The sequence below is a fragment of the Devosia equisanguinis genome (assembly GCF_900631955.1).
Lineage (GTDB): Bacteria > Pseudomonadota > Alphaproteobacteria > Rhizobiales > Devosiaceae > Devosia > Devosia equisanguinis.
Genome location: NZ_UZWD01000034.1, coordinates 53,578 through 108,991 on the forward strand (window position 1 = coordinate 53,578; position 55,414 = coordinate 108,991).

Below are 55,414 nucleotides of genomic sequence, written 5' to 3' on the forward strand. Positions count from 1 at the left end.
GGCGTCTCGATCCGCGACAGCACCGGCAGGATGACCAGGAAGTAGATGAAGTAGTAAGCGGTGCAGACCTTGGCGAGCATGGTGTAGATGCCCTCGGCCGGCTGGGCGCCGAGATAGGCCAGGCCCAGGAAGTTCAGCACGAACAGGGCATAGAACCACTTGAACATCGGGCGGAACGAACCCGAGCGCACCTTGGACGTATCGAGCCACGGCAGGATCAGCAGCACGATCATCGAGCCGGCCATGGCGATCACGCCGCCTAGCTTGGAGTCGATGAACAGCACGTTGAAGTCGATGGCGCGCAGGATGGTGTAGAAGGGCAAGAGGTACCATTCGGGCACGATATGCGCCGGCGTCACCTGGCTGTTGGCCATGATGTAGTTGTCGGGGTGACCCAGAATGTCTGGTGCGAAGAACACGAACCAGGCAAACGGGATCATGAACAGCACCATCGCGAACAGGTCCTTCATCGTATAGTACGGATGGAAGGGAACGGTGTCGCGGCTGTCCTTGACTTCAACGCCGACCGGGTTGTTGTTGCCCGGAACGTGCAGCGCCCAGATGTGGAGCGCGACAACGGCAGCGATGATGAACGGCAAGAGGTAGTGCAACGAGAAGAAGCGGTTGAGCGTCGGGTTGCCGACCGCGAAGCCGCCCAGCACCAGCTGCTTGATGTTCTCGCCGACCAGCGGAATGGCCGAGAAGATGTTCGAGATAACCGTAGCACCCCAGAACGACATCTGGCCCCAGGGCAGGATGTAGCCCATGAAGGCGGTCGCCATGGTCAGGATGAAGATCAGCACGCCCAGGATCCACAGGATCTCGCGCGGCGCCTTGTAGGAACCGTAGAACAGGCCACGGAACATGTGGATGTAGAGGGCCACGAAGAACATAGAGGCGCCCACGGCGTGGGTGGCCTGGATGATGCGACCGCCATTGACGTCGCGGCGAATGTGCTCGACCGAGTCAAAGGCCAGGCCCACATTCGGGGCGTAGTGCATGGCCAGAATGATGCCGGTGACGATCTGAACGCCAAGGCACATGACCAGGATCGCGCCGAAGGTCCACCAGTAATTGAGGTTCTTCGGGGTGGGGAAGTCCATGAGATGTTCTTTGGCGAAGCGGACGACCGGCAGACGGTCATCCAGCCACTTCTCGACGGCATTTCCCGGGGTGTAGATAGAATGTTCGGACATCGGAAAAGCCCCCACTAACCGATCTGGACCAGCGTATCGCTGACGAATTCATAAGGCGGAACGACCAGGTTCTTCGGCGCGGGACCGCGGCGGATACGGCCGGCAGAGTCATAGTGCGAACCGTGGCACGGGCAGAACCAGCCATCGAAATCGCCGGACTCGCCAACCGGGATACACCCCAGATGCGTGCAGTTGGCGATCATGATCAGCCACTGTTCGTGACCCGGCTTGGTGCGCTGCTCGTCGGTCTCGGGATCCTTGAGATCGCTCATCGGCACGGCCAGCGCCTCGTCGATTTCCTTCTGCGTGCGGTGACGCACGAATACGGGCAGGCCGCGCCAGGTGATGGTCACCGACTGGCCTTCAGGGATAGCGCTGATATCATATTCGATACTGGCCAAAGCCAGGGTCGATGCGTCTGGATTGAGCTGGTTGATCAGCGGCCAGACCACGGCGGCGGCGCCGACGGCACCCACAGCGCCCGTGGCGACGTAAAGAAAGTCACGCCGGTTCGTGGTTGAATGTTCTGCTTGCGTGGCCAAGGTCCGTATCCCCGTACGATGCACAATTGACGGAACCGGCCGCGGCTTCATCGCCTGCATATGCAGAATCGACAGCCGTCCGCCCTCAAGCGGCCCGTCAGGTTCGGCTCTTTTTGCACTGTCACATGCACTTGTCCAGTGCGCGCCACATGACATAGATCAAGTGCGACACTATACCCACGACAATCTCGGCAGTTTCACCTTGTTTGCGCCAGAGCACGCCCCATGACGCTCGAGCTCGCCCTCTACCAGCCCGATATCGCCGCCAATACCGGCACCTTGCTGCGGCTGGGGGCCTGCATGGGCGTACCCGTTCATGTCATCCATCCGGCCGGCTTCGCCATCACCCAGCGCAACCTCGCCCGCTCGGGTATGGACTATCTGGACCGGGCGAACCTGGTCGAGCATGACAGTTTTGCGGCCTTTCAGGAGTGGCGGCGCAGCGCGGAGAAACGGCTGGTCCTGCTGACCACCAAATCCAGCCAGTCGGCCTTCGCGGTGCAGTATAATGAGAATGACATCCTGATGCTGGGGCGCGAAAGCGCCGGCGTGCCTGACGCGGTGGCCGAGGCATCGGACCTGCGCGTCCGCATTCCCATGCAGTCCGGCTTGCGCTCGCTCAACGTTGCCATTGCCGGAGCGATGGTATTGAGCGAAGCCATGCGGCAGACTGGCCGCTTTACATCGCTCGCCCAAGGGTCCAATCCCCAGCCATGACCTTACCTGCCGATATCGATACCAAGAAATCCACCGCCAGCGCCTGGTTCCGCAGCTTACGCGATCGCATCCATGCTGCATTCGAAGCCATCGAGCGCGAGGCCATTGCCATTCACGCCGATAGGGCGCCGGGCACGTTCGAGCGCTCCCCCTGGGATCGTGAAGCCGGTGGCGGAGGCGAAATGGGCATGCTGCATGGTCGCGTCTTCGAAAAGGCAGGCGTGCATATCTCGACCGTGCATGGGCATTTCAGCGAGGATTTTGCCCGCCAGATGCCGGGCACGGAAGCGGGCACCGAATTCTGGTCCTCGGGCATTTCGCTGATCGTGCATCCATGGAACCCGCATGTGCCGGCAGTGCATATGAACACGCGGATGATCGTCACCGGCAAACAATGGTGGGGCGGCGGCGCCGACCTCACCCCGGTGCTCGACAATCGCCGCACCCAGACAGATCCCGATAGCGTCGATTTCCACGCCGCCATGCAGGCGGCCTGCGCGAACCGACCCGGCGTCGATTACGAGCGCTTCAAGGCCTGGTGCGACGAGTATTTCTTCCTGCCGCACCGCAACGAACATCGCGGCATTGGCGGCATTTTCTACGACCATTTCAATTCGGGCGATTGGGACGCCGACTTCGCCTTCACCCAGGCGGTGGGCGAGGCCTTTGTCGACATCTATCCCAAACTGGTGCGCCGCAATTTCGAAAAGCCCTGGAGCGAGGCGGAGCGCGACGAACAATTGGTGCGGCGCGGACGCTATGTCGAATTCAACCTGCTCTATGACCGCGGCACGACCTTCGGGCTCAAGACCGGCGGCAATGTGAACTCGATTCTCTCGTCCATGCCTCCGGCGGTGAAGTGGCCGTGAGCGGCTATTTCCGAGCCAGGAGACGTTGCGCCCGCGCGGCACGGAAGCGCTGCACCAGCCACCGCACCTGGACATAGGCCAGCGCATAGACGGCGATGGCCAGCGGGATCGAGCCAATGAGGCTGGTGCTGAAGGTCGGCCAGATGGCCTCGAAATCGCTCGAGATCAGGCCGTGCGGCAGCTTCTGCGCCACCGCATGGACGATCTCAGCCTCTTCCGGGCTCATGCCGCCACCACCGCGCATCCAGTCGCCCAGTCCATAACCGGCGGCAACGAAAAGCGGGAATGTCAGCGGATTGCCCCAAAGCGCGCCGATGGCAGCGGCCAGCAGGCTGCCGCGGGTCAGGAAGGCCAGCGCCAGGCCCAGGAGAAAATGTAGCCCGAACAGCGGCAGCATGGCCACCGAGGCCCCTGCCGCCACCCCGGCGGCAATGGCATGCGGACTGCCCGAAAGGCGCACGAGGCGCTTTTGCAGATAGGTGAGATAGCGGCGCAATCCCATGCGCGGCCATAGCCGATCGCGCAGTGACATGGGCCTGGCTTTGGTCATAATCGCACCACCGCGCCTGATTGGCGCCTGAGAACTACCGAACGAACGCATGTCCCTCTCCGATCTCGAAATCAAGGGCTACCGCTCCATCCGCGCCATCCGCTTTCCGCTGCGGCGCCTGACGGTTTTGACCGGCGGCAATGGCGTGGGCAAGACCAATCTCTATCGTGCGCTCGAGATGCTGCACCTGGCGGCAACTGGCGATCTGGCCATGGCCATTGCGCGTGAGGGCGGACTGGGCGCGGTGCTGTGGGCCGGCGAGCGCGGCGTCACCGACAAGCCGCGGCTGGCGCTGGAGGTGGGCCTCGTGGCCGATGATGGCGAAGGCACCACCCTGCCCCGCTATGGCGTCGAGGTCGGCTTCGGCGATTCCCGCTATGAGGCCGTGTTCGCCGAAGAGCCGCAGATCAAGTCCGAAACGCTGATTCTGCCGGGCCGTCGTCCGGTGACGCTGTTGCAGCGCGATCGCTCGGCGCTGTGGTATCGCGACGACAGCGGCGCGCGCCGGCAGATGGACGACCCGCTCCTCGCCAGCGAAACCGCCTTGTCGGCGCTGCGCGGCACGCTGCCAGAGGTCGACATGGTGCGCCATTTGCTCGCCAGCTGGCGCTTTTACCATGGCTTTCGCACCGATCCACAATCGCCATTGCGGCGCCCGGCGCTGGCCATTACCGCGCCCATGCTGGATTCGGACGGCGGCAATCTCGGCGCGGTGCTGGCGACGCTCAAACATATTCGCGGCGACACCACAGACCTCGATGCTGCCATCGACCAGGCTTTTCCCGGGGCGCGACTGGACATTCCGGTGCCGGAGAAATTCGCCAACTTCGCCATGATATTTCCCGACATGCCCAAGCGGGCCTTTGGCGCGGCGGAGCTTTCCGACGGCACCTTGCAGTTCCTGGCGCTGCTCGGCGCACTGCTCGCCTATCGACTGCCGCCCTTCATCGCGCTCAACGAACCCGAGGCCTCGCTGCATCCGGACCTGCTGCCCGCCCTCGCCCGCGCCATTTCCCGCGCCGCCGCGCGCACGCAGGTCTGGGTGGTGACCCATTCGACGATGCTGGCTGACGCGATTGCTGAAGAAACAGGCACACAGCCCCGCAAGGTCCTCCGGCGCAATGGCAGCACCTGGCTCGAAGGATTGTCCGAGATCGGTATATTTCCCGACGACTGAGGCAACCTTTTCTGAGACCCTACGTTTGTCAAGACGCGTCCACGCATGTGAACGAAGGAGATTCAGCAATGAAACGCTTTGATTCTGGCACGCTCATCCCCGGTTCGACCTGGCATGCCCAGGCGGAAACGGAAGCCGAGGTGGTCCGCCGCGCCGTCGAGAACATGAAAAACCTCAACGGCGAAACCGAAGTGCGCCCCGACATGATCGAGCGCATTAAGGAACGCATTTTCGATGTCGATGACGGGGCCAAGACCCGACACTGACCGAACTGATGTAAGACGACAAAGGCGGCATCCCACGCGGTGCCGCTTTCTTTTTGTCCTAGCCGATCTGCCCCAATGCGCCTTCTATCAATCGCTCCCGCGACAGCGAAAATGCGCTGTCGATCCAAAGGGTTTCGGCACGGGCCAGGGCGGTGCCGATATCGGGGCCGGGCTGTAGTCCCTTGGCGATAAAGTCCTTGCCGCTGACTGGCAGTGGAGCCACCGGGAGGCGGGCGAGATCGCGTGCGGTTTCGGCGAGGCGCTCGCGCGGCCAGTTTTCCCGCGCTGCGGCGACGGCCAGTCCTTCGACGGCCCGTTCGGCATGGGTGTAGGCGGCGCGGGCGGTCTGATCGCTGGCGATCAACTGGGCGGCGTCAGCAATGGCGGACGCCTCTTCCATCACTGCATTGGACAACCGCCAGTCCGCGCGCAAGGCTTCGAGCCGGTCAATGCCAAGCAGCGCCAGCCGGGCACCGGCGCCCTGCCCGCCAAAGGATTCGTAGCGCAGCAGGGATTTGAGCGCAGGCTCGTCCGAGGAGAAAAGACCGATTTCGCTCATCACCGCCAGGGTACGGGCGATGCGCGGCAGGGCCAGCATGCGCAGCATTTCGCTGCCGACGCGCTCGCGGGAGAGATGGTCGAGATTACCGACGGCGGTCGCACAGGCGGCGAGGCCATCGGGATCGAAGTTTTCGCCGCCATGGCTGGCCGAAAAGCGGAAGAAGCGATAGACGCGCAGCCCGTCCTCGGCGATGCGGCGGCTGGCCTCGCCGATAAACCGCACCCGGCCATTGACCAGATCGGCAGCGCCGCCGAGCGGATCGAACAGCGTGCCATCGGCATGGCAATAGAGGGCATTGAGGGTGAAATCGCGCCGCTCGGCATCGGCCCGCCAATCCATGCCGAACCGCACCTCGGCGTGACGGCCATCGGTGGCGACGTCCTCGCGCAGGGTCGTCACCTCGACAACTGTATCGTCGAGCTTGAGGGTGACGGTGCCATGGTCGATGCCGGTGGGATAGGCGGATATCCCGGCAGCCTTGGCGCGCTGCATGACCGTCACCGGCAGCAATTGCGTAGCCATGTCGATATCGCTGACCTGGCCGATGCGACCGATGAGACTGTCGCGCACCACTCCGCCAACGGCACGGGTCTGCCCCTCGGCACCGCCCAGGGCGGCGAAAATCGACTGTACTGCTGGCCGCGCCAGCCACTCCACATCATCCAACCGGTCCGGAATCATGCTGCCACCTCGCCCAATGCCAAGTCGCGGAACCGGCGCGTCAGATTGGCGGTGATGCCCCAGATGGTGTGGCCGTCGTGATCGATCTGCCAGGTCGAATGCTGCTTGCCGCCGCGGCTGATGTGATAGCGGCCATAGGTGGCGTCATCAAGGATGCGGCTGAGCGGCACCTCAAATACCGAATGCACCTCGCCCGGATTGGGCACGAATGGACCGCTGGGGCAGACCTCGGCCACCACCGGCACGATGAGATAATTGGTGCCGGTGTAATAGGTGGGCATGTAGCCGAGGACTTCGGCGTCGCTGGCTTCCATGCCGACCTCTTCCCAGGCTTCGCGCAGGGCGGCGGCGCCGGCGCCGGCATCGGTCTTGTCGATCTTGCCGCCGGGAAAAGCGACCTGCCCGGAATGGGCGCGCAGGTCCGGGGAGCGTTCGGTATAAAGCACGGTGAACCCCTCGGGACGCCGCACCAGCGCGATCAACACTGCAGCAGGCACGGGCGGACGGCTGTATGGGGTCAGCGGCTGCCAGTCCGGCACCAGCTCTTCGGCTGGCGCCCAAGGCGGCGGCTCGGGCAGGAGACGCTGGCGCAAACCCTGGGTGAAGTGCGGATCGAGGGTCAAGAAGGCTTCCGGATCGGATCAAGGGGCAGCCTGACTTTAGTCAAGCTGCCACACTCTGGCATCCCTTTTCGACGGTTTCAGCGCGCGTCGAAGGCGGCGATGGCGCCGGACAGGGTCTTGGCAAGATCCTTGTCGTCGGACAGCAGCAGCACGCGATTGGGATCGACCGGGCCCGGGAACTGGATATTGCCGGGCGTGGTGGTTTCCCAGCCGAGCGGGCAATAATAGTCCTGGTCGCCGACGAGAAGCACGAAATCGCCCTCGCCCCGTGCCAGTGCCCGCGCGCTGACTTCCCGCGCCAAAAGCTTGCCGGCGCCGCGCTTGCGGAAATTGGGATGGGTGGCCAGCGGCCCAAGCAGATAGCCCTTGCGGCCACCGACGCTGATCGGGGTCATCCATACCGAGCCGCAGGGCGTGCCATCGACTTCGGCGATGAGGCTGAGGCTGGTGTCGATGGGGAACCGCTCCCGCACCCGGAAGGCGGTGCGCGCAAAGCGGCCGGGACCGAAAGCAATGGCCTGCAACTCTTCGACAAAGGCGTCGTCATGCGCGGTGGCGACACGGACGACAGGCTGGCCAGCAACAGGGTGAGCGACGGCATCGGCCGCAATTTGCGTGTTCATCGGGCAAATCCAGAAGTAAAGATGATGAGCAGATAGAGCTGCAGCGCCGCATGCGGGCACTGTCTTGAACGACCGCTTAGGGTCGTCGGTTCATCTGCGATACCTTTACCATCCTGGACGCCTCCACGTCTGAATCCGCATTAGCACCAGCGTGCCCGGGCGTAAATAGAAATGCATGGCCCATATCGTAAATTCCTCTTCGGAGCGGGCCGCTGTGTCCCATTTGCACAACGGATTGTTACGCAGAAGCCGTCTTTATGGACGGGCGCCGGATCGCTAGGTGACACTCAACACCGCAACTTTGCCGCGCCTTGGGCAGTTGAGCCGCAAAAGCCGACGGCAAGATGACAAAAAGGAACCCGAAATGGGACAATTGATCGACGGGAAATGGTCCACCCAGTGGTATGACACCTCAAAGTCGGGCGGCAAGTTCGTGCGCTCGCAGGCGGGCTTCCGCAACTGGCTGACCGCCGACGGCACCCCCGGCCCCACTGGCGAAGGCGGCTTTGCGGCCGAGGCCGACCGCTACCATCTCTATGTGTCGCTCGCCTGTCCCTGGGCTCACCGCACCCTGATCTTCCGCAAGCTCAAGGAGCTGGACAAGCTCATCTCGGTCTCGGTCGTTTCACCGAAGATGCCCGACGAAACCGGCTGGAGTTTCAGGACCGATGAAGGCTCGACCGGCGATGCCGTGCTCGGCAAGGACCTGCTCTGGCAGGTCTATACCGAGGTCGACCCCAATTATACCGGTCGCGTCACCGTGCCGATCCTGTGGGACAAGCAGCGCAACACCATCGTCTCGAACGAAAGTGCGGAGATCATCCGCATGCTCAACTCGGCCTTCAACGAGCTGACCGGCAATACCGACGATTACTATCCAGAGGCTTTGCGCCCGCAGATCGACGCGATCAATGCGCGGGTCTATGACGACATCAATAATGGGGTCTACAAGGCCGGCTTCGCCACAACCCAATCCGCCTATGACGAGGCCGTGGCAAAACTGTTCGAAGCGCTGGACTGGGTCGAGGGGATTTTGGGCGAGACCGCCTATCTCACTGGCGACACCATCACCGAGGCGGATTGGCGGCTGTTCACCACGCTGGTGCGGTTCGACGCGGTCTATGTCGGCCACTTCAAGACCAACCGCAAGCGCATCGCCGATTACCCCAACCTGAGCCATTATCTCAAGGCGCTGTACGAGGTGCCCGGCGTCAAGGAAACGGTCGATCTCGACCATATCCGCACGCACTATTACTGGAGCCACACCACGATCAATCCGCACCGGATCATTCCGGTCGGCCCGGAACTGCCGTTTTTGGATTGATTGCGAGCTGCGCTTCTTGGTCATCGTCGCCACCCGGCTCGACCGGGTGGCCCACGCCCAAGAAGTGGATTGCCCGGTCAAGCCGGGCAAAGACGGAAGTCGCGAGGCGATCAATAGCCCCAGACGGCGCGCTTTTCGACTCGATCGAAATATTCATCGATGCGCTGGCTGGTTGCCGGGGTGACCTTTTCGGGCAAGGCGTGGCGGTCGAACCAGCCCACTTCGGCGATCTCGTGGTCGGGCTTGCGGTCGAAGGCCTTTTCGAAGCTGGTGGCGACGTAAAAGGCGACATGGTCGCGGTTCGTGACCGGGCTGGTATTGTGATAGAGCCCGAAAAGCTGCATCGGGCCGAGCACGCGATAGCCGGTTTCTTCCAGCGTTTCGCGGGCGCCGGCCTCCTCGAAAGTCTCGCCGGGGCCGACGCCGCCCCCTGGAAACTGCCAGCCGGGCACATAGGTGTGGCGAATGAGCAGGACCTTGTCGCCATCCACCACCATGACGCGGGTGCCCATGGTCATGCGATGCCAGAGACCCTTGAGGGTCAAAAACACCTTGGCGCGCACGCGCTGAAAGCGATTCATCATCTGCCTGTCTCCGTGCTGGCCGAACCATTCGCCTCTGCTCTAGCAGAGAGGTCCGCGTGACAAAATCGTGCGATTGCACGATTGAGCGTTTTCTTAGCGCCCGGCTTCTGGCAAAACCGCCGCAATGATCACCCTCGCTCACATTTCCGACATTCACCTCTCGCCCATGCCTGCCATCAGGCCGCGTGACCTGGTCGGCAAACGCCTGACCGGCTTTCTCAACTGGAAGCTGAAGCGGCATGGGGAGCTGAACAGCGAAACCCTGGCCCAGCTGGTCGCCCATATGCAGGGCCAGAACGCCGATTTCACCGCCGTCACCGGCGACATGACCAATCTGGCGCTGCCTTTCGAGATCGAGCGGGCCGGCGACTGGCTGCGCGCGCTTGGCGCCAGCGACAAGGTCGCGGTCTGTCCCGGCAATCACGATGCCTATGTGCCCGGCGCCCTGGCGACGGCGCAGGAAGACTGGGGCGATTACCTCAAGGGCGAGACGCTGGAAGGGGAGGCATTTCCCTTCGTGCGCCGCGTCGGCGACCTGGCCATCATCTCCTGCTCGAGCGCCGTGCCTACCGCACCGTTCATGGCCATCGGCCGCTTCGAGGAAAAACAGGCTGCTCGCCTGGCGCGTATCCTCAAGCTCATGGGCGATGCCGGCTATTTCCGCACCGTGCTGATCCACCATCCGCCCAATGCGGAATTGCAGCACCCCTCCTTCGGCCTCAAGGGCCACCGCCTGTTCCGCCAGGTCATCGCCGAGCATGGCGCCGAACTGGTGCTGCATGGCCACACGCACCGCTCCTCCATCCACCATATTCCCGGCAAGGACCATGAAGTGCCGGTGATCGGGGTGGCCGCGGCCAGCGCCGCCAAGGGCGGCACCATCGACGATCCCGCCCGCTACAACCTCTTCCGCATCGAGCGCGCCGGCGAAGGCTGGCAATGCACCATGCGCGAATTCGGCTTCCAGCGCCTCGGCTCGGAAATCGTCATGCGCATGCAGATGCGGATCTATTGATCGATCTGTAAGTGAAGGCGCGGCGGTGGCGTGACTTTAGGTCAGCAGGCCATGTGACCTATGCGCCAATGGCCGTGATGCAGCCGACTGCCCATAACCGCGCTGCCGAAACCCCACTCCCGCCACACGCGCAAATCACCTATATGGAGAGAACATCCAGCGAGTTGCCCGTGACCGAATTCTTCCGCATCGAGCGTCCTTCCTTCGACCCGGCAACGGGCCAAGCCCGCTTTTTCTATCGCCTGAACGATCTCAGCTTTACCGAGACGCTGCAACTGCCCATGGGGGCGGATGCTGCAATGGCGGTATCGCCGGCCTTTGCCAAGCTGCTTGGATTGACCGGGCTGGTGCTGGGCGTCAGCTATTTCAAGCTGCGCGCGCCCTTTGCCATCGAGGCTCCCGAAATCGCGCTGACCGATGCCGAGCGCGCCTTTGTCATCGATGTCTATGAAAATGGGCTGGGCGAGTTCTATGCCCGCAACGACCTCGCGCGCTTCGGCAAGCTGAGCCTCGTCGCCCCTACCGACCCGGTGGCGCGCCAGCCGGCGCTGGACCTGCCCGACCGCACGCTGCTGCCCATTGGCGGTGGCAAGGATAGCCTCGTCAGCGTCGATCTGCTCACCCATACCGGCGTCGATTTTACCCCCTTTGCGGTCAATCCCAAGGGCCCGATCCTGACCTCGGTGGCTGCCATCGGCACAGCCCCGCTTTACGTCACCCGCACGCTCGATCCGGATATGATCCGGCTGGGCAAGGAGCCGGGCTATTACAACGGGCACGTGCCCTCCACCGCCATCAATTCGATGATCGCGGCGCTTTGTGCCCTGCTCTACGGCTATAGTCAGATCGTGCTCTCCAACGAGCGCTCGGCCAGCGAAGGCAATGTGGTTTTCGACGGGCGCGAGACCAATCACCAATATTCCAAGTCCCTCGGCTTCGAATTGCTGATCGCCGATACGCTGGCCAATGCCACCGGCGGCGCGCTCAAATATTTCTCGCTACTGCGCCCCTATTCGGAAGCGCGCATCGCCTCGCTCTTCACCCAAAGCACCAAGTTCGATGCGGTATTTTCGAGCTGCAACCGCAATTTCCGCCTGACCGGCAATGACGGGCCGCTCTGGTGCGGGGAATGCCCGAAATGCCATTTCGTGTTCCTGATCTTCGCGCCCTTCATGAAGAAGGAGCGGCTGCTCGCCATTTTTGGCAAGAACCTGCTCGATGAACCCAAGAACGAGCATTCCTTCCGCGAACTGGCAGGACTGACGGGGCAAAAGCCCTGGGAATGCGTGGGTGAAATTCTCGAGGCGGCGGCATGCTTCTATACGCTGACCCGCCATGCCGACTGGCATGAGGATGCGGTGGTGCGCGCGGTCAAGGCCGATCTCTTTGCCCAATATGGCGAGGAGAAGCTGCAATTGGCCATGGCCGAATGTCTGACCGACAGCCGCGACCATCATATCCCGCCGGCGCTGGCCGCCAAGGTGGCCGCCTATGCGGTTTGACGCGCCGGTCCTGCTCTATGGCGCGGGCAAGGAAGCCCTCTCCACGCGCGCTTTCCTCAAGGCAAGCCAACCTGACCTGAAGGTTTTCGTGGCCGTCGACAGCGGCACGGCCGACATTGCCGAGACCGAACAGATCGCCATCGCCGATCTGCCCGACGCCATGGCGACGGGCCGCTTCGGCCTTATCGTCAAGAGCCCGGGCGTGTCGCGCTACAAGCCGATCTTCGAGACGGCGCGGAGCCATGGGATCGCGGTTACCTCCAACCTCAATCTCTGGGGCAGCACGTTTCGACGCGGCCGCACCGTCATCGCCATTACCGGCACCAAGGGCAAATCGACCACTGCCACCCTGACGCATCTGATGCTGGTGCAGTCCCGCATCGATGCCGGGCTGGCCGGCAATGTCGGGCTTGCCCCGCTCGATATCGCCGACAAGCATCAGGTGGTGATTTTCGAGCTCTCGAGCTACCAGACCGCCGATATGGACTTTCTGCCCGATGTAGCGGCGATCACCAATCTCTACCCCGAGCATGTGGACTGGCACGGTTCCGTCGAGCGCTATTATGCCGACAAGCTCCATCTGGTGGATCGCGACGGACCACTTACCGTGGCTCTGGGCGCCGCGGCCAAGGGCAATGCCCTGGTCGCCCGCGCCGTGCGCGACCATCGCCGGCTGCTGCGCGATCTCACGCCGGAGGAGGCATTGGCCATCGAGAACGCCAGCGCCCATTCGCGCCTGCGCGGCGCCCATAATCTCGACAATGCCCTCCTGGCAGCGCAGATCGCTCTCGCCGTTGGCGGCACCATGGACGGCGTATTGCGAGGGATTGCCGCCTTCCGCCCCCTGCCCCATCGGCTCGAAGAGCACAGGCTGGCCGCGCTGACCATTGTCGACGACTCCATCTCGACGACGCCCGAAGCCACCAAGGCGGCGCTGGCGGCCTATCCCGGGCGCCGCATTGCCCTGATCGTCGGCGGCCACGAGCGCGAGCAGGACTATGCCGAGCTTGCCGGCCTGTTACACGGGCGCGGCGTCACGACATTGGCCACCCTGCCGGTGACGGGGCTGCGCCTGGCCCAGCAGGTACGGGCCGCCGCGCCACAGATCGAAGTGGTGGAGGCCCCCACACTCGAAGACGCGATCTCTGCGCTGGCCGGTCTGCGGACCCGGTTCGATACCCTCATCCTGTCGCCCGGCGCGCCGTCCTATAACCAGTTCAAGAATTTCGAGCAGCGCGGCGATCGCTTCGTGGCCTTGTGCCGGGAACATTTTGCGGAGAGCGCGGCATGAACGGGGCGGTATACCTGGCCATCGCCATTGTCGGCGAGGTCATCGCCACCTCCTTCCTTCGCGCCTCGGCGGGGTTCACCCAATTGGTGCCCAGCGTCGTGGTGGTGGTGGGCTATGTCATCACCTTCTATTTCTTCTCGCTGGCGCTGCAGACCATTCCGGTGGGCATCGGTTACGCCATCTGGTCGGGGGTCGGCATCATCCTCGTCTCCATCATCGCCTTTTTCGCCTATGGCCAGACGCTGGACCTGCCGGCCCTGATCGGCATCGGACTGATCCTGGCCGGGGTATTGGTGATCAACCTCTTCAGCCACTCCTCGACGCACTAAATCATTTCAAACCGAGGTGGACGCTGGGCGCTCTCGCCTCCCTCCCCCTTGAGGGGAGGGACTGAGGGTGGGGGTCCATCAGTGAATCACTGAACCACCCCCACCCCGGCCCTCCCCCTCAAGGGGGGAGGGGGCGATGGAGCCGCGTCAACCAGAACGTGAAACGCTCTAGCAGGGGTCAGAACGAGCCGACCAGGGCCGCGGGCGAGAGGCCGGCGGCGACCAGCGACTGCCGCACCCGCGCCAGCAAATCGTCATCGGTAATGCGGCGGCGCAATTGCGTCAGCACCCCGGCGCGGCGGAAGGCCTGCACATCGAGCACCCGCGGCAGGTAGCGATTGACCATTTCCCCGTCGCCCAGCCCCTGCGCCGCCATGATGGTGAGGATAGGCCCCAGTTCCCGGTCAGTTTCGGCATAGCGCTCCGCCAGCTCCGTGGCGGCGGCAAACGCTCCATCCTTGAGCGCCACCAGCAGCGGCACGCAGAGATACCAGGCCGGTGCATCGGGCGCGGTGTTGATGGCGCCCCAGGCCAGCGCCTCGGCGGCCTCGAGCCGGCCGGTAAAGGCCAGGTGTCGGGCCCGGGCCGCAATGGTGTCGGTATTGGCGGAATTGAGTTGCAGCGCCGAACCATAGGCCGCCTCCGCCTCGCCATGGCGCCCCATGGCTTCGAACAGGCGCGCGCGCTGCTCCCAGACAAAGCCGCTGGTGGGCGATGCATCGATCGCTTCGTTCAGCATGACCTGGGCAAGGTCCACCACCTCCATGCGCGAACGCCCGCCGGAATCGGCGCCGGTGGTCTCGACCAGGAGACTGGCCAGGCCAGCCAGCGCCTGGCCGGAGCGCCGGTCGCGCTCAGGCAGGGTCTGGAAGCAGTTCGAGGCCCGTTCCGCCATGGCTGCATTTTCACGCTCGCGATAGAGGTCGAAGAGCATGCGGCAGAGATAGAGATTTTCGTCGGCGGCGCTGAGCGGGCCATTGAGCAGCAGCGCCCGCGCCTTGGCATGCACCGGTCCGCGCGGACTGCCCAGCACCCGGCCCAGCAGTCCCGACACGTAATCCAGCACGTCCGGGCGCGCCGCCTCCTCCGGGGTCAGTGACACCACCTTGCTCCACACCACCGAGCTGGTGACAACTTCGGTGAGGATGGCGCTATATTGCAGCATCTGCCCCTCGCGCCGCACGATGCCGCTGAGGATATAGTCGACGCCATTGCCGGCGGCGCTGCCGCCCATGCTACCGCCGTAAAGCGTGGTGATGGTCTCAAACTGATCGAGATCGGTGACCAGCTCTACCGCCAGCCCGGCGGCGAGACGTGTGTCGGCGGGATCGCCGGTGAGGCTTTGAAATTCCACCACCGAGACGATGGGGCGACTGAGCAGGCCTGCGGGAATGGCCTGCACCGGCTGGCGGGGGCCGAGGGTCAGTAGCGAATAGGCCAGGGCCAGGATGGCGAATATCCCAACCACGAGCACGAACCACGGCACGGTGATTTCGCCACGTTTTCGGCGCGGCGGAGCGACGGAGACAGCTGGCGGCGGCGGTTGTGGCGGCGCCATGTCCGGCTCTATTTCGGCTTTGGACGCGGCACCGGCGGCGAGGAATTCAGGGATGTAACGGCCTACCGGCAAATGGATATGCACCACGTCCCCGGCGCCATCGGTGCGATAATATTGCTCGAGCAGCGCACGTAACCGACGCGCCTGCACGCGCACGATGGGATCGGATTGCGGATCGAAATCAGGCGGCCGGCCGAGCACATCGACGGCAATGGAATAAGCCTTGATCGACTGCTCGTCGCCGTCGAGCTTGCGCCGCACGATATAGTCGATGAAGCGGGCCAATTGCGGGGAGCGGGCGATCTCGGGCCAATCGAGCACTTTGGCGAGCGCCCGTTCAATATCATCCCGATTTGGGTCCCCCGCCACCAAATCTCCCCCTCTCATCGGCAGAGACTTTCGGCGCGTTACATGTAAAACGCAAGCCGGGTTACATCAGTTTTACCTGAGTTTGCCTGTTCAGCTTCCCGGACATCCACCATATGCCGGCCAGTCGATGTGTTGCACTCGGCGCTTTTTCCGACGGCTAGGCCCCGCCGGATGATTTGACCACCCGTTATAAATCCATCTGCCCGCGCCGGTCTTGTCGACCCGCGGGGCGAAGTTTTTGCTTTCGAATTGTCCCGCGCGGCGCGGGGCAAGAGGTGTCCCATGAGTGCTGCGTCCCACGATAATTCCTTTATCGCCCTGATCGATGATGATGGGCATTCGGCATATCTGCTGACCCGCATGCTGCTCGGCCAGGGCTCGCCCGATGTCCGTCATCTCGGCGACGCCGCTTCAGGCGAAGCGGCCCTTCTGGCGCTGCTTGCCGACGCCGGCGGCGACTGGCCGGACCTGGTGATCGTGGACCTCAAGTCTCATAGCGGCGCCAATCTCGAATTCCTGGCGCGCAATCAGGCGCTGCTGCGCCAGAAGGGCGTGCGCATCGCGGTGATGGCGCAGATATCCGGGCTGCAAGCCCGCGAAGCGCTGCTCGCCGCTGGCGCCACGGCAGTATTCTGCCGCCATGCCGAGCTCGATGCCTATCGGCACGAGGCGGCTGATATCGTGAGTTTCTGGGCGCAACCGCAGCGCCCCGATGCGGTTGGCATGTGACACCTGCGTCCACAGGTTGCATGCCTTAGACGGAGAACAGCGCTGCAGTTATGGTCCCCCGACCAAGCCTGCATTCCCAAGTGCGTTCTCCGTCGCTGAATACGGTCACCGGTTTGCACCGCCAGTGATCGGACGTGCCCTTCCCCATCGGGGATGCCGGCACGAAGGGCACGGGCGCGACACCTCCCGGTCGCGAACCGTACGGGGGGAGAAGCATTGTGCTGGATCGCGCCTGTCCCTCAGCGCGCCGGCAAGCGTTCCGCTTCTCCCCGCGGCCCCCTCTGCTAAATTTCCTTGTTTTTGCTCTCCGCCAGCGCGGCCTCCCTTTGTCCCACCACCCGGTGGGCAAAGACGCGCAGCGACGCCATGACCAGCACGGCCAGAAGCGCCACGCCGCCCGCAACCACATAATGGCCGAGCGCCGTGGCCACGCCGACCGCGCCCGCCAGCCACATGCCGGCGCCGGTAGTGAGCCCGCTCACGCCCGCCCCGCTGCGAAAGATCGCGCCGGCCCCGAGAAAGGCGATACCGGCGGTAACCGCCTCGACGGCACGGATCGGATCGGCCTGCACCGTCTCGGTCGTGCCCAGCGTGTGGTAGATTTCAAAGGCCAGAATGGTGAAGAGCGCCGCCGCCACAGACACTAGAATATGGGTACGCAACCCCGCCTGAGCAGTGTGGATTTCGCGCTCGACACCGATCATGGCTCCAAACACCGCGGCCAGCAGCAGTCTTATGGCGATGATCGGCGTGGGGAGGTAGGTATCGACCAGACCAAAACTATTGCCGACTTCCATGCTCGGGGCCTCCCATTGTGACGCTGCCCCCACAACACCCCATTCGGCTCACCGGTTCCCCGCAGGGCCGGCAGGAGGCTCGTTGCACCTGCCGCGCCAGACGTTCTCGGGGCGAAACGCCCTAGACGGTCTTGAGCCAGCCGCCATCGACGAAATAGGTGCTGCCGGTCGAGTAGCTGGCCTTGTCCGAGCAGAGGAAGACGATGAAATTGGCCACCTCTTCGGGCGCGGCGAAGCGTTTCATCCCGCCGGCCTCGTCGGCAACTGCCTGCAGATGGGCCTGGTAGCCGTCCTCGCCGGCGATCTGCCTGGCGGTCTTGATCCAGTCCGGCGTCAGCACCAGCCCGGGATTGACGGTGTTGACGCGAATATTGTCGCCCACCACCTCATTAGCCAGAGTCTTGGAGAACATCATCAAGGCGGCCTTGGTGGTGTTGTAAATGGGCTCGTACCACAGCGGCTGCACCGCGCAGATCGAGGCATTGTGGATGATCGCACCACCGCCGCGTTGCTTCATGCCCGGGACCAGTCCGCGCGCCAGCCGCACCGCGGCCATGACATGCAGATCCCAATAGTATTGCCACTTGGCGTCGTCGGCTTCCTGGATGGTTTCGTTGGAGCCAGTGCCGGCATTGTTGACGAGGATATCGACAGCGCCGGCGGCCGCGATCACCGCGTCACAGCCGGCGGCCGTCGCCACATCGGCCGAGACCGCTATTGCCCGCACCCCGAACTCGGTGGCAAGGCGATCTGCTTCGGCTTGCGCCCGCGCGCCATCCCGCCCCACCAGCACCAGATTGCAGCCCTCGGCCGCCAGCCCTTCGGCAATGGCCAGACCGATGCCCACCGTACCGCCGGTAATGACGGCAATCTTGCCTTTCAGCCCCAGGTCCATATTCGCCTCCCCTATTCGGCAGCCACCTTGATCTGCAATTTGACATCGGTGGGCCGCGCCTCGACCGCGCGATCGAACGCCTTGATCGCGTCCTTGAAGGCGAAGGTTTCCGAGATCAGCGGCTTGAGATCGACCTTGCCCGAGGCGATCAGCGCAATGGCGCGATCATATTGATGGGCATAGCGGAACACGTTTTCGATGCGCAGTTCCTTGACCGAGGCCCCAGCCACGTCGACGGCCACCGGTTCGACCGGCAGGCCGACCACCACGATGCAGCCACCCGGACGCGGCAGATCCATGATGGTCTTCCAGGCATGGGGCGAACCCGAGCACTCGAAAATGACATCGGCGCCCCAGCCCTCGGTGAGCCGTGCCACTTCGGCGACAATGTCCTTGTCGCGGATATTGATCGGAATGAGCCCCTGATATTGTGCGGCAATGTCGAGCTTGGGCTGGGCGAGATCGGCGACGATGACGCGTGCGCAGCCACCGGCCAGCGCCGCCAGCGCCACCATGACCCCGATGGGGCCGGCACCAAGCACCACTGCCGTGTCGCCGGGCGTGATCCGCGCCTTGGTGGCCGCCTGCATGCCCACGGCAAAAGGCTCGACCATGGCGCCTTCGGCGAAGCTGACATTGTCGGGCAGTTTGAAGGTGTAATTGGCGGGATGCACGACAAAGGGCGTCAGCACCCCATGCACCGGCGGCGTTGCCCAGAACTGCACCGCCGGGTCGACATTATACATGCCCAGCCGGCTGGCGCGGGAATTGGCATCGGGAATGCCTGGTTCCATGCAGACGCGGTCACCCACCTTGAGGTGGCTCACCCCCTCGCCCAATTCCACCACCGTGCCGGCAGCCTCGTGCCCCAGCACCATCGGCGCGTTGACCACGAAGGGACCGATGCGCCCATGCGTATAGTAATGAACGTCCGAACCGCAGACCCCGACCGTATGGATGGCGATCTTGACCATGCCCGGACCGACCTCAAGCGGCAGCTCGATGCTGCGCAAGGCCAATTCGTGCTGCCGCTCCAGCACCAATGCATCCACCAACGCCATGAAGACCATCCTTCTCAACCGACAAGCAGAGCAATAGCCCAGCTCCGGGGCAAAAGTCAGCCCCCTCAGCACCGCGCTAACCACATGTTTACGACTTTCATTGTCGTGACCGGCGCCTTCATTGCCCAATAAGGCCCTGTGCGGACAATAGCTTATCTCCAAGGAGTGCGCCTATGCCCACAACGACCCAGTTCACCATAAGGCTGCTGCTGCCCATCGCGGCCGTTGCCGCGCTGACGCTTGTGGCACTGGCAGGGTTCTTGTGGTGGTCGGCCGAGCAGATCGACAATAGCGAACTCGAGCGCGAAAAGCTGCTGCTGACGCGGGCGCTGGAAGGCGAACAGTCGGAGATGCTGCTGGCGCAGCAGGGCGTTGCCATCTGGGACGACAGCATCGCCGCGCTGGAGCGGCGCGATATCGGCTGGCTCGTCGAAAATCTGGGGACCTACCACTTCGACGCCTATGACTATGAGCGCGTCATCGTCGTCGATCACGCGCTGAACCCGATCATCTCGGTGGTCAACGGTTATGCCATTCCGCCCGAGAGCGCGCGCGCCGCCATCAGCAGCCTCGACCCCATGTTCGACATGCTGCGTAATCCCGCAACGGAGGCCCATATCGCCGCATTCGGGCGCGGCGGGCACGATACACCACCCCATGTCATCGCATTCAATCGCTTCGAGGACAAACCGGCTCTGGTCGGCATCATGCCGATCCTCTCCTTCAGCGGCGTGAATGCCCCGGCGCCGGGCACGGAGAGCTATCTGGTCTCGGTGAAATATCTCGATTCCGACCTCGGCGCGGCACTGGGCGACCAGTACCGCATGGATATGGTGGCCTTTCTCGACGCGACCACATCCACCATCGAAAACCGCGCCATGCTGCCCGTCACGTCGGCGGATGGCACGGTGGTGGCGCAACTGAGCTGGAAGCCGGGCACGCCGGGGGCCAGCCTGTTACGCTCGGCGCTGCCGGCGATGATGGCGGCGCTGGCCATCGCCATGCTGATCGTGATCATGCTGCTCAGAGGGCTTTATCTCGCCCTGTCGCAATTGCGCATCGAGCGCGAGGAGGCCAGCCACAATGCCCTGCACGATCCGCTGACTGGGCTGGGCAATCGCGCGCTGTTCCACCTGCGCTTGCTGGCCGCATTGCGCGATCTGCCGCCGGGTGGTCCGCGCGTTGCATTACTGGCGCTGGATCTCGATCGCTTCAAGGAGGTGAACGACACTTTGGGACATGCCGCGGGCGACGAATTGTTGCGCCACGTGTCCCAGCGGCTGAATGGTACGTTGCGGCCCGATGACACACTCGTCCGCCTCGGCGGAGACGAATTCGCCATCATCCAGACCGGCATAGTCAATCATGACCAGCCGACCAGATTGGCGCAGAGCATTATCAGCGTGCTCAGCGACCCGGTTGCCCTGCGCGACGGCACCGCATCGATCGGTGTGAGCATCGGCATAGCGACCGCCCCCGACGCCGCCGGCACCGAGGATGACCTGACCCGCCTGGCCGACGACGCGCTCTATCGAGCAAAAGGCGGCGGTCGCAATCGTTACGTCATCCATCTCGGCCAGAAGGCAGGCGAAAACCCCGCTGCCGATAATGGACTGTTAGAAGGCCTCGCCAACCGGCGGAGTAGCATCTGAACCCGGTTATGCCGGCTGCGGCTGCATGGTGGAATAGACGATGAAAATGATCGCGAACAACACGACGATGGCGACCATCGAGGTGACAAGCACGCGAAGGTTCATCTTGCGCGGGCTGGCCTGACGGACATCGGTGGCGTCTTTCTTGGGATCATAGGTCTGCATGGGGCGCTCCAATTGGTGTTCACAATGCCAATGTGCAGCGGCGCCGGAGGTTCCGTCCTGCGGCAAGGAGGGGCTTGACGCGCCATCGCCGCCGACCCAACGTTCGGCATGCATAAAAATCAGAATTCGCCGGTTTCGCCCGAAAATCTCACCCGCATGATCATGGCCGGACAGGGCAAGGCCCCTGCCGATCTGGTGATCCGCAATGTCGGCCTGCTCGATGTGATCACCGGGGCAGTGACGACCACCGATATCGCCATTGTCGGCGACCGGATCGTGGGCACCCATGGCAGTTATGAGGGCAAGCAGGTGATCGACGGCAGCGGCCGCTTTGCCGTGCCGGGCTTTATCGACACACATCTGCACATCGAATCCAGCCTGGTGACGCCGCTCGAATTCGACCGCTGCGTGCTGCCGCATGGCGTCACTACGGTGATCTGCGATCCCCACGAAATCGCCAATGTGCTGGGAGCGGAGGGCATCACCTATTTTCTCGACAGCGCCGAGCGCACCATCATGGATGTGCGGGTCAACCTGTCCTCCTGCGTGCCGGCCACCGGGTTCGAAACCGCTGGCGCGCAACTGGAAATCGACGACCTGCTGCCCTTCCGCGACCACCACAAGGTGATCGGCCTCGCCGAAATGATGAATTTTCCCGGCGTGCTCAATGCCGATCCCGGCATTCTCGCCAAGCTGGTGGCGTTCCAGGACGGGCATATCGACGGCCATGCGCCGCTGCTGCTGGGCACGGCGCTCAACGGCTATCTCGCCGCCGGCATCCGCACCGACCATGAAGCGACCTCGGCGGCCGAGGCGCGTGAAAAGCTGGCCAAGGGCATGGCCATCCTCATCCGCGAGGGCTCGGTATCCAAGGATCTGAAGGCGCTGGCCGAAATCCTCGACGAAAACACCTCGAGCTTCGTGGCGCTCTGCACCGACGACCGCAATCCGCTTGATATCGCCGAGGAGGGGCATCTCGATAGCTCCATCCGTCGGCTGATTGCCATGGGACGACCGCTGCACCATGTCTATCGCGCCGCCAGCCATTCGGCGGCCCGCATCTTCGGGCTCAGGGATCGCGGCCTGATCGGACCCGGCTGGCGCGCCGATATCGCGCTGCTCGACAATCTCGAAACCTGCCAGGTATCCGACGTCATATCGGCCGGCCGGCTGGTGACTGCGGAACTGTTCGAAACGCGCGGAGAGGTTGCGCCGGTCGGTCTCTCCTCGATGAAGGCGACGCCGGTGAACGCCGAGGCCTTCATCACCGCGCCCAAGCCGGGCCAGAACCGGGTGCCGGTGATCGGGGTCAAGCCCGGGCTGATCCTGACCTTCCGCGAGGAGGCGACGCTGGCCGCCACCGCAGATGGCCTGCAGCCCGATCTCGCCGCCGATGTGATCAAGGTCGCGGTGATCGAACGACACGGCAAGAACGGCAATATCGGCCGCAGCTTCGTCACCGGCTTCGGGCTAAAGCGCGGCGCCATCGCTTCCTCGGTGGGGCATGACAGCCACAATATCAGCGTGGTCGGGGCCTCGGACGAGGACATGGCCACCGCAGTCAACCGGCTGATCGAGTTGGGCGGTGGCTTCGTCGTCGCCGAGGGCGGCACGGTCACGGCCGAGCTGGCGCTGCCGATTGCCGGGCTGATGAGCACCAAGAGCTTCGAGGCGGTCGCGCATGATCTCCATATCCTGCGCGACGCGGCCAAGGCGCTCGATTGCGTGCTGCCCGAGCCGTTCCTGCAGGTGGCGTTCCTGGCCCTGCCGGTCATCCCGCATCTCAAGATGACCGATCGCGGGCTGTTCGATGTCGACAAGTTCGATTTCGTGAGTTGAAGCGGTGAGCCTGCCCTCGCTTTACCTGGCCTGGGTCGAAGACCTGCCGCCGCGCCTCAACGCGGTGCGCAAGACACGCGGCATCGCCCTGTCCATGCCCGATGGCGTGGTGCTGAAGACCGACCACTATGCGCCGCGCGCCGAGGGACCGCATCCCACCATATTGATGCGCCTGCCCTATGGGCGGCGCGGCTTCGGCCCCATTGCCGAGGCCTATGCGGAGCGCGGCTTTCATGTCGTGGTGCAGGCCTGCCGGGGTACGGAAAAATCGGGCGGCAGCTTCGACCCCTTCGCCAATGAGCGCGCCGATGGGCTGGCGACGCTGGACTGGATCAAGGCCCAGCCCTGGTTCGACGGCCGTATCGGGCTGACCGGTCCCTCCTATCTCGGCTATGCGCAATGGGCCATTTCCGACGCGCTACCACCCACAGCTGCACTCGCCACCAAGGTGACGACGGCCGACTTCCGCCCGGTGGTGTTTCCGTCGGGGGCCTTTCACCTCAACCTCTGGCTGAGCTGGGTGCAGGTGATCGAAGGGTTACGCAACAATCCCCTGGCCACCGCCGCCCGCATGTTCTCGGGCGACATCGAGAGGCGCACCGAGCGCGCCGCACTGACCCTGCCGCTGATCGAGGCCGACAAGCTGGCGGTAGGCCACAAGATCGGGTTCTGGCGGCACTGGTTCGAGCATGCCGTTGGCAATGACCAGTTCTGGACCGAGCTCGACCACCGGCACCGGCTGACCAAGGATACGCCGCCGGTGCATTTCATTTCCGGCTGGTACGACTTCATGGTCGATCCGTTGCTGGCCGATTATCAGCGACTGGTCGAGCTGGGGCATAGGCCCTATCTCACCATCGGCACCTGGTTTCACATCGCCGAGGAATTGCAGCGCGACAATCTCAGCGAAACGCTGATCTGGATGCGCGCCAAGCTGCTGGGCGACACCTCGGGCCTGCGTCGCAATCCCGTGCGCATCCATATTTCCGGCCGCGACGAATGGCACGAATTCGACCGCTATCCACCGGGGCCGGTCGTGCCCAGAACCCAGTTCATCGCTCCCAGTGGAAGGCTGGAGAACAGCCCAGCAGCGCCGGGCAGCCATGATGGCTATCGCTACGATCCCGCCGAGCCAACGCCCAATCTGGGCGGCGCCATCTTCGCCTTTGCCGGGGCCGGCGCGGTGGACAATGCGCCGCTGGAAAACCGGCCCGATGTGCTGACCTATACCGGACCGGCGCTGCTGGCGCCGCTGACCTTTATCGGCCAGTGCCAGGTGCGCCTGCACGCGCGTGCCGCCCTGCCCAATGTCGATTTCTTCGTCCGCCTCTGCGATGTCGGGCCCGATGGCGTCTCGCGCAATATCGCCGACGGGCTGGCGCATGTGACGCCAGATACACCGACCGAGGCCGACGGCTCCTGGCAATTGAGCATTCCGCTCCACGCCATGGCCCATAGTTTTGGCGCCGGTCACCGCCTACGCCTGCTCATCGCCTCCGGCGCCCATCCCCGCTATGCCCGCAATCCCGGCACCGGCGAAGCCATCGCTACCGCCACCACGATGGTCGCCAATGATGTGGAGATCGTGCACGCGGGCACGTCCATCACGCTTCCCACCTACGCGCTCGACTGACGCGGGCTGTATTTTTCCCCGGCTGATGCCCATGCTGAAAGCTCGGGTTGGGTCCCGGCTGCCTTGGGGATGATAGCCGGCGACCTGGCGTGTCCTTTGCCCACCTGCCGCGAGCGCAGGGCCCTCGGGTCAGGCCCGAGGGTGACGATAGAGTGTGTGGCCGACGCCAGTCAGCCGAGCACGCCGCCGGACAGTATAGGCTACTTCCGATCCCGCGCCTTCACCTTGCGCCGCGCGGCATGCAGCAGGGGTTCGGTATAGCCGCTGGGCTGATCGGCGCCGTGCAGGGCCAGGTCGAGCGCGGCGGTGAAGGCGACGGACTGGTAGTTTTCGCTCATCGGCCGATAGATGGGGTCGCCGGCATTCTGCTCGTCCACCACCTTGGCCATGCGCTCGAACACCGAGGTGACCTCGTCACGGCTGACCAATCCATGGCGCAACCAATTGGCCACGGCCTGGCTGGAAATCCGGCAGGTGGCGCGATCTTCCATCAGCCCGACATTGTTGATGTCGGGTACTTTGGAACAGCCGACGCCCTGCTGCACCCAGCGCACCACATAGCCCAGAATGCCCTGCGCATTGTTTTCGAGCTCGCGGGTAATCTCCTCGCGGCTCAGCGCAAAAGGCGCCAGCACCGGCATGGAGAACAGCGCGTCGAGCCCCGGCGTCGCCTCGTTGTGGCGGCGACGCTGGGCGTCGAACACATCGACCTGATGATAGTGCAAAGCATGCAGCGTCGCGGCGGTGGGCGAAGGCACCCAGGCGGTATTGGCGCCAGATTTGGGATGGCCGATCTTGGCGTCCATCATCGCCGCCATGTCGTCGGGGCGCGCCCACATGCCCTTGCCGATCTGCGCCTTGCCGGAGAAACCGGCGGCCAGACCGATCAGCACATTGCGATCCTCGTAGGAGGCGATCCAGCGCTCGGACTTGATCTCGTCCTTGCGCAGCACGGCGCCGGCTTCCATCGACGTGTGGATCTCGTCGCCGGTGCGGTCGAGGAAACCCGTATTGATGAAGAAGACCCGAGCCCGCGCCGCGTAGATGGCGGCCTTGAGATTGGCCGAGGTGCGACGCTCCTCGTCCATGATGCCGATCTTGATGGTGTTTTCGGCAAGGCCCAGCAGCTTTTCGACCGAGGCGAAGATGGCGCAGGCAAAGGTCACTTCCTCGGGACCATGCATCTTGGGCTTGACCACATAAATGGCGCCATGACGCGCATTGCCCCCCTTGTCATGCAGCGCGCAGAGCGCTGTCACGGCGGCATCCATCAGGCCTTCGCCGACCGGCTTGCCGTTGAGCAGCACCGCATCGGTGGTCATCAGGTGGCCGACATTGCGCACCAGCAGAAGCGAGCGGCCCTTGAGCACCAGAGGCTGGCCACGGATGTCCTTATAGCTCCGGTCAGCCTTGAGCTTGCGGGTGACGGTCTGACCACCCTTTTCGAACGTGTCTTGCAGCGTACCGGTCATCAAGCCAAGCCAGTTGCGATAGACCCCGACCTTGTCCTCGGCATCGACGGCGGCGACGGAATCCTCGCAATCCTGGATGGTGGTCAGCGCCGCTTCCACCACCACATCGCTGAGGCCGGCCCGATGGGTTTTCCCGATCTCGGTATCGGGAGCGATGACCAGCACCACATGCAGCCCATTGTGCCGCAACACCAGTTCACCGGCGCTTTCGGTGCCGCCATAGCCGATGAACTGCGACGGATCACACAGACCGGTGCGGCCGGCGGCGGTGTCGACGACAAAGAGCCTCGTATCGCCTTCCTTGATCACGTGATAGCCGGTGACATCGGCATGGCTGCCGGCGGCGAGCGGGAAACTCTCATCGAGAAACTGTGCAGCCCGCGCCACCACGGCAGCGCCGCGGGCCGGATTATAGCCCTTGCCGGGGGCCAAATCGCCGTCGCGGGGGATGACATCGGTGCCGTAGAGCGCGTCATAGAGACTGCCCCAGCGGGCATTGGCGGCGTTGAGCGCGTAGCGGGCGTTGGAGACCGGCACGACCAGTTGTGGGCCACAAAGGCTGGAGATTTCGGGATCGAGCCCTTCGGTTTCGATGCTGAAATCACTGGGTTCATCGACGAGGTAACCGATCTCGCGCAGGAAGGCCTCGTAGCCGGCCGGATTGTTGCCCACCGGGCCGTTCTGGCGATGCCAGTCGTCGATCTTGCCCTGTAATTCGTCGCGCTTGGCGAGGAGTTTTGCATTGGTAGGCACATGCTCGGCCAGCAGGGCGGCAAAGCCGGACCAGAACTGCTCCGCCGACATCGACGTCCCCGGCAGGGCTTCCCGTTCCACGAAATCCACCAGCAGAGGATGCACGGACAGGCCGGACTTGGTCAGGTAATCGTTCATGGGATGCCTCCGGTCTGGGTGCGAATGCGGGCTCGTGATGCCAGATCAACCCTGCCGGACCCAAAGGCCCAGCCGGGTCGGATCGCCGGCCAAGGCCAGGCGATGCGGCGACAGGAGTGTTCGCATTCCTCGTTTCGTCCACAGCTTTAGGACAGCAGCGGCCTCGTCACAACCCGCCTAAAGTGGACTTCGCCCTTGCGCCAGCCACATAGACCTCGGCAATGGCGCGATCGTCGCCCATTGTCTGGAGCAGGAACAGCTCCTCGATCAGCGTCTCGAAGCGGCGCATGCGCATGGTGGGCGTAGCCCGCGCATCGAGCACCACGAGATCGGCGGCACGACCCGGCGCGATGGAGCCGATGGTCTCTTGCAGGCCCAAGGCCTCGGCATTGCCGCGCGTCGCCATGTGGAAGGAGGCGAGCGGATTAAGCCTTTGCCCGCGCAATTGCAGCACCTTGTAGCCCTCGTCGAGCGTACGCAGCATCGAGACACTGGTGCCCCCGCCAATATCGGTGGCGATGCCGATGCGCACCCCGTTCTGCATCAGTCGGTCGCGATCGAACAGGCCGGAGCCGAGAAAGAGATTGGAGGTGGGGCAGAAGACGGCCACGGCGCCGGTCTCCGCCAACACGCCCACTTCGCGGTGATTGAGATGGATGGAATGGCCGAGCAAGGTCTTGGGGCCCAGCAGGCCGTAATCCTCGTAGATCCCGGTATAGTCGGGACTATTGGGATAGAGCTCCATGGAAAAGCTGATCTCGGCGTCGTTCTCGCTGAGGTGGGTCTGCACATAGCAATCGGGGTGTTCGGCCACCAGCGCCCGCGAGGCTTCGAGCTGGGCGGGCGTCGAGGTGATGGCGAAGCGCGGCGAGATGGCATAGAGCCCCCTGCCCCGTCCGTGCCAGCGCGCGATCAGCGCCTTGGTGTCGTCATAGCCAGACTGGGCGGTGTCGCAGAGTTCTTCGGGGGCATTGCGATCCATCATCACCTTGCCGCCCACCATCAGCATATTGCGGCACTGTGCCTCGGCGAAGAAGGCATCGACCGAGCGCGGATGGCTTGAACAATAGGCGACGGCCGTGGTGGTGCCATGGCGGATGAGGGCGTCGTAAAACTCCACCGCCACCGCATCGGCATGGCCTTGCTGGGAGAATTTCTGCTCTTCGATGAAGGTGTAGGTATTGAGCCATTCCAGCAGCGATCCGGCATAGGCCGCCATCATCTGGCTCTGCACATAATGCAGATGCAGATCGATGAAACCGGGCAGGATCAGGTTGGGGCGATGATCGACGACCTGGGCCCCGGCAAGATCGGCCGAGGCGAAATCGCCCACGGCAACCACCTTGTCCTCCTCGATGCTGATCGCGCCGTCCGCGAGATAGAGGTAGCTCTCGGTATCGTCGAGGTCCTGCGGCGCGCGGTGAAAACTCAGCACCCGACCGCGCAGAATGGTCCGGCTCATGAATTCGCGCCTTCGCGATACCATTCCACCAGCAGCGCCCGTTCGGCCTCGGTCATCTCGGTCAGATTGCCGGGCGGCATGGCGTGACTCCAGCCGGCCTGGATGACGATCTCATGGGCCCGGTTGGCAATGGCGATGTCATTGTCGAGAATGACGTTCTTGGGGGCTTCGTAAATACCCTCCCAGACCGGCTCGGCAGTGTGGCACATGCTGCAGCGCGTCTGCACCGCAAGGCTCGCCGCCTTGAAATGCTCGGTGGCCATGAAGCGCTCGCCCGTCGCAGTGGCAAGGGTGGGGGTATCGTCAGCGGGCAGCTTGGGCGAGGTCGAGAGCCAGGCGATTACCAGCATCAGGATGACGGCGACGCCCCAGGTCCAGTGCGGATTGCCCTTGCGGGCATAGCGGGTGTTGAAATAGTGGCGCACCACCACGCCGACGAGGAAGATCAGGCTGGCAATGACCCAGTTCCACTGCGTGGCAAAAGCCAGCGGATAGTGGGACGAGAGCATGAAGAAGATCACCGGCAGGGTGAGGTAATTGTTGTGCAGGCTGCGCTGCTTGGCGATCTTGCCGTATTTCGCGTCGGGCACGCGGCCGGCCTTGAGATCGGCCACCACGATCTTCTGATTGGGGATGATGATCATCGCCACATTCGCGGTCATGATGGTCGCGGTGAAGGCACCCATATGCAGCATGGCGGCGCGGCCGGTGAACAGCTGCGTATAGCCCCAGCTCATGGCCACGAGAATGGCGAACAGCACGAGCATCAGCCCGGTGGTGGACTGGCCGATGGGCGATTTGCACAGCGTATCGTAGAGCAGCCAACCCAGAACGATGGAACCGGCCGACAACAGGATAGCCCCCCAGCTGGGGACGTCGAGCACATTGCGATCGACGAGGAAAATATCGGCGCTGACATAGTAGAGCAGCGCCAGCAGCATCGCGCCCGAGAGCCAGGTCGCGTAGCTTTCCCATTTGAACCAGGTCAGGTGCTCGGGCAGGAATTCGGGCGCCACCAGATATTTCTGGATGTGATAGAAGCCGCCGCCATGCACCTGCCACTCCTCGCCATGCGCCAGAGGCGGCAGGCTCGGGGTCTTGCGCAGGCCCAGGTCGAGCGCGATGAAATAGAAAGACGAGCCGATCCAGGCAATGGCGGTGACCACGTGCAGCCAGCGCGCGGCAAACATCGCCCATTCGTAGAAAATTGCATAATCGGGCATTCATCGCTCCCCATTCACCGGCACCACCTCTTCCTGAGTGGGAGAGGCGATCAAAAGGCGGGTGAGGGGTTGGTCTCAGCCCGCATAGAGCCCTCACCCGGCGCTACACGCCACTTTCTCCCGCAAGGGGAGAAGGAAGAGAGCAATCGTCAAAAAGGGGCGGACGTCAGCCCGCCCCCACACGTAAAACCCTGAAAAATCAGGCCTTCACGCCTTCCACATACCAATCCATGGCCCACAGGCCAGCGTCATCGACGGTGGCGCCGGCGGCAACGCGCTCGGTGCCGGCATTGTCCACGATCGGGCCGGTGAACGGATGCAGCGAGCCATCGACGATACCGGCCTTGACGGCTTCGGCAGCGGCGACCACGTCGGCCGGGATCTTCTCGTTATAGGCACCGATAACCACTTCGCCATCGGCAATGCCCGGCCAGCTGTCGGCCGACACCCAGGTGCCGTCCATGACGCTCTGCACGGCCTTGATGTAGTGCGGGGCCCAGACGTCGATGATGGCGGAGAGGTGCGACTTGGGCGCGAAGGCGCTCATGTCGGCGCCCTGGCCGAAACCACCCACGATCCCACGCTCCTCGGCAACCTGCAGGGCGGCCGGGCCGTCGGTGTGCTGGGCAATGATATCGGCGCCCTGGTCGATCAGCGCACGGGCGGCGTCGGCTTCCTTGGCCGGATCGTGCCAGCTGGAGAGCCAGACGACGTTCACGGTGATCTCGGGATTGACCTTGCGGGCCGCCAGGGTGAAGGCGTTGATGCCCATGACCACTTCGGGGATCGGGAACGAACCGATATAGCCGATATTGTTGGTCTTGGAGAGATGACCAGCCAGCGTGCCCATGACGGCGCGGCCTTCATGGAAGCGGGCATTATAGGTGCCGACATTGTCGGAACGCTGGTAGCCGGTGGCGTGCTCGAACACCACGTCCGGGAATTCCTTGGCGACCTTCATCACATAGTCGCCGAAGCCGAAGCTGGTGGCGAAGATGATCTTGTTGCCCTGCTGGGCGAGCTCACGCAGCACGCGCTCGCAATCCGGGCCTTCCGGCACGCTTTCGACGAAGGTGACTTCGATCTTGTCGCCGAACTCGGCTTCCAGCGCCTGGGCGCCGACCCAGTGGCCATAGGTCCAGCCATTGTCGTCCTTGGGACCGACATTGACGAAGCCGATCTTGAACGGGCCATCCTGGCCGAAGGCCAGCGAGCCCATGAGCGGCAGGGCCAGGCCGGCGGCGCCGATCCTCAGCACATTACGGCGGGTAATCTGTGTCATTGGTTTCTCCTTGACTGACGGGTTTCCGGTTATTGTGGTTATTGGCCGGGCATGAACGGCTTGCCCAGGCAGGCAGGCGCGGCGGAATTTCCAGACCGCCGCAGCGAGATCAGAACGAGCACCCCGATCGTTGCGAGATAGGGAAGCGCTGCCCAGAATTCGGACGGCAGCAGCCCCATGCTGCCCGATGCCTTGGTGTAGAGCTCGATGGTCATGACGAGACCGAAGAGATAGGCGCCCGCAAGCAGGCGGAACGGCCGCCAGGCGGCGAACACCACCAGGGCCAGCGCGATCCAGCCGCGGCCGGCGGTGAGCTTTTCGGCCCATTGCGGGGTGAGCAGCAGCGGAAAGCAGCTGCCGGCAATCCCGGCCATGGCGCCACCAAAGGCCACCGCCGCATAGCGCACCCCGATCACCGAATAGCCGATGGAATGGGCGGAAAAGTCGTTCTCTCCGACCGCCCGCAGGATCAGCCCGGCGCGCGACTTGTTGAGGAACCACCAGACGGCAAAGACCAGCAGCAGCGAGAAATAGACCAGCGGGCTATGACCGAATATCAGCCGCCAGAACGGATCGGTGGCCAGCTCGGTCGGGAACACCGAACGGAAGATTTCGATGGGCTTGCCGGTATAGGCCTGCCCGAACAGGGCGGAGAAGCCAGTGCCGAAAATTGTCAGCGCCAGCCCGGTCGCCACCTGGCTCGATGAGAGCGAAAGGGTGAGGAAGGCAAAGATCATCGAGGAGGCGGAGGCGGCAATGGCCGCGCACAGGATGGCCAGCCAGGGATTGCCCGTGTGATAGGTCACCGCAAAGGCGACCACCGCGCCGATCAGCATCATGCCCTCGACGCCCAGATTGAGCACGCCGCTCTTTTCGACGACCAGTTCGCCCAGCGCCGCGATAAGGATGGGTGTCGCCGCACCGATCAGGGTGATGATGATGGGAATGAGCAGATCGGCGTTCATCGGGAGGCCTCCAACTCACGGGTCGCGCCGAAGCGCAGCCGATAGCGCACCAGCACGTCGCTGGCCAAGAGGAAGAACAGCATCATCGACTGGAAAATGCCCACGGCGGCCACCGGCAGCTTGATTGTGGTCTGCGCCACCTCCCCGCCCACCACCGCAACCGCCATGGCGAGGCCGGCAAAGATGATGCCCACCGGATGCAGCCGCCCCAGAAAGGCGACGATGATGGCGGTAAAGCCGTAATTGGTGGGGAAGGACGGCACCATGCGCCCGAAGGGCCCGGCTGCTTCGAGCACACCGGCGAGGCCCGCCAGCGCGCCGCTGGTCAGAAGGGCCAGCCAGATGGTCTTGTTGACAGAGAAGCCGCCATAGCGCGCCGCGTCGGGCGCCGCCCCGACCACCTTGATCTGGTAGCCGAACACCGACCGGCTCATGAAGAACCAGGCGGCCAACGCCACGACAATGGCAATGGGCACGCCCAGATGCACGATGGTGCGCGGAATGATGTTGGGCAGCATCTGGTCGGACGTGAACATCCGCGTCTGCGGGAAGCCGAAGCCCATCGGGTCCTTCCACGGGCCGATGACCAGATAATTGAGCAGCTGGATGGCGACATAGGTCAGCATCAGGCTGGTGAGAATTTCGTTGACCTGCAGGCGGGTGCGCAGAAAGGCCGGCACCACCGCCCAGGCCATGCCCCCGGCAATGCCGGCAGCGATCATCAGCGGCAGAATCCAGGGGCCGCTCATGTCGCGAGTAAGCAGGGCCACGCCGGTGGCGGCGAGACCGCCGAGCACATATTGCCCCTCGGCGCCGATATTCCACACATTGGCGCGATAGCCGATGGAGAGGCCCACCGCGATGATGATCAGCGGCGCCGATTTGACCGCCAGATCCTGCCATTTGAGCGGATTGAGCAGCGGGGTGAGGAAGATTTCGCGCACCGCGCCGATGCCGTCATAGCCGATGAGCGAAAACACCAGCGCGCCCACCAGCGCCGTGACCAGCACGGCCGCGATGGGCGTCAGATAGAGCATGGTCTTGGAGGGTTCGAGGCGCTTTTCGAGGCGGATCTGCATCATGCCGCCTCCGTGCTTCCATGCACGCCGCCCATGAGCAGGCCGATTTCTTCCACGCTAAAATCCCCCACCGGCCGCGCCGGGCTCAGCCGTCCCATATTGATCACCGCCAGCGTGTCGCATAGCGCCCGCAATTCATCGAGGTCCTGACTGATCACCACGATGGCCGAACCGGCCGAGGCGAGATCCACCAGCGCCTGGTGAATGGCCGCGGCCGCACCGGCATCGACGCCCCAGGTCGGCTGGCTGACGACCAGCACGCTGGGCTTCTGCAGGATTTCCCGCCCCATGATGTATTTCTGGAGATTCCCGCCCGAAAGGGAACCGGCGGTTGAGGACGGCCCCAGCGCCTTGACCGCGAACTCGGCGATGACCTTGCCGGTATAGGTGCGGGCGGCGCCCGAATTGATCAGGCCCATCACCACCATGCCGAGCCGATCGCGGGCGGTGAGAACGGAATTGTCGGCCAGCGAAAAATCGCCCACCGCGGCATGGCCGTTGCGCTCTTCCGGCACGGCGCAAAGGCCCTGGCGGCGGCGCTCGGTGGTGTCCATCATGCCGATGCCGAGCCCGTCAATGGTGATGGCCTCGCGATCATCGCCCCTGATCTCGCCGGACAGTGCATCGAGCAGCGCGTTCTGCCCATTGCCCGCCACGCCGGCAACGCCCAGGATTTCCCCGGCGCGCACGGTGAAGCTGACATCATCGACCGGCACGTCGAAATGGCCGCCCTTGCGGGTCGCCAGCCGGTTGACCACCAGCTTGGGCGGCCCGAAAGCACGCCCCTCGGCCTTGACGATATCCTTGAGCCCGCCGCCGATCATCTTCTCGGCCATGGAGCGGCTGGTTTCGTGCTTCGGATCGCAGGTATCCACCAGCTTGCCGCCGCGCAGGATGGTCGCGGTATCGCACAAGGCTTTGATTTCATGCAACTTGTGCGAAATATAGAGAATGGAACACCCCTCGCTGGCCAGCTGGCGCAGCACGGTGAACAGCTGCTCCACCTCCTGCGGCGTCAGCACCGAAGTGGGCTCGTCCATGATCAGAAGTTTTGGATTGAGCAGCAGCGCGCGGACGATCTCGATACGCTGGCGCTCGCCCACCGAGAGGGTCGCCACAGTCCGGTGCGGATCAAGGCTCAGCCCATAGGTCTGCATGACCTCGCGGATGCGGGCTTCGAGTTCACGCGATGGGATTTTGGCATCCATGCCCAGCGCGATGTTTTCGAGCACGCTCAGCGCCTCGAACAATGAAAAATGCTGGAACACCATGCCGATGCCCAGCTTGCGCGCCGCCTTGGGATTCTGCACCACCACCGGCTGGCCATCCCAGAGGATTTCGCCGGCATCGGGCTGCATGATCCCATAGATCATTTTGACGAGGGTGGATTTTCCGGCGCCGTTTTCGCCGAGCAGAGCGTGGATTTCGCCGGGCCTGACCGAGAAGGAAACGTTGTCATTGGCGAGAACGCCGGGAAACCGTTTGGTGATGCCCCTCAATTCCAGGCGATTATGCATGTCAGCGTCCACTCCCCACCCCCTCCATTGCGGGGGTGGGCTTGCGCCCGACAGATGCTTCCCGTCCCCCAATCTGGACTATAATTTCAGCGGCTGCCAGTGCCGCAATCACCGATGGCCGTTTATCCCCAAGCCCTTGCGCGCCAATGGGCAATATCAATCGCTCGAGCGCATCCTCATTGCCGCCCTGTTGCAGGTACCAGCTCGAAAACTTGGCGCGCTTGGTCTTCGAGCCCACCATGCCGACATAGGCGGCGTCGCGGCGGGCCAGTGCCTCCCCGGCAATCAGAAAATCCAGGGCGTGGTCATGGGTCATGATGACGAAGGCGCTGCCGGCGGGCGCCGCGCGCACCACCGCTTCGGGCATGGCAACCCGCCGATGGGCAATGCCGGGCGCAAGCATGTCGAGCTCGGCCTGGCGGGTATCGATCACCTCGATGCGCACCGGCAAGAGCGCCAGGATTTGCGCCAGCACCCGCCCCACATGGCCGGCGCCGAAAATATAGACTTGCGCCGCCGACGCCTCTTCCTGGGCAATACGCATGACGAGGTCCCGGCGCAATGACGCATCGGCATAGCGCAACCCGACCTCGACGCGCCCGCCGCAGCACTGGCCGATTTCAGGGCCGAGCGGCACATCCATCGCCTCCTCGGCTCGCCCCTCGACCAGCAGGCGCCGCGCATGGTCGATGACCATATATTCGAGCGCCCCACCACCAATAGTGCCGAAAATCGCCCCCATGCCCACCAGCATGAACGTGCCCCGCTCCCGCGGCGACGATCCCCGCACTTCGGTCAGTTCGCAAACGATGGCGTGGGGATTGGCGGAGAGGAAAGTGGTGAGGTCTTCACTCATCGAAATACCCCCACCCGGCCTCCCCCTCAAGAAGGGGGAGGAGAAGATCAGAGTACAACGCGAGAAATTCGTATCCGAGTGGAGCGGCCCCTCCCCCTATCAGGGGGAGGTTGGGTGGGGGTACTGCAATGAAGTCAGTGACCAATCTCACCCGCGCGCCTCCCGTTTCAGCCGCTCGACGCCCATCAGCACCCGCTCTGGGGTCACCGGGGTATCGAGGCGCGGGGCGATCTTATAGTCAGCGACGCTCGCCACCGCCATGCTGAGGGCTTCCACCACGCTCATGGCCAGCATGAAGGGCGGCTCGCCAACGGCCTTGGAGCGACCGATGGTTGGCTCGCGATTGACCGACCATTCGGTCAGATGCACATTGAAAACCGGCGGAATATCGGAGGCCAGCGGGATCTTGTAGGTCGAGGGCGCATGGGTGCGCAACTGGCCCTTGGCGTCCCAGACCAGCTCCTCGGTCGTGAGCCAGCCCATGCCCTGGATGAAGCCGCCTTCGATCTGGCCGATATCGATGGCCGGGTTCAGCGACTTGCCGACATCGTGCAGGATATCGACGCGATCGACCGTATATTCGCCGGTCAGCGTGTCGATGCTGACTTCGCTGACCGAGGCGCCATAGGCAAAGTAATAGAAGGGGTGCCCCTTGCCGGTAGCGCGGTCCCAATGGATTTTCGGGGTCTTGTAGAAGCCGGCCGCAGACAGCTGCACCCGGTTCATATAGGCAGACGCGGCAAGCTCGGCGAAGGGCACGAATTTGCGGCCGACGTCGATGCCGCCCTGCACCCATTGGCAATCGGCTTCCTCGGCTCCATAGAGTTTTGCCGCATGGGCCAACAGCCGCGTCTTGATCTGCTCGCAAGCGTCCCAGGCGGCCATGCCGTTGAGGTCGGAGCCCGATGAAGCAGCAGTCGCGGAGGTGTTGGGCACCTTGCCGGTCGAGGTAGCCATGATCTTGACGGTATCGAGATTGACCCCGAAGGCGTCGGCGACGACCTGCGCCACCTTGATATAGAGCCCCTGCCCCATCTCGGTGCCGCCATGGCTGAGATGGATGGAGCCATCCTTGTAGACATGCACCAAGGCGCCGGCCTGATTGTACCAGGTGGCGGTGAAGGAGATGCCGAACTTGACCGGCGTCAGCGCAATGCCCTTTTTCAGAATGGCATTGCCGGCATTGAAATCCAGAATAGCCTGGCGCCGCGCCTGGTAGTCGGCGTTCTTTTCCAGCTCGTCCACCACACGGTGGACGATATTGTCCTCCACGGTCTGGTGATAGGGCGTGATATTGTCGGTGTCGGTGCCGTAGAAATTGGCCTTGCGGATATCCAGCGGGTCCTTGCCCAGCGCATAGGCGATATCCTCGATCCAGCGCTCAGCGCCCATCATGCCCTGTGGCCCGCCAAAACCGCGGAAAGCCGTGTTGGAGACGGTATTGGTATAGAGCGGCTGCGACTTGGCGCGCACCGCCGGATACCAATAGGCATTGTCGCAATGGAACAGCGCCCGATCGGTCACCGGGCCGGACAGGTCGGCGGAAAAGCCACCGCGCGCCGCATAGAGCGCGTCGACGGCGTGGATCTTGCCGCTATCGTCGAAACCGACTTCGTAATCGACCACGAAATCGTGCCGCTTGCCGGTGGCGCTCATATCGTCGTCGCGGTCGGGACGCAGCTTGCAGGCGCGGTTCCATTTCTTGGCCGCCAGCGCCGCCACCACGGCAAAGAGATTGCCCTGGGTTTCCTTGCCGCCAAAGCCGCCGCCCATGCGACGCACATTGACCGTCACCGCATTCTGCCGGATGCCCAGCGCATTGGCGACAATCAGCTGCACCTCGCTCGGGTGCTGGGTCGAGGAATGGACGATCACATCCTCGTCCTCGCCCGGAATGGCCAGCGCGATCTGGCCTTCGAGATAGAAGTGGTCCTGCCCACCAATGGTGATGGCGCCCTTGAGGCGGCGCGGGGCTGATGACATGCCCGCTTCGACATCGCCACGTTCGAGCTTGAGCGGCTTGGTCACTTCCTTGCCGCCGGCCGCCTGGGCCGAGCGCACATCGGTGAAAAAGGAGAGATCGCGATAGTCGACCTTGGCCAGTTGCGCCGCCCGCCGCGCCTGATCGCGGGTTTCAGCGATCACCGCAAAGATCGGCTGGCCCCAGAAATGCACCACGCCATCAGCGAACAGCGGCTCGTCATGCACATGCGCCGAACTGATATCGAGCGCGCCGGGCACGTCGGCATTGGTGAGCACGCCGATCACCCCCGGCGCACTCAGGACATCGGTAAAATCCATGCCGAGCACTTCGGCATGCGGCTTGGTCGAGAGGCCAAGATAGGCATGCATGGTGCCCAGCGGCTCGGCCATGTCGTCAATATATTCGGCGGTGCCCGTCACATGCTTGGGCCCGCTGTCATGGCGGGTATTGGTGTGCAGCAGCGAAAGGTTGATGGCGGCTTCGTGCTTGTTCATGGGCAAAACCCCTCATCCGTCTCTCGCTGTGCGGGAGCCACCTTCTCCAACAAGGGGAGAAGGCTAGCATGGTGCCTCTCTGGCCACTGCACGTCCCTTCTCCCCTCGCGGGAAAAGGTGCTCGAAGGGCGGATGAGGGGGCCTGTCACGAGAACGCCCATCACGCCACCTCCCGCGTCAGCCGCGCGCTTTGGCCCTGCGTTTCAAGAAAGAACCGCTTGAGCAGGTTTTGCGCCGTCAGCAGCCGGTATTCTGCCGAAGCCCGCATATCGGACAATGGCTGGTAGTCGATGGCGAAGGCTGGCAGGGCAGCTTCCACGCTTTCAAGCGTCCAGGGCTTGCCGAGCAGCGCCGCTTCCACCGCGCTGGCGCGCTTGGGCGTTCCGGACATGCCGCCATAGGCAATGCGCGCCAGGCTCACCATGCCGTCTCCACCAACCGCGACCCGGAAGGCGCCGCACAGCGCCGAAATGTCTTCATCGCGGCGCTTGGAAATCTTGTAGGTGGCGAAATGCTCGCCTTCGGGAAGCACGGGCAGCGTGATGCTTTCGACAAACTCACCCGGTTGGCGGTCCTGCTTGCCATAGGCGAGGAAATAGTCCTCGAGCGCGATGTCGCGCCGCTCGCTGCCGCGACGGAGCCGCAAAGTAGCGCCCAGGGCGATGAAGGGCGGCGGCGTATCGCCGATGGGCGACCCATTGGCGATATTGCCCCCGATCGTGCCCATATTGCGGATCTGTTCGCCGGCAATGCGGTTCCACAATTCATTGAGGTGCGGGAAACGGGTCTCGATCAGCGGGAAGGCATCCGAATAGGAAACGCCGGCAAAGATTTCGACACCGGTCTCGGACTCGACGACGCGGCGCAATTCCTGCAGATGGCCGATAAAGATCACCGGCCCGATCGGGCGCATGAACTTGGTGACCCAGAGCCCCACATCGGTGGAACCAGCCACGATGCGCGCCTGCGGATTGGCGGCGTAGATATCGGCAAAATCGTCAAGGCTGGCGGGGATGAAAATCTTCTTGTCGCCAGCGCCCAATTCCACCCGCTTGCCATCATTGAGCGCCTGGATGCGGGCCCGGGCGGCGATGCGTTCGGCCCAGAGCGGATCGCCCTGCGGCTGGCCATATTGGGACAGGGACTCGGCGGCGCGGATGATCGGCGCATAGCCGGTGCAGCGGCAGAGATTGCCCTGCAACGCCTTCTCGATGGCCGGGCGCGTCGGATTGGGTTCGCGCATCCACAAGCCATAAAGGCTCATGACGAAGCCGGGTGTGCAGAAGCCGCACTGGCTGCCATGGTGATCGACCATGGCCTGCTGCACCGGATGCAAGACGCCGTTTTCACCGCGCAGATGTTCGACGGTCACCACATGAGTGCCATGCAGGCTGGCAACGAAGCGGATGCAGGCGGTGACCGAGTCATAGATGATCTCTTCGCCCGCAAGCCGGCCGACCAGCACCGTGCAGGCGCCGCAATCGCCCTCGGCGCAACCTTCCTTGGTGCCACGCAACCGCCGCTCCAGCCGCAGCCAGTCGAGCAGGGTCAGGTCCGGCGCCACATCGGTCAGCGTCACCTCCTCGCCATTGAGCAGGAAGCGGATGGCATTGGCGACATCGACCATGGCTCAGCTCCCCCGATAGGTCGAATAGGAGAAGGGGCTTACCAGCAGCGGCACGTGATAGTGCTTGTCCTCGGAAATGGTGAAGCGGATCGGCACCACATCGAGAAATGGCGTGGCGATTTCGACGCCGAGCCGCTCGAAATACTGGCCGACATGAAAGCGGATTTCGAATTCGCCCTGCTGGAACTGATCCGGACCGAGCAAGGGCTGGTCCACGCGGCCATCTTCATTGGTATAGCTGTCGAGCAGATGATGGGTGTGGTCGCCATGCACGAAATGCAGCTCGATGCGCATGCCGCGCGCCGGCTTGCCAAGCATCGTGTCCAGGACGTGAGTGGTGAGGCGTCCGTCCGCCATGCTGCTGCTCCTTCCGCATGCCGGGTCGAAACATGGGGCCGGTCCGAACCGCAGCATGCACAATCAAAGTCATCCCCGTCCCGACCATAACACGCGTTACTGCTCTTGATACTCTTAAATTGGAAGCACTATGCTGCCAATTCGGCAACAACGGAGCACCAGCATGGATCCTCGTCAGCCCCCGGACCGGCCGCGAGAACATGCCCTTTCGGCCAGCCTGCTGGCGCGGGTGTTCCACCAGCCCTCGCTGCTTTATTTTAACGCCGTGGCCACCCACCTCTCCATCCGCGAGGCCTCGCGGCGGCTTAACGTGGCCTCATCGGCGGTCACAAGGCAGGTGGCGCAGCTCGAGGATGCACTGGGCATTGCCCTGTTCCTGCGCGAACGAAGACGCCTGCGCCTGTCGCCGGCCGGTGAAATCCTGTTCCGCCATTCCCGCCGCCTTGCCGCGCCGATGGAAGCGGCGGTGTCGGAAATCGAAATGTTGCGCGGGGTACGGGCCGGCTCGGTACGCATCGCCACGGTGGAAAGTGTCGGGTTGTCGTTCCTGCCGCAGCTGATCAGCGATTTCGGTCGCCGCTATCCCCGGCTCAATCTCGATGTTTCCATCGTGCCCTCGGCCGAAGTCATCGAGCGGCTGGTCGATGAGCGGGTCGATATCGGCTTCGGCTTCACCGCAAAGGCAACGCGCCATGTCGACATCGCCTTTCGCCGCGACGTCAGCATCGGCGTGGTCATGACCCCCGACCATCCGCTGGCGACGGCGCAGAACCTCACCATGGCCCAGTGCCTCGAACACCCACTGGCCGTGGGCAAGCCGGAAATCTCCATCCGCGAAGTCATCGAGCCGTTCCTGCGCTCATCGGCCGCCATCACCCCGCCGCTGGTGGAGGTGGATTCGATCCGCATGCTGGTGGAGCTGGCACTGGGCGGGCACTATGCCTCGATCATGACCCCGATCGGCGCCCAGAACGACATTGCCGCCGGGCGGCTGGTGTTCAAGCAATTGCAGGATGGCGGCCTGCCCACCAATCGCTTCGGCATTCTGGTGCGCAATGGTGGCGCCCTGCACCTGGCGCCGGCGATCTTTTACGAACACGCCAAGGGCTATTTCGAAAGCCTGTCCATGCCCGGGGCGATTTAAGCAAGCCCGGACGCTTGACATGCATAGCCATTCAGCTATGAATTAATTCATAGCCAACGGTGAATATATGTCAGCACCCCTGCCCCACGACCTGCTCTTCCGCTCTCTCGCCGATCCAACGCGGCGGGCGATCTTCGAGCGGCTGTGTCGCGATGGCGAGCAGACTGTGGGCGCGCTCACCGACTGGGCCGGCGTATCCCAGCCCACCGTCTCCAAGCACCTGGTAGTGCTCAGGCAGGCCGGCCTGGTGCAGGACCGCCATGCCGGGCGCCAGACCCATTACACCGCCCGCACCGATGCGCTGGCGCCGCTGCTGGATTGGACCCGCGAAATGACCAGCTTCTGGAACACGCGTCTCGATGCGCTGGAAAACACACTGACAAGGATGGATCAATGACCCGGCGCCCCGCCCTAAAGCCCGGGCCCGATGGCATTGTCCGCCTGGCCGGCGGCAATCCGCAAATCGCCAAGGGTTATGGCGACGAAATTGTGCAACGCTACATCGCCGCCATGCCCGGCTGGCAGTCCGAAGTCGGCCGCCGCCTCGACGCCGTGATCACCCAAACCCTGCCAGATGTCGAAAAGGCGGTGAAGTGGAATTCCCCGCTTTACGGAACGGAGACGGATGTCTGGTTCCTCGGCTTTCACTGCCTCACCCGCTACGTGAAAGTCTCGTTCTTCCAGGGCGCCCATCTCGATCCGGTCCCGCCGGGCACGTCCAAGCAGGCGCATGTGCGCTATCTCGACATTTACGAAACCGATGAATTCGACGCAGGCCGCTTCGCCGAGTGGGTCAAGCAGGCCAGCCTCCTGCCCGGCGAAAGGATGTAGCCCCATGGCCTTTTCGAAGAACAGTGCCGCCGACCTCGCTACCGGCGCCACGCCGAGCGAACTCATCGACCAGCGCATCGCCGCCCTGCCCGATTGGCGTGGCGAAAAGCTCGCCACGATCCGCCGGCTCATCCACGAGGCGCTGCCCGACGTGGCCGAGGAATGGAAATGGGGCAAGCCGGTATGGTCGGCGGACGGCATTCTGTGCACCGGCGAAGTTTACAAGGCTTACGTAAAAACCACCTTCCCCAAGGGCGCCGCACTGGCCGACCCCGAAAAACTCTTCAATTCCAGCCTTGAGGGCAATGTGCGCCGCGCCATCGATTTCTTCGAGGGCGAGAGCATCAACGAGGCCGGTTTCATCGCCCTGATCCGTGACGCCGCTGCCGCCAACCGCGCCAAACCCGCCAAAACCAAAACGTGAGATTCTCATGAGCATCGCCGAAACCCGCTCCGTCGTCATCGAGCGCGAGCTCGCCCATGCGCCTGAAAAGGTCTGGCGCGCGCTGACGCAGCAGCACCTGATCGCCGACTGGCTGATGCAGAACGATTTCGCGCCGGTGGTCGGCCACAAGTTCAAGCTGCGCGGCGAATGGGGCGGCGTACTCGACTGCGAAGTGCTTGAAATCGATCCCCAGCGCAGCCTCTCCTATACCTGGGACTTCGCCAACGATGACCCGACCTATGCGCTGAAAAGTGTCGTCACCTATACGCTTACTCCCAGCGGCACCGGCACCATGCTGCGCGTCGAGCAATCCGGCTTCCACGCCGACCAGAAACAGGCCTATGGCGGCGCCCATGCCGGCTGGAAGGGCTTTTTCAACAAGCTGGATACTCTGGTGGGGACGCTGGATTAGGCGCGGGCGCGGAACGGTGGATCGCGACACTCCATCGCTCACCCCCTAGCGCCGCACCCTGCCTTTTGCTTACCATTGGTCTCAGCCTGACTTTGAAGAGACCGCCCAATGAACCGCTACCCCCGTGACATGCATGGCTATGGCCAGACCCCTCCCAATGCCAATTGGCCGGGCGGCGCGCACGTGGCGGTGCAGTTCGTGCTCAATTACGAAGAGGGCGGGGAGAACTGCGTGCTGCATGGCGATGCGGCCTCCGAGGCTTTCCTGGTCGACGTGCTCGGTGCCGCACCCTGGCCCGGCCAGCGCCACGCCAATGTCGAGTCCATGTATGAATATGGCGCCCGCGCCGGCTTCTGGCGGCTGCATCGGCTGTTCACCGAGGCGAACCTGCCGGTCACCATCTATGGCGTCGCCACCGCGCTGATGCGCGCGCCGGCCCAGCTGGCCGCCATGCAGGAGGCCGGTTGGGAAATCGCCAGCCATGGGCTCAAATGGGTGCAGCACAAGGACATGCCGCCCGAGGAGGAACGCGCCCAGATTGCCGAGGCCATTCGGCTCCACACCATCGCAACGGGAGCGCGCCCGCTCGGCTGGTACACTGGACGCTCCAGCCTCAATACCGTCGAGCTGGTCGCCGAGGCCGGCGGCTTTGCCTATATCTCGGACACCTATGACGACGACCTGCCCTATTGGAAGGTGATCGCCGGCACCCCGCAGCTCATCATCCCCTATACGCTTTCGGCCAACGACATGCGTTTCGTGACCGCGCCGGGCTTCGACAATGGCGAGGAATATTTCACCTTCCTCAAGGACAGCTTTGACTGCCTCTATGCCGAAGGCCAGGCGGGCTCACCCAAGATGATGTCGCTGGGCCTGCATTGCCGTCTGGTGGGACAACCGGGGCGCTATCAAGGGCTCAAGAAATTCGTCGATTATATCAAGGGCTTCGACAAGGTCTGGATCCCCACCCGGCTCGAGATTGCCCAGCACTGGGCCAAGGAACATCCCTATATGGCGCCAGAAATGGTGCCGAGCCAGATGGAGAAAGCGGCGTTCGTCGAACGCTTCGGCTCGATCTTCGAGCATTCCCACTGGATCGCCGACCGCGCCTGGGAAGGCGAGATGGGGCCCGCCAATGACACCGCCATCGGCCTGCATTTCGCGCTGCGGACCCAGTTCCGCCTGGCGACGCCCGAAGAACGGCTCGCCGTGCTGCGGGCCCACCCCGATCTGGCCGGCAAGCTGGCCGCTGCAAAGCGCCTCACCGCCGACTCAACAGCCGAACAGGCCTCGGCCGGCCTCGACGCGCTGACCGATGCCGAGCGCGAGAAATTCACCGCGCTCAACACCGCCTATGTCGAAAAATTCGGCTTCCCCTTCATCATCGCCGTACGCGATCACACCAAGGCCTCGATCCTCGAAAACTTCGAGACACGCCTGGCCAATTCGGCGGGTGAGGAATTTGCCACCGCCTGCGCCCAGGTCGAACGCATCGCCCTGCTGCGCTTGAAGGCAGTTCTGCCCTAGCGCGAACCGAACGCTGTATCGATCGCGGCCAACATCGCGCCCCATGCCGCTGCCGTCTGGGGGACATACTCGGCCCATTCGGCGTCCATGTCGTGCGTGACCCGCACCTGGCACCCTTTGCCGCGCGGTTCGATCTCCAGCGTCACCAGCGAACTGTCCTCTGCCTCTTCTTCGGGTGTCACGAACCAGCTGAATGCGATACGGGTCGGCCGATCGAGGCGCTTGTAGGTGCCCCAGGCCTCCGACCCATCCCGGCTATCGGCGAAGACGAACTTTCCGCCGGTCACCGGCTCGATCTCTACCCGGGTAACAACCTCGTCCGGCGTTTTTGCCTGCAATTGCGCGGTCATCCACTGTCTTGCACGTTCAGGCATCAGCCAGGCGTCATACACCTGTTCGGCCGAAAGACTGGCAAATTCGTACTCGGCCCGTGCGGTCACCGTGCTCATTTGTAGAAGCCGTCCCGCAGGTTGATACCGTGCTCGACATAGGCCTTCATCGCGGCCAGCATGCCGGTCCAGCCTTCGCAATTGCCATAAGACGCCTTCTGCCCCGCTTCGTTTTCGCGCCAGCCCGCCTCGTGGATGCGCACCAACGTACGGCCATCTTCCAGCGCCTCGAAGGTCATGGTTACCGTCGTCTGGTAGAGGCCGGCCGCATCATCATCGGGCGGCGCATCCCAGCGCAGCACGATCTTCCGGTCGGGCACGACTTCGACGACATGCACCGGAAAAGCGCCGGGGAAGTCATGAAAGTCCCAGGTCACCACGGCGCCGGTTTCGAGCCGGCCCTTGGCGCCGCCCGTGGTGAAATAGCCCGACAGCCTGGCCGGATCGGCCACCGCCTCGAACACGTCATGGACCGGACGGGATATACGTCCACCCACTGTGAACTCATAAGCCATACCAACCTCCTCGGCTTGACCTCGATCACAATATGTTATATTTTTATAACATGTCAAATGACGACGCCGACGACCTGATTTTCAAGGCCTTGAGCCACCGCGCGCGCCGCCGCATTCTGGATGCGCTGAAAGCAGAGCCGTTGACGACAGGCATGCTCTGCGACCGGTTTCCCGGTCTGGACCGCTGCACCGTCATGCAGCATCTGGGCGTGCTGGAGAATGCCGGGCTCGTCGTCGCCGAAAAGCGCGGCCGCGAGCGTTGGAACCACCTCGATGCAATGCCTGTTCACGCCATTCACGAACGCTGGATCGGCCCCTACGCCGCCTATGCCGCCGGCATGCTCAGCCGTCTCAAGCGCCATGTCGAAGAGCCCGCCGTCTGATCACGCTATTGTCAGGCCGATTTCGGAACAGACCCGGCGGGCAGGCCTTTTGCCTTCAGTAACTCTGTCACTGAAAGGACTTTGGCCGCATGCTTTATGTCGACATCCCGACCCAGAAGGACCTCACCGCCCTTCGAGCCGCACGAGACGACGCCAGCGTTTCCATCTACCTCGAAACCACGCCACTCACCCAGGATATCGAAAAAAGCAGGATAACCTTTGGCAATCTGGGCAAGGATGCCCTGACCCAATTGGCAGACGCGGGTATCGACAAGAAGCGTCTTGCCAGCCTCATCGAAGAACTGGACGATCTGGCCGAGGACGACGATTTCTGGCGCCAGCAGGCGCACAGCCTCGCCATCTTTGCCACCCCGGACAATATCCGCACGTTCCGCCTGGCCAATCGACTGACCGATATGGTCGAGGTGTCCGATCGCTTCCATCTCAAGCCGCTATTGCGCGCCGTGACCTTCCGCAATGCCGCCCATGTGCTGGCCATTTCCGAGAACAAGGTGCGCCTGGTCGAGATCGCCGCCGACCTGCCGGCGAGCGAAGTCGACGTATCGGGCTTTCCAGATGGCGCGGCCGATGCGGTCAACAAGTCCACGATCAATGATCGTTCGCATAGCCGCCGCATCCACGGCTCGGAAGGGCAGAAGGTGCAGCTGGCCAAATATATCCGCCGCGTCGATGCCGCCTTGCGCCCGGTCCTCGCCAATCAGGACCTGCCGCTGATCCTCGCCGCCACCGAGCCTGTGGCATCGCTGGTTCGCTCCGTCAGCGGCCTCGATTTCGAGCCTGATATCATTGCCGGCAGCCCCGACCGACTGACTGAAGGCGAGCTGGCCGATGCCGCCCGCAAGGTGCTCGATGCCCGTTATGCGCGAAAGATTGCCGACTTCGCTACTCTGTTCGACACCCGCAACGGCCAGAACCGGGCAACCACTGATCTCTCCGATGCCGCCCGTGCCGCCACTTTCGGCGCCATCGATACCCTGCTCGTCGACATCGACAATGTCGTCAACGGCACCATTGACGAGGAAAACGGCGCCATCAGCTTCTCGGATACGCCTGATGCGGTCGACTACGGGATCGTCGATGAAATCGCCGGCCGGGCGCTGGCCAGTGGCGCAACGGTGATGGCCGTCCGGCGCGACGACATCCCAGGCAAGGGCGACCTTGCCGCGGTGCTGCGCTACACCGTCTAGCCAAAGGCCCCGACTTGCCGCTAAGCATTCGGGTGGCGGGCCAGTCTCGCCACCCCCTTATTCGGTAGCGCCTCATGACCTCGACCTATGCCACCCCGCCCGCCGGACTGCCCGGACAGATGACCCTGCATACCCAGCGCGCGGTTTTCACCGAGGCCTATGCCTTCCTGCCGGCCGGGGTGATGCGCGACATTGTCACCTCCTACCTGCCGCATTGGCGCGACAGCCGCGCCTGGATCATCGCCCGCCCGCTCAGCGGCTTTGCCGAGACCTTCTCGCAATATATCGTCGAGGTGCTTCCCGGCGGCGGCAGCGAGCGGCCTGAGCCCAATCGCGAAGCCGAAGGTGTGCTCTTCGTGGTCTCCGGACAGATGACGCTGACCGTGGAGGGCGAGACGCATCTGCTCAAGGAGGGTGGCTATGCCTTTCTCCCGCCCGGCTGCGCCTGGAGCCTGGTCAACAAATCCACCGCCCCCGTGCGCTTCCATTGGGTGCGCAAGCGCTACGAGGCGGTAGACGGCATCGACATCCCGACCGCCTTCGTCACCAACGAGCAGGACGAGCCCATCCGCTGGATGCCCGGCACCAATGATCGTTGGGGCACGACCCGCTTCGTCGAACCCACCGATCTGCGCCACGACATGCATGTCAATATCGTCACCCTCGAGCCCGGCGCGGTCATTCCCTTCGAGGAAACCCACGTCATGGAGCACGGGCTCTATGTGCTCGAAGGCAAGGCGGTCTACCGGCTCAATCGCGATTGGGTCGAGGTGGAAACCGGCGACTTCATGTGGCTGCGCGCCTTCTGCCCGCAGGCCTGCTATGCCGGGCCGGAGCGCTTCCGCTACCTGCTCTACAAGGACGTCAACCGCCACGCCAAGCTGCCGTTCTGAGCCATGACCGACCGCCCTGTCATCATCGAACCGCTGACTGCCGAGGCCTTCGCCCCCTTCGGGCAGGTGATCACCACCGAAGGCGCCCACCATTATCCCATCAATTCGGGGATGACCGAGCGCTACCACGATCTGGCGCGGATCGAGCTGGGCGGCGTGCATCCGCGCCCGCTGATCTCGATCTTCCATGGCCAGCCCTACGCCCTGCCCCTGGCGCTGAAAATGGTCGAGCGCCATCCTCTCGGCAGCCAGGCCTTCTATCCCTTGTCCGACGCGCCATGGCTGGTGATCGTGGCCGAAGACCAGGGCGGCATGCCGACCCGGCTGCGCGCCTTTGCCCCGGCAGCGGGCCAAGGCGTCAACATCGCCATGAATACCTGGCACGGCGTGCTGACGCCGCTCGAAAGAGAGAGCCGTTATCTGGTGGTCGATCGTGGCGGCGACGGCAATAATCTCGAAGAGCATTTCTTTGAAACGCCAATCGAGATCAGGCGTTGATCTGACGCCGGCCTCGTAACCCTAATGGGCAGAGTCGGTCGCGCCCCGATGGGGACTGCGCTAGAATGCGTCGACCCTTGAAGGAATTTGGCTATGTTTGCGTCCCGCCTCGCTCAGGTCATCGCGGCCTTTCTGCTCATGCTGATGCCGGCACTGGCCGCACCGCTGACCCTTTCCGGCGACGTGGTCTATCGCGAGCGCATGGCCCTGCCGGCAGGCGCCGTGCTGCATGTCGGCGTGGTGTCCCTGCCCGATGGCAAGCCGGTGGTGGGCGCCGGCCAGACCATCGGCACCAAGGCGCAATCCCCACTCAGCTTCTCGCTCAATGTGCGCAGCAGCCTCGACAGGACGCCCGGCCGCTATGGGCTGGTCGCCGAAATCCGTCATGGCGGCATGCTGGTGTTCGCCACGCCCGCGCCGGTCCCGATAGACCTCGCAAACCCGACCGGCCTCAGCATTCTCGTGCAGCGGGTGGCCAGCCAGCCGGTGCAGCCCACCCCCGAGCCGATTTTGCCCATGCCCGACCCGGCGCTCATTGGACAGGCATGGGAAGCGACCAGCATTGGCGGCAAACCGGTGACCGGCCAGCGCAAACCGACCATGACGATCGAAGCCGATCTGCGCACCAGTGGCTTTGGCGGCTGCAACCGCTACTTCACCGAAGCGAGCATTGATGGCGCAGCTTTGAGCTTTGGCCCGGCAGCGGCGACCCGCATGGCCTGCGCTCCCGATGCAATGGCGGAAGAGCTGAGCTTTTTCGCTGCCCTGGCGGCGGTTTCACGCTATGAGGTCAGCGACAACAGCCTGCGTCTGCTCGACGCTGCAGGCATCCCGCTGATCGGCTTCGTTGCCGCCAAGGAGCAATAGACTTGGACACTGCCAATCTCGTTTCCCGCCTGCTCGACGTTATCGAGCACGATATCGCTCCGGTGACATCGAAGGGCGTGGCCAAGGGAAACAAGCTCTTCGGCGCCGCCATCCTGCGCAAGTCAGACCTGTCGGTGGTGGTGGCCGAAACCAATAACGAGATCGACAATCCGCTGTGGCACGGCGAAATGCACGCCATCAAGCGCTTCTTTGAACTGCCCTCAGACGAGCGCCCGGAGACGAAAGACTGCCTGTTCCTCGCCACCCACGAACCCTGCTCGCTTTGCCTTTCCGGCATCACCTGGTCGGGCTTCGACAATTTCTATTATCTGTTCAGCCACCAGGATAGCCGCGACAGCTTCGCCATTCCCTACGATATCCAGATCCTGCAAGCGGTCTATGCGGTACCCGAGCCGGGCATGGAAGCGGCCTCGCCGGATCGCCCGCTCTATAATCGCAGCAACGCCTTTTTCACCAGCCATGGCTTGCAGGAACTGATCGCCGGCCTCGACCGCGACCATCGCGAGAGCCTGACCGGGCGTATCGACGACATCAACGCGCTCTACAACAACCTGTCGGCCACTTATCAGGCGGACAAGGGCAACAAGGGCATTCACCTGGCCTGAGGCACAATTCTAGGCCGGCTTGCGCACCGATTTCAGCGGGCGGCGCACCGCCCGAACGGCCTCTACGGCTTCAACCGGCGAGGGCACCTGCGGCAGGTGCCGCTGAGCCATCCACTGCCAGAGGCGGGCACCGATCCCGTCGGCGCGCAGCGCCCGCAGCTTGACGATATTGACCATTTTATTCAGCCACCAGAATCGCGGGAGACATCTCGCTGCGTGGCACTTCCGCCATGGATGCGGCAAAAGTAAGAACGCTGAGGGCAAGGGCGAAAAGGGCTGTTAGGACGATCTGGTACATCGGTCTCGGTTCCGGACGGGTTGACGCTTGGACTTTCCGGCCTGGCCGGGTTGCGATCCTGTCCGTTGGATATGTGTGTCGCTTTGAACCGCTGTCGAATGCCCCATTAAGAATGCATTCAGAAAGCCGCCTTCGCGCATGGCTGCCATGAGGCACGAACCTTTTGCCACGATGGGGCGTTGAAAGGTTAAGACGCAATCCAGACAAGGCTCGACCATGACCGATGCAATCGTCCAGCACGGCGACGCCACGCCCCGGCTCGCCGTTTTCACCGATTTCGATGGCACGCTCGTCGATATCGCCGAAACCCCAGATGCCGTTTCGGTCCCAGACGAATTGACCGAAGAACTGGATCAGGCGATCCGCCGCTTCGATCACGCCTTTGCCGTCATCACCGGGCGCGAAATCGCCGATATCGACCGGTTCCTGCACCCACTGCAATTGCCCATTGCCGGCGCTCATGGCGCGCAACGGCGCCGGGTCGATGGTTCACTGGAATTGCCCGACGACAGCATCGTCAGTGCCGCGCATGATATTGCCCGGGCCATCGAACCCCTGGCGCAGGCCAATCCCAACCTCCTGGTGGAAACCAAGGAGGGCTCGGTGGCCCTGCATTTCCGCCAGGCCCCCGAACTCGAGGGCGCCTGCCATCTGGCTATGGAAGAGGCGCTGGTGGACTATCCCGGCTTTACCCTCGTTCCCGGCAAGATGGTGATCGAAGCCCGCCCGGCGGCCTTCGACAAGGGCGCAGCCCTGCGCGCCTTCATGCAGGAAGAGCCCTTTGCCGGCCGTATTCCGGTCTTTATCGGCGATGATCGCACCGACGAGGATGCCTTTCTCGCCGCCCAGGAACTGGGTGGGATCGGCATCAAGCTGGGGCCTGGGGAAACCTTCGCCCGCATGCGCATCGCCGATGTGCAATCGGTGCGGGCGCTGCTGCGCGGCCTGGGCGACATGGCCGAACGCGGCCATTTGAGCGGAGACATGACAGAGCACTGATCCGCCACACATCCTTCAACCAGAAAAAGGGACCGACAGACCTATGAGCCGCATCGTCATCGTATCCAATCGCACACCCGGGCGTGAGCCCGCCGCAGGGGGGCTCGCCGTCGCCCTGCGCAAAGTGCTTGACGAGAGAGAGGGGTTTTGGTTCGGCTGGTCCGGGAAACTCTCCGAAGACCCGGCGCGCGAGGCCAGGTTCGAAAATATCGACGGCCTCGACATCGCCCAGATCGACCTGACGCGCGACGACTACCACGCTTATTATTCCGGCTTTTCTAATTCCATCCTCTGGCCCAGCTTCCACCTTCGGCTCGACCTCGCCAATATCGAGAGCCATTGGTACGAGGGTTACAGGCGGGTGAACCAGCAATTCGCCAAGGCCCTGATGGCAGTTCTGCGCCCCGACGATGTCGTCTGGGTCCACGACTACCATCTCATTCCGCTGGCCACCGAATTGCGCAATCTGGGGGCGCGCAACCGCATCGGTTTCTACCTGCACATCCCCTTCCCCACGACCGATGCGCTTTACGCCATTCCCCACCATGGCGAACTCATGCACGATCTCTCGCGCTATGACCTTATCGGCATGCAGGCGCAGCGCGACGTCGCCGCCTTCACCGAATTCGCCGAGCACCAGGCCCCCTCGACTTTTGGCGCGCACACGCAGCCGGTGGATTTCAGCCGCACCGAAATCGAAGTCTTCCCGATCGGCTCGGAGCCCGACGCCTTCGCCCGCATGTCGACCAGTCCCGCCGCCACCAAGATGGTCAAACGCATGGAGCGCGTCCTGGGCAACCAGCGGCTTGTCCTGGGTGTCGATCGTCTCGATTATTCCAAGGGCCTGCCGCAGCGCGTCGAAGCCTATGAAAAGCTGCTCGCCAATAATGCGCGGCTGCGGCGCGGCGTGCATTTCCTGCAGGTAGCCCCGCCCTCGCGCGACACCATCAAGCAGTATCAGGAAACCAGCGATGCGCTCGATGCCATGTGCGGGCGGGTCATGGGCCGCTTTGCCGAGCCCGATTGGCAGCCCCTGACCTATGTGAAGCGCGCCTATGGCCAACCCAGCCTTGCCGGGCTTTATCGCCTGTCACGCGCCGCTCTGGTCACGCCGCTGCGCGACGGCATGAACCTCGTCGCGCACGAATTTGTCGGCGCCCAGAACCCGGATGACCCGGGTGTGCTGGTACTGTCTCGCTTTGCCGGCGCCGCCGAGATCTTTCCCGATGCGCTGCTGGTCAATCCCTTCGATACCGACGAGACCGCCGAAGCATTGCGCATGGCGCTGGACATGCCGCTCAATGAACGCCGCCAGCGCTGGACCGCGCTGATGGAGGCTGCACGGCACCACAATGTCAACGACTGGGCCCTGCGCTTCCTCGACCGCCTCGCTCCCGGCGCCACGGCCACGAGCAGCAGCCGCGACATTCTCTATCTGGCTTCGGTGGCTTGAGGACGTCATCCAAGACTGCCAACAAAAAGGGCGGCCCGTGGGCCGCCCATTTCATTATCAGCTATTGGCGGCGCGACGGGCCTTGCCAGCGTCGCGCTGACCCTTGGTCCAGCGCGGCTTGCCCGGCTTGGCATTGATCACCTTGCCGGTTTCGGAATCGCGGCGGACCATCTTGCCGGGAGCAGCGCCGGTGCGCTCACCATTGGCAGGCACTGCCGCCTTGGTGCGTTCGCCGCCGGGACGCGGCGTGTTGAACTTGCGCGGATTCGGCTTGGGATTGCGAGCCGTGCGCGCGCCGGCCGGTGCACCCGGGGCATTGCGTGGTGCGCGCGGCGCCTGCACTTCCTCGACCAGATTGACGTCGCCGGAGACCGGCAGGGTCCGGCGGATCAGCTTTTCGACATCCCGCAGCTTGCCCTTTTCGGTGCCGTCACACAGGGTGATGGCGATGCCGGAAGCGCCATTGCGGCCGGTGCGACCAATGCGGTGGACATAGTTTTCCGGATCGTCGGGCAGCTCGTAGTTCACCACATGGGTGATGTCCTTGACGTCGATACCGCGCGCCGCGATGTCCGTAGCGACGAGAATGCGCACCGAACCACTGGCAAAGCCCTTGAGCGCCGCCTGGCGAGCATTCTGGCTCTTATTGCCGTGGATGGCTGCAGCCTCGTGCCCGTCGATGGCCAGATTCTTGGCGACGCGGTCGGCACCATGCTTGGTGCGCGAGAAGATAATGACGCGATCCATGCCTTCCTTCTCATCGGCGAGCAGGTCGTTGAGCACGCCGCGCTTGGCCTTGGAGCCGGACATGATTACGCGCTGGTCGATCTTGACCACGGTGGAGCCCTGCGGCGCGGCCTCGACCTTGATCGGCTCCTTGAGGAGCGTCTTGGCCAGGTCTTCGATCTCGGCCGCCATGGTGGCGGAGAACAACATGGTCTGGCGACGCAGGCCGATCTGCTTGGCAATGGCGCGCACCGGGGCGATGAAGCCCATGTCGAGCATGCGGTCGGCTTCGTCCAGCACCAGCCAGCGCGTTTCGTTGAGGCGGATCTTGTTGTCGTCCATCAGGTCCTTGAGGCGACCCGGCGTGGCCACGACCACGTCGACGCCCTTGGCGATCTTGCCGACCTGGTGGTAGCGCGACACGCCACCGAGCACGAGCACGGTGTCGAGCTTCATCTTGGAGCCGGCGAACTTGCGCAGGTTCTCTTCGATCTGCACGGCCAGTTCACGGGTGGGGGCAAGAATGAGCGCGCGGGTGGTCATCGGCCGCGGACGGCCGGTAAGGCCCATGATCCCAGCCAGGATCGGCAGGCCGAAAGCCGCCGTCTTGCCCGAACCGGTCTGGGCGATGCCCAGCATGTCCCGGCCTTCGAGCAGTTTGGGGATCGCCTGGGTCTGGATTTTGGTGGGCTCGGTGAAGCCGCCGGCAGTCAGGCTGTCGGTGAGAAGGGTCGGCAGGCCGAGCGAAATGAAATCGTTCAAAGTTTTCGTCTTTCATGTTGCGCGAAACCGCGCAGGCGCCTGAGCCGCGATGCGGCTGGCGCTTATTGGAATATGCAATCGGGCGATAGGGAGATATCGCGCGGGTGCTGGCTCAAACCCGGACCATTCTGAGGTCTCCGGGCTGACTTCGCCGCTCACCGCGTGAGTAAGAAGAGAAGTCCATCGACGGTCATTCTGCCGCGACGTGACCCCCATATGGGGGAGATAGGAGAAAAAGGCAAGCGCGGCAGTTGCCCACTGGGCGCATGGCCGCCATCAAATCTCGAATTCGATCGCCAGCCTGTCCACATCCAGCGCGCCAATCCGCCTCCTCCCGCCATCGACGCAAACAAAGCCGAGCAGACGATCGCCAAGCGGCCAGAGCGCTTCTATCCAGCGCAATTCCGGCACATGGTGAAGCCGTACCCCCTCGCTTTTGAGGACGTCTCCCCGCGGCGGCGCGACGCGCACCCAGACCGATGCGCCACCGACGGCACACCAGCTCTCGTCATCGGCAATTGCAGCGCATTTCGGATCGCCATAAACCGTGCCCGCTTCGGCGAAAACCTTGCCATCGGTAATCATGGCCGTTTCATAGACCTTATAGACCACCAACCGCTCGGACACGGTCAATAGGGTTGCTCTTTGTCGGTCTGGCAGGTCGGGAAACAGCATGGTCTTGGGCTCCGTTGATAAAACAACACTGCCTCACCCGACCTAATGGGGCTGTTTCTTGGGGAACAGCGATCCGTTCCCGTCAAATCCCGCCATACCAGTCATAGCCATTGTCTTCCCAATAGCCGCCCTTGCCGCCACCAAAGGGGGTGAGGTCATCGACCAGCTCGATGGTGTGGAGATATTTCGGCTGCTTGTAACCCAGCGCCCGCTCAATGCGCAGGCGGATAGGCGCACCATTGCTGACCGGCAGCACCTGATCGTTGAGCCCATAGCTCAGGATGGTTTGCGGGTGATAGGCATCGATCAGGTCGGAGCTGGTGTAATAGAGAATGTCCCCGCTCAGCGTGCGCTGGATATTGTCGAAGCAGTGATAGACGCAATAGCGCGCTTCCGGCTTGACCCCGGCCTGGTCGAGCACCGGCCCCAGCGGTGTGCCGGTCCATTTGGCGATGCAGCTCCAGCCTTCGACGCAATCGTGCCGGGTGATCTGGCTGCGCGCCGGCATATTGCGCAATTCATCGAGCGAAAAGCTTACCTCGCGCTCCACCATGCCCTTGATGGTCAGCTTGTAGGAGGCGAAATCCTGCATGCGCAGGAAATTGTACTCTGCCGTGGAAGGCTCGACGGAGCCATTGGGCTTCATGCCCTGGCGGATTTCGCTGGCGCTATATTCACGCGCCAGCACCTGGTCGCCGATCAGTGTGCGCTGCGCCTTGTAGGTGAGCACATTGGCCCGTTCCATCACCTGCCGCACCGGATTGCCGCGCTGGCCGAGAAAATCGAACTGGTCGCAGCCCGAGAGCACCAGGCCCGAGCCCACTGCGGCAGAACCGAGCATGAAGCGGCGGCGATTGACGATCAGTCTGCTCATGGCTTGTCACCTTGCTGGGTCGGCGTGCCGGGGCTGGTGCGATACCAGCCGGTGATCATCGAGCGCATTTCATTGAGGGGGCCGGCCAGCAGCACCATGGCGATATGGACGATGAAGAAAGCAAGCAGCAG

Annotated in this window: 57 protein-coding genes (2 of these 57 running past the window's edge); 27 read left to right on the forward strand and 30 right to left on the reverse strand. The window is 63.5% G+C overall.

Annotated elements, in window-relative coordinates:
• Both DEVEQU_RS13630 and petA read right to left on the reverse strand, forming a co-directional pair.
• Positions 1-1,196: the 5' portion of a cytochrome b gene (locus DEVEQU_RS13630; protein ID WP_126151143.1), read on the reverse strand. It extends 55 nt beyond the left edge of the window; the window shows 1,196 of its 1,251 coding nt (coding positions 1-1,196); its start codon is at positions 1,194-1,196; its stop codon lies off the left edge, out of view.
• A gap of 14 nt (positions 1,197-1,210) precedes the next feature.
• Entirely contained in the window at positions 1,211-1,789 is a 579-nt protein-coding gene (petA, locus tag DEVEQU_RS13635) for a ubiquinol-cytochrome c reductase iron-sulfur subunit (protein WP_126151213.1), read from the reverse strand.
• Between the two features lie 174 nt (positions 1,790-1,963).
• Between petA and DEVEQU_RS13640 the strand changes: the two genes are divergently transcribed.
• Positions 1,964-2,455 (forward strand): tRNA (cytidine(34)-2'-O)-methyltransferase, encoded by a 492-nt coding sequence (locus DEVEQU_RS13640; RefSeq protein WP_126151144.1) that lies wholly within the window; start codon positions 1,964-1,966, stop codon positions 2,453-2,455.
• Positions 2,452-3,324: an oxygen-dependent coproporphyrinogen oxidase gene (hemF, locus tag DEVEQU_RS13645; RefSeq protein WP_126151145.1), complete on the forward strand. Its 873-nt coding sequence runs from the start codon at positions 2,452-2,454 to the stop codon at positions 3,322-3,324. Before DEVEQU_RS13640 ends, hemF begins: the two co-directional genes overlap by 4 nt.
• Before the next feature lie 4 nt (positions 3,325-3,328).
• On the opposite strand, the gene DEVEQU_RS13650 is transcribed toward hemF, so the two are convergent.
• Positions 3,329-3,874, reverse strand: a complete 546-nt coding sequence (locus tag DEVEQU_RS13650; protein ID WP_164550400.1) for a DUF2062 domain-containing protein — start codon at positions 3,872-3,874, stop codon at positions 3,329-3,331.
• 49 nt (positions 3,875-3,923) lie between these two features.
• Here DEVEQU_RS13650 and DEVEQU_RS13655 point away from each other — a divergent pair, with 49 nt between their 5' ends.
• On the forward strand, positions 3,924-5,051 hold the full coding sequence (locus DEVEQU_RS13655; RefSeq protein ID WP_126151147.1) for an AAA family ATPase: 1,128 nt from the start codon (positions 3,924-3,926) through the stop codon (positions 5,049-5,051).
• A gap of 68 nt (positions 5,052-5,119) precedes the next feature.
• Complete coding sequence (locus DEVEQU_RS13660; protein ID WP_126151148.1) at positions 5,120-5,317, forward strand: DUF1059 domain-containing protein; 198 nt, start codon at positions 5,120-5,122, stop codon at positions 5,315-5,317.
• Between the two features lie 58 nt (positions 5,318-5,375).
• Here DEVEQU_RS13660 and DEVEQU_RS13665 read toward each other — a convergent pair whose 3' ends face one another.
• From DEVEQU_RS13665 to DEVEQU_RS13675, 3 genes are all read right to left on the reverse strand, one after another.
• Positions 5,376-6,560, reverse strand: coding sequence for a CCA tRNA nucleotidyltransferase (locus tag DEVEQU_RS13665; RefSeq protein WP_126151149.1), 1,185 nt, complete (start codon positions 6,558-6,560; stop codon positions 5,376-5,378).
• Positions 6,557-7,183, reverse strand: coding sequence for a CoA pyrophosphatase (locus tag DEVEQU_RS13670; RefSeq protein WP_126151150.1), 627 nt, complete (start codon positions 7,181-7,183; stop codon positions 6,557-6,559). The genes DEVEQU_RS13665 and DEVEQU_RS13670 overlap by 4 nt, the downstream gene beginning before the upstream one ends.
• 77 nt (positions 7,184-7,260) lie before the next feature.
• Positions 7,261-7,806, reverse strand: a complete 546-nt coding sequence (locus DEVEQU_RS13675; protein ID WP_126151151.1) for a GNAT family N-acetyltransferase — start codon at positions 7,804-7,806, stop codon at positions 7,261-7,263.
• A 364-nt stretch (positions 7,807-8,170) separates the two neighbouring features.
• Between DEVEQU_RS13675 and DEVEQU_RS13680 the strand changes: the two genes are divergently transcribed.
• Positions 8,171-9,130: a glutathione S-transferase family protein gene (locus tag DEVEQU_RS13680; RefSeq protein ID WP_126151152.1), complete on the forward strand. Its 960-nt coding sequence runs from the start codon at positions 8,171-8,173 to the stop codon at positions 9,128-9,130.
• A 110-nt stretch (positions 9,131-9,240) separates the two neighbouring features.
• Here the strand turns inward: DEVEQU_RS13680 and DEVEQU_RS13685 are convergent, their stop codons facing one another.
• Positions 9,241-9,714 carry an NUDIX domain-containing protein gene (locus tag DEVEQU_RS13685; RefSeq protein WP_223214228.1) on the reverse strand — a complete coding sequence of 158 codons (474 nt, stop codon included), beginning with the start codon at positions 9,712-9,714 and terminating at the stop codon, positions 9,241-9,243.
• Between the two features lie 124 nt (positions 9,715-9,838).
• On the opposite strand from DEVEQU_RS13685, the gene DEVEQU_RS13690 reads away from it, so the two are divergent.
• The 4 genes from DEVEQU_RS13690 to DEVEQU_RS13705 all read left to right on the forward strand — a co-directional run bounded on the left by DEVEQU_RS13690 (position 9,839) and on the right by DEVEQU_RS13705 (position 13,851).
• Positions 9,839-10,729, forward strand: a complete 891-nt coding sequence (locus DEVEQU_RS13690) for a metallophosphoesterase family protein (protein WP_126151153.1) — start codon at positions 9,839-9,841, stop codon at positions 10,727-10,729.
• 170 nt (positions 10,730-10,899) lie between these two features.
• Positions 10,900-12,231, forward strand: a complete 1,332-nt coding sequence (locus DEVEQU_RS13695) for an endonuclease domain-containing protein (RefSeq protein ID WP_126151154.1) — start codon at positions 10,900-10,902, stop codon at positions 12,229-12,231.
• Positions 12,221-13,522, forward strand: coding sequence for a UDP-N-acetylmuramoyl-L-alanine--D-glutamate ligase (murD, locus tag DEVEQU_RS13700; RefSeq protein ID WP_126151155.1), 1,302 nt, complete (start codon positions 12,221-12,223; stop codon positions 13,520-13,522). Before DEVEQU_RS13695 ends, murD begins: the two co-directional genes overlap by 11 nt.
• Positions 13,519-13,851 carry an SMR family transporter gene (locus tag DEVEQU_RS13705; protein WP_223214229.1) on the forward strand — a complete coding sequence of 111 codons (333 nt, stop codon included), beginning with the start codon at positions 13,519-13,521 and terminating at the stop codon, positions 13,849-13,851. The genes murD and DEVEQU_RS13705 overlap by 4 nt, the downstream gene beginning before the upstream one ends.
• A gap of 178 nt (positions 13,852-14,029) precedes the next feature.
• Here DEVEQU_RS13705 and DEVEQU_RS13710 read toward each other — a convergent pair whose 3' ends face one another.
• Entirely contained in the window at positions 14,030-15,730 is a 1,701-nt protein-coding gene (locus tag DEVEQU_RS13710; protein ID WP_164550401.1) for a tetratricopeptide repeat protein, read from the reverse strand.
• Positions 15,731-16,060: 330 nt separating this feature from the next.
• Between DEVEQU_RS13710 and DEVEQU_RS13715 the strand changes: the two genes are divergently transcribed.
• Positions 16,061-16,507 (forward strand): hypothetical protein, encoded by a 447-nt coding sequence (locus tag DEVEQU_RS13715; RefSeq protein WP_126151158.1) that lies wholly within the window; start codon positions 16,061-16,063, stop codon positions 16,505-16,507.
• A 284-nt stretch (positions 16,508-16,791) separates the two neighbouring features.
• On the opposite strand, the gene DEVEQU_RS13720 is transcribed toward DEVEQU_RS13715, so the two are convergent.
• From DEVEQU_RS13720 to DEVEQU_RS13730, 3 genes are all read right to left on the reverse strand, one after another.
• Positions 16,792-17,304, reverse strand: a complete 513-nt coding sequence (locus DEVEQU_RS13720; RefSeq protein ID WP_126151159.1) for an MgtC/SapB family protein — start codon at positions 17,302-17,304, stop codon at positions 16,792-16,794.
• Positions 17,305-17,425: 121 nt separating this feature from the next.
• Positions 17,426-18,199: an SDR family NAD(P)-dependent oxidoreductase gene (locus DEVEQU_RS13725; protein ID WP_126151160.1), complete on the reverse strand. Its 774-nt coding sequence runs from the start codon at positions 18,197-18,199 to the stop codon at positions 17,426-17,428.
• A gap of 11 nt (positions 18,200-18,210) precedes the next feature.
• The gene (locus tag DEVEQU_RS13730; protein ID WP_126151161.1) at positions 18,211-19,260 is read right to left on the reverse strand and encodes an NAD(P)-dependent alcohol dehydrogenase; all 1,050 of its coding nucleotides are present in this window, start codon (positions 19,258-19,260) and stop codon (positions 18,211-18,213) included.
• A 173-nt stretch (positions 19,261-19,433) separates the two neighbouring features.
• On the opposite strand from DEVEQU_RS13730, the gene DEVEQU_RS13735 reads away from it, so the two are divergent.
• Positions 19,434-20,912, forward strand: coding sequence for a sensor domain-containing diguanylate cyclase (locus tag DEVEQU_RS13735; RefSeq protein WP_126151162.1), 1,479 nt, complete (start codon positions 19,434-19,436; stop codon positions 20,910-20,912).
• A gap of 6 nt (positions 20,913-20,918) precedes the next feature.
• Here the strand turns inward: DEVEQU_RS13735 and DEVEQU_RS19930 are convergent, their stop codons facing one another.
• A complete protein-coding gene (locus tag DEVEQU_RS19930) occupies positions 20,919-21,077 on the reverse strand; it encodes a hypothetical protein (RefSeq protein WP_164550402.1) in 159 nt (52 codons plus the stop codon).
• 108 nt (positions 21,078-21,185) lie between these two features.
• Between DEVEQU_RS19930 and ade the strand changes: the two genes are divergently transcribed.
• Both ade and DEVEQU_RS13745 read left to right on the forward strand, forming a co-directional pair.
• Complete coding sequence (gene ade / locus DEVEQU_RS13740) at positions 21,186-22,916, forward strand: adenine deaminase (RefSeq protein ID WP_126151163.1); 1,731 nt, start codon at positions 21,186-21,188, stop codon at positions 22,914-22,916.
• Between the two features lie 4 nt (positions 22,917-22,920).
• Positions 22,921-24,549 carry a CocE/NonD family hydrolase gene (locus tag DEVEQU_RS13745; protein WP_126151164.1) on the forward strand — a complete coding sequence of 543 codons (1,629 nt, stop codon included), beginning with the start codon at positions 22,921-22,923 and terminating at the stop codon, positions 24,547-24,549.
• Positions 24,550-24,749: 200 nt separating this feature from the next.
• Here the strand turns inward: DEVEQU_RS13745 and DEVEQU_RS13750 are convergent, their stop codons facing one another.
• From DEVEQU_RS13750 to uraH, 11 genes are all read right to left on the reverse strand, one after another.
• Complete coding sequence (locus DEVEQU_RS13750; RefSeq protein ID WP_126151165.1) at positions 24,750-26,912, reverse strand: malate synthase G; 2,163 nt, start codon at positions 26,910-26,912, stop codon at positions 24,750-24,752.
• Between the two features lie 166 nt (positions 26,913-27,078).
• Positions 27,079-28,374: a guanine deaminase gene (gene guaD / locus DEVEQU_RS13755; protein ID WP_126151166.1), complete on the reverse strand. Its 1,296-nt coding sequence runs from the start codon at positions 28,372-28,374 to the stop codon at positions 27,079-27,081.
• A complete protein-coding gene (locus DEVEQU_RS13760) occupies positions 28,371-29,597 on the reverse strand; it encodes a urate hydroxylase PuuD (RefSeq protein ID WP_126151167.1) in 1,227 nt (408 codons plus the stop codon). The genes guaD and DEVEQU_RS13760 overlap by 4 nt, the downstream gene beginning before the upstream one ends.
• A 199-nt stretch (positions 29,598-29,796) precedes the next feature.
• A complete protein-coding gene (locus DEVEQU_RS13765) occupies positions 29,797-30,879 on the reverse strand; it encodes a BMP family ABC transporter substrate-binding protein (RefSeq protein WP_206437850.1) in 1,083 nt (360 codons plus the stop codon).
• Between the two features lie 38 nt (positions 30,880-30,917).
• Positions 30,918-31,844, reverse strand: a complete 927-nt coding sequence (locus DEVEQU_RS13770; protein WP_126151168.1) for an ABC transporter permease — start codon at positions 31,842-31,844, stop codon at positions 30,918-30,920.
• The gene (locus DEVEQU_RS13775; RefSeq protein WP_164550403.1) at positions 31,841-32,926 is read right to left on the reverse strand and encodes an ABC transporter permease; all 1,086 of its coding nucleotides are present in this window, start codon (positions 32,924-32,926) and stop codon (positions 31,841-31,843) included. Before DEVEQU_RS13775 ends, DEVEQU_RS13770 begins: the two co-directional genes overlap by 4 nt.
• Entirely contained in the window at positions 32,923-34,440 is a 1,518-nt protein-coding gene (locus DEVEQU_RS13780) for an ABC transporter ATP-binding protein (RefSeq protein WP_126151169.1), read from the reverse strand. Before DEVEQU_RS13780 ends, DEVEQU_RS13775 begins: the two co-directional genes overlap by 4 nt.
• 1 nt (position 34,441) lies before the next feature.
• Positions 34,442-35,296, reverse strand: coding sequence for a xanthine dehydrogenase accessory protein XdhC (xdhC, locus tag DEVEQU_RS13785; protein WP_126151170.1), 855 nt, complete (start codon positions 35,294-35,296; stop codon positions 34,442-34,444).
• A 147-nt stretch (positions 35,297-35,443) separates the two neighbouring features.
• Positions 35,444-37,774, reverse strand: coding sequence for a xanthine dehydrogenase molybdopterin binding subunit (gene xdhB, locus DEVEQU_RS13790; RefSeq protein WP_126151171.1), 2,331 nt, complete (start codon positions 37,772-37,774; stop codon positions 35,444-35,446).
• Positions 37,775-37,934: 160 nt separating this feature from the next.
• Complete coding sequence (gene xdhA, locus DEVEQU_RS13795; protein WP_126151172.1) at positions 37,935-39,401, reverse strand: xanthine dehydrogenase small subunit; 1,467 nt, start codon at positions 39,399-39,401, stop codon at positions 37,935-37,937.
• A 3-nt stretch (positions 39,402-39,404) separates the two neighbouring features.
• A complete protein-coding gene (uraH, locus tag DEVEQU_RS13800; RefSeq protein WP_126151173.1) occupies positions 39,405-39,758 on the reverse strand; it encodes a hydroxyisourate hydrolase in 354 nt (117 codons plus the stop codon).
• 163 nt (positions 39,759-39,921) lie between these two features.
• Between uraH and DEVEQU_RS13805 the strand changes: the two genes are divergently transcribed.
• The 6 genes from DEVEQU_RS13805 (at position 39,922) to puuE (ending at position 44,117) form a co-directional block, all read left to right on the forward strand.
• Positions 39,922-40,902 carry a LysR family transcriptional regulator gene (locus DEVEQU_RS13805; RefSeq protein ID WP_164550404.1) on the forward strand — a complete coding sequence of 327 codons (981 nt, stop codon included), beginning with the start codon at positions 39,922-39,924 and terminating at the stop codon, positions 40,900-40,902.
• A gap of 67 nt (positions 40,903-40,969) precedes the next feature.
• Entirely contained in the window at positions 40,970-41,299 is a 330-nt protein-coding gene (locus DEVEQU_RS13810) for an ArsR/SmtB family transcription factor (RefSeq protein ID WP_126151175.1), read from the forward strand.
• On the forward strand, positions 41,296-41,733 hold the full coding sequence (locus tag DEVEQU_RS13815) for a DUF1801 domain-containing protein (RefSeq protein WP_126151176.1): 438 nt from the start codon (positions 41,296-41,298) through the stop codon (positions 41,731-41,733). The genes DEVEQU_RS13810 and DEVEQU_RS13815 overlap by 4 nt, the downstream gene beginning before the upstream one ends.
• Before the next feature lie 4 nt (positions 41,734-41,737).
• Complete coding sequence (locus DEVEQU_RS13820; protein ID WP_126151177.1) at positions 41,738-42,157, forward strand: DUF1801 domain-containing protein; 420 nt, start codon at positions 41,738-41,740, stop codon at positions 42,155-42,157.
• A 13-nt stretch (positions 42,158-42,170) separates the two neighbouring features.
• On the forward strand, positions 42,171-42,590 hold the full coding sequence (locus tag DEVEQU_RS13825) for an SRPBCC family protein (protein ID WP_206437853.1): 420 nt from the start codon (positions 42,171-42,173) through the stop codon (positions 42,588-42,590).
• A gap of 108 nt (positions 42,591-42,698) precedes the next feature.
• Positions 42,699-44,117, forward strand: coding sequence for an allantoinase PuuE (puuE, locus tag DEVEQU_RS13830; RefSeq protein WP_126151179.1), 1,419 nt, complete (start codon positions 42,699-42,701; stop codon positions 44,115-44,117).
• Here the strand turns inward: puuE and DEVEQU_RS13835 are convergent.
• Together DEVEQU_RS13835 and DEVEQU_RS13840 are read right to left on the reverse strand one after the other, a co-directional pair.
• On the reverse strand, positions 44,114-44,566 hold the full coding sequence (locus DEVEQU_RS13835) for an SRPBCC family protein (protein WP_126151180.1): 453 nt from the start codon (positions 44,564-44,566) through the stop codon (positions 44,114-44,116). The genes puuE and DEVEQU_RS13835 overlap by 4 nt on opposite strands.
• Positions 44,563-45,021 (reverse strand): SRPBCC family protein, encoded by a 459-nt coding sequence (locus DEVEQU_RS13840; protein ID WP_126151181.1) that lies wholly within the window; start codon positions 45,019-45,021, stop codon positions 44,563-44,565. Before DEVEQU_RS13840 ends, DEVEQU_RS13835 begins: the two co-directional genes overlap by 4 nt.
• A 50-nt stretch (positions 45,022-45,071) precedes the next feature.
• Between DEVEQU_RS13840 and DEVEQU_RS13845 the strand changes: the two genes are divergently transcribed.
• From DEVEQU_RS13845 to DEVEQU_RS13870, 6 genes are all read left to right on the forward strand, one after another.
• Complete coding sequence (locus tag DEVEQU_RS13845) at positions 45,072-45,404, forward strand: ArsR/SmtB family transcription factor (protein ID WP_126151182.1); 333 nt, start codon at positions 45,072-45,074, stop codon at positions 45,402-45,404.
• A gap of 89 nt (positions 45,405-45,493) precedes the next feature.
• Positions 45,494-46,612: a baeRF8 domain-containing protein gene (locus DEVEQU_RS13850; RefSeq protein WP_126151183.1), complete on the forward strand. Its 1,119-nt coding sequence runs from the start codon at positions 45,494-45,496 to the stop codon at positions 46,610-46,612.
• A gap of 74 nt (positions 46,613-46,686) precedes the next feature.
• Positions 46,687-47,505, forward strand: a complete 819-nt coding sequence (locus tag DEVEQU_RS13855) for a bifunctional allantoicase/(S)-ureidoglycine aminohydrolase (protein WP_126151184.1) — start codon at positions 46,687-46,689, stop codon at positions 47,503-47,505.
• A gap of 3 nt (positions 47,506-47,508) precedes the next feature.
• Positions 47,509-48,003 (forward strand): ureidoglycolate lyase, encoded by a 495-nt coding sequence (locus DEVEQU_RS13860; RefSeq protein ID WP_126151185.1) that lies wholly within the window; start codon positions 47,509-47,511, stop codon positions 48,001-48,003.
• 93 nt (positions 48,004-48,096) lie between these two features.
• Positions 48,097-48,870 (forward strand): META domain-containing protein, encoded by a 774-nt coding sequence (locus DEVEQU_RS13865; protein ID WP_126151186.1) that lies wholly within the window; start codon positions 48,097-48,099, stop codon positions 48,868-48,870.
• On the forward strand, positions 48,867-49,496 hold the full coding sequence (locus DEVEQU_RS13870; protein ID WP_386849571.1) for a nucleoside deaminase: 630 nt from the start codon (positions 48,867-48,869) through the stop codon (positions 49,494-49,496). Before DEVEQU_RS13865 ends, DEVEQU_RS13870 begins: the two co-directional genes overlap by 4 nt.
• 9 nt (positions 49,497-49,505) lie before the next feature.
• Here DEVEQU_RS13870 and DEVEQU_RS19935 read toward each other — a convergent pair whose 3' ends face one another.
• Positions 49,506-49,673, reverse strand: coding sequence for a hypothetical protein (locus DEVEQU_RS19935; RefSeq protein ID WP_164550405.1), 168 nt, complete (start codon positions 49,671-49,673; stop codon positions 49,506-49,508).
• A 337-nt stretch (positions 49,674-50,010) separates the two neighbouring features.
• On the opposite strand from DEVEQU_RS19935, the gene otsB reads away from it, so the two are divergent.
• Positions 50,011-50,793, forward strand: a complete 783-nt coding sequence (otsB, locus tag DEVEQU_RS13875) for a trehalose-phosphatase (RefSeq protein ID WP_126151188.1) — start codon at positions 50,011-50,013, stop codon at positions 50,791-50,793.
• Positions 50,794-50,836: 43 nt separating this feature from the next.
• Positions 50,837-52,246 carry an alpha,alpha-trehalose-phosphate synthase (UDP-forming) gene (locus DEVEQU_RS13880; protein ID WP_126151189.1) on the forward strand — a complete coding sequence of 470 codons (1,410 nt, stop codon included), beginning with the start codon at positions 50,837-50,839 and terminating at the stop codon, positions 52,244-52,246.
• Between the two features lie 57 nt (positions 52,247-52,303).
• On the opposite strand, the gene DEVEQU_RS13885 is transcribed toward DEVEQU_RS13880, so the two are convergent.
• From DEVEQU_RS13885 to DEVEQU_RS13900, 4 genes are all read right to left on the reverse strand, one after another.
• Positions 52,304-53,734 (reverse strand): DEAD/DEAH box helicase, encoded by a 1,431-nt coding sequence (locus DEVEQU_RS13885; RefSeq protein ID WP_126151190.1) that lies wholly within the window; start codon positions 53,732-53,734, stop codon positions 52,304-52,306.
• A gap of 276 nt (positions 53,735-54,010) precedes the next feature.
• A complete protein-coding gene (locus tag DEVEQU_RS13890; protein WP_126151191.1) occupies positions 54,011-54,409 on the reverse strand; it encodes a hypothetical protein in 399 nt (132 codons plus the stop codon).
• A gap of 82 nt (positions 54,410-54,491) precedes the next feature.
• Positions 54,492-55,283, reverse strand: a complete 792-nt coding sequence (locus tag DEVEQU_RS13895) for a molybdopterin-dependent oxidoreductase (RefSeq protein ID WP_126151192.1) — start codon at positions 55,281-55,283, stop codon at positions 54,492-54,494.
• Positions 55,280-55,414, reverse strand: the end of a protein-coding gene (locus DEVEQU_RS13900) for a cytochrome b/b6 domain-containing protein (RefSeq protein WP_126151193.1). It continues 714 nt past the right edge of the window; only the last 135 of its 849 coding nucleotides appear in the window; its start codon lies beyond the right edge, outside the window; its stop codon occupies positions 55,280-55,282. Before DEVEQU_RS13900 ends, DEVEQU_RS13895 begins: the two co-directional genes overlap by 4 nt.

Excerpts from the sequence above, each read along its gene's own strand:
- xdhA (WP_126151172.1), bottom strand. The coding sequence starts at position 39,401 with ATGGTCGATGTCGCCAATGCCATCCGCTTCCTGCTCAATGGCGAGGAG.
- DEVEQU_RS13660 (WP_126151148.1), top strand. The coding sequence starts at position 5,120 with ATGAAACGCTTTGATTCTGGCACGCTCATCCCCGGTTCGACCTGGCAT.
- otsB (WP_126151188.1), top strand. The coding sequence starts at position 50,011 with ATGACCGATGCAATCGTCCAGCACGGCGACGCCACGCCCCGGCTCGCC.
- DEVEQU_RS13845 (WP_126151182.1), top strand. The coding sequence starts at position 45,072 with ATGTCAAATGACGACGCCGACGACCTGATTTTCAAGGCCTTGAGCCAC.
- DEVEQU_RS13685 (WP_223214228.1), bottom strand. The coding sequence starts at position 9,714 with ATGATGAATCGCTTTCAGCGCGTGCGCGCCAAGGTGTTTTTGACCCTC.
- DEVEQU_RS13725 (WP_126151160.1), bottom strand. The coding sequence starts at position 18,199 with ATGGACCTGGGGCTGAAAGGCAAGATTGCCGTCATTACCGGCGGTACG.
- DEVEQU_RS13835 (WP_126151180.1), bottom strand. The coding sequence starts at position 44,566 with ATGAGCACGGTGACCGCACGGGCCGAGTACGAATTTGCCAGTCTTTCG.
- DEVEQU_RS13775 (WP_164550403.1), bottom strand. The coding sequence starts at position 32,926 with ATGATGCAGATCCGCCTCGAAAAGCGCCTCGAACCCTCCAAGACCATG.
- DEVEQU_RS13880 (WP_126151189.1), top strand. The coding sequence starts at position 50,837 with ATGAGCCGCATCGTCATCGTATCCAATCGCACACCCGGGCGTGAGCCC.
- DEVEQU_RS19930 (WP_164550402.1), bottom strand. The coding sequence starts at position 21,077 with ATGCAGACCTATGATCCCAAGAAAGACGCCACCGATGTCCGTCAGGCC.
- DEVEQU_RS19935 (WP_164550405.1), bottom strand. The coding sequence starts at position 49,673 with ATGGTCAATATCGTCAAGCTGCGGGCGCTGCGCGCCGACGGGATCGGT.
- DEVEQU_RS13715 (WP_126151158.1), top strand. The coding sequence starts at position 16,061 with ATGAGTGCTGCGTCCCACGATAATTCCTTTATCGCCCTGATCGATGAT.
- DEVEQU_RS13855 (WP_126151184.1), top strand. The coding sequence starts at position 46,687 with ATGACCTCGACCTATGCCACCCCGCCCGCCGGACTGCCCGGACAGATG.
- hemF (WP_126151145.1), top strand. The coding sequence starts at position 2,452 with ATGACCTTACCTGCCGATATCGATACCAAGAAATCCACCGCCAGCGCC.
- DEVEQU_RS13770 (WP_126151168.1), bottom strand. The coding sequence starts at position 31,844 with ATGAACGCCGATCTGCTCATTCCCATCATCATCACCCTGATCGGTGCG.
- DEVEQU_RS13815 (WP_126151176.1), top strand. The coding sequence starts at position 41,296 with ATGACCCGGCGCCCCGCCCTAAAGCCCGGGCCCGATGGCATTGTCCGC.
- DEVEQU_RS13705 (WP_223214229.1), top strand. The coding sequence starts at position 13,519 with ATGAACGGGGCGGTATACCTGGCCATCGCCATTGTCGGCGAGGTCATC.
- DEVEQU_RS13750 (WP_126151165.1), bottom strand. The coding sequence starts at position 26,912 with ATGAACGATTACCTGACCAAGTCCGGCCTGTCCGTGCATCCTCTGCTG.
- DEVEQU_RS13865 (WP_126151186.1), top strand. The coding sequence starts at position 48,097 with ATGTTTGCGTCCCGCCTCGCTCAGGTCATCGCGGCCTTTCTGCTCATG.
- petA (WP_126151213.1), bottom strand. The coding sequence starts at position 1,789 with ATGAAGCCGCGGCCGGTTCCGTCAATTGTGCATCGTACGGGGATACGG.
- xdhC (WP_126151170.1), bottom strand. The coding sequence starts at position 35,296 with ATGAGTGAAGACCTCACCACTTTCCTCTCCGCCAATCCCCACGCCATC.
- DEVEQU_RS13840 (WP_126151181.1), bottom strand. The coding sequence starts at position 45,021 with ATGGCTTATGAGTTCACAGTGGGTGGACGTATATCCCGTCCGGTCCAT.
- DEVEQU_RS13640 (WP_126151144.1), top strand. The coding sequence starts at position 1,964 with ATGACGCTCGAGCTCGCCCTCTACCAGCCCGATATCGCCGCCAATACC.
- DEVEQU_RS13650 (WP_164550400.1), bottom strand. The coding sequence starts at position 3,874 with ATGACCAAAGCCAGGCCCATGTCACTGCGCGATCGGCTATGGCCGCGC.
- murD (WP_126151155.1), top strand. The coding sequence starts at position 12,221 with ATGCGGTTTGACGCGCCGGTCCTGCTCTATGGCGCGGGCAAGGAAGCC.
- DEVEQU_RS13805 (WP_164550404.1), top strand. The coding sequence starts at position 39,922 with ATGGATCCTCGTCAGCCCCCGGACCGGCCGCGAGAACATGCCCTTTCG.
- DEVEQU_RS13850 (WP_126151183.1), top strand. The coding sequence starts at position 45,494 with ATGCTTTATGTCGACATCCCGACCCAGAAGGACCTCACCGCCCTTCGA.
- DEVEQU_RS13810 (WP_126151175.1), top strand. The coding sequence starts at position 40,970 with ATGTCAGCACCCCTGCCCCACGACCTGCTCTTCCGCTCTCTCGCCGAT.
- DEVEQU_RS13895 (WP_126151192.1), bottom strand. The coding sequence starts at position 55,283 with ATGAGCAGACTGATCGTCAATCGCCGCCGCTTCATGCTCGGTTCTGCC.
- ade (WP_126151163.1), top strand. The coding sequence starts at position 21,186 with ATGCATAAAAATCAGAATTCGCCGGTTTCGCCCGAAAATCTCACCCGC.
- DEVEQU_RS13665 (WP_126151149.1), bottom strand. The coding sequence starts at position 6,560 with ATGATTCCGGACCGGTTGGATGATGTGGAGTGGCTGGCGCGGCCAGCA.
- DEVEQU_RS13655 (WP_126151147.1), top strand. The coding sequence starts at position 3,924 with ATGTCCCTCTCCGATCTCGAAATCAAGGGCTACCGCTCCATCCGCGCC.
- DEVEQU_RS13760 (WP_126151167.1), bottom strand. The coding sequence starts at position 29,597 with ATGCCCGATTATGCAATTTTCTACGAATGGGCGATGTTTGCCGCGCGC.
- DEVEQU_RS13780 (WP_126151169.1), bottom strand. The coding sequence starts at position 34,440 with ATGCATAATCGCCTGGAATTGAGGGGCATCACCAAACGGTTTCCCGGC.
- DEVEQU_RS13675 (WP_126151151.1), bottom strand. The coding sequence starts at position 7,806 with ATGAACACGCAAATTGCGGCCGATGCCGTCGCTCACCCTGTTGCTGGC.
- DEVEQU_RS13690 (WP_126151153.1), top strand. The coding sequence starts at position 9,839 with ATGATCACCCTCGCTCACATTTCCGACATTCACCTCTCGCCCATGCCT.
- DEVEQU_RS13890 (WP_126151191.1), bottom strand. The coding sequence starts at position 54,409 with ATGCTGTTTCCCGACCTGCCAGACCGACAAAGAGCAACCCTATTGACC.
- xdhB (WP_126151171.1), bottom strand. The coding sequence starts at position 37,774 with ATGAACAAGCACGAAGCCGCCATCAACCTTTCGCTGCTGCACACCAAT.
- DEVEQU_RS13680 (WP_126151152.1), top strand. The coding sequence starts at position 8,171 with ATGGGACAATTGATCGACGGGAAATGGTCCACCCAGTGGTATGACACC.
- DEVEQU_RS13820 (WP_126151177.1), top strand. The coding sequence starts at position 41,738 with ATGGCCTTTTCGAAGAACAGTGCCGCCGACCTCGCTACCGGCGCCACG.
- DEVEQU_RS13720 (WP_126151159.1), bottom strand. The coding sequence starts at position 17,304 with ATGGAAGTCGGCAATAGTTTTGGTCTGGTCGATACCTACCTCCCCACG.
- DEVEQU_RS13730 (WP_126151161.1), bottom strand. The coding sequence starts at position 19,260 with ATGGCGTTGGTGGATGCATTGGTGCTGGAGCGGCAGCACGAATTGGCC.
- uraH (WP_126151173.1), bottom strand. The coding sequence starts at position 39,758 with ATGGCGGACGGACGCCTCACCACTCACGTCCTGGACACGATGCTTGGC.
- DEVEQU_RS13735 (WP_126151162.1), top strand. The coding sequence starts at position 19,434 with ATGCCCACAACGACCCAGTTCACCATAAGGCTGCTGCTGCCCATCGCG.
- DEVEQU_RS13860 (WP_126151185.1), top strand. The coding sequence starts at position 47,509 with ATGACCGACCGCCCTGTCATCATCGAACCGCTGACTGCCGAGGCCTTC.
- puuE (WP_126151179.1), top strand. The coding sequence starts at position 42,699 with ATGAACCGCTACCCCCGTGACATGCATGGCTATGGCCAGACCCCTCCC.
- guaD (WP_126151166.1), bottom strand. The coding sequence starts at position 28,374 with ATGAGCCGGACCATTCTGCGCGGTCGGGTGCTGAGTTTTCACCGCGCG.
- DEVEQU_RS13765 (WP_206437850.1), bottom strand. The coding sequence starts at position 30,879 with ATGACACAGATTACCCGCCGTAATGTGCTGAGGATCGGCGCCGCCGGC.